Genomic DNA, 57,671 nt, shown 5'->3' with positions numbered 1-57,671 from the left:
TACTCGCGACGCTCCAACTCTCGCTGTTCTTGAGCGGCGACCCTGGCGATTGTTTCTTCAGAGATATGCAGGGTTTCTACTATTTCTCGGTTGAGAATGCGAATGCCACCACTGGCGATCGCACCCATAGCTAATTCTTTTTGTCCGGGAACACCTAGCTTGCGTACCAAAAAAACATCTAGCGGTACATTGAGGCTTTTCGCAACTTCATAAGCTACGGGAACGCCACCACGAGGCAACCCCAATACCAGCACATCTTGACGGTTGGCATAGGCTTTTAATTTCTCAGCTAGCCTTTGTCCTGCTTCAGTTCGGTCTTGAAATAACATTTTTCTACTCGCTCGTTTTAACGATTAACTTTCATTTTTCCTTCACTTCCCGCCTCAAATAGGGTTAGATAATCCTGAGGCAATTGAGAGCGCATATCCTCAACTTTACCCTGACTGACGGCTTCTTGTAATACTTCGATAACCACACGGCTTTGAAAGACGGCATCTGGCAGATCTATCTCCGCTCGTTGGCTGACTCGCCTAAAGAATTCATCAATAGAGAAAGGTTCGCCTACTCCCGACCAAGCATGATCTAAATAGCCAGCAATACCTTTGGGAAGTTGGGCGGCAGCATCTGCTGGTTCATTTCCCAAAAGTCTTTCGGCTAAGGTTTCTAGAACGGCACGAGTCGCTACTTCTGCTTCTCCCCGGGAAGGCAATTTAGCACGGTGTTGAACCTGTCCGATAAACTCATCGTGTTTCATTTGGTATCCTCCTTACTTTTTTGCTTACTTATTGGCAATATCTTTTAAGGTTGAGTTCTCTCTAAACGCCGGTTGTAGAGTGTTCGCGTCCTAGTAGAGTTTTAAAACTTTATCAATATTGAAATGGAATTGCCGAGCGATGGTGGCTCGCTTTAGCAATAGGAAAGTGACACTATATAATATATTTTTATTTTTTTCTTTCGCAACAGACAGATAATTGCAGACAGAATATTAGGCGCGATCGCGCAGACTCTCCTTACCTGCTTTATTGGCACAGTGAGCGCAACAGTAGAAAGCATTATCTGCTTCTACACCGTGACCGATAATTTTGCAGCCACAGTGACTACAGGTAGGGGCAAGAGCATAAATCGCACACTCAAAACTATCAAAAATATGAGTTTGTTTCCCCATGGTTACCTCAAAGGTTTTATCGTATTCATTGCCGCATACTTCGCACTGTGGCATTTTACTTGCTCCTTGCTACTGCTCGTTTTTAACTAACAATGAAAAAGAAAGAGCGATTTCTAGGGGTTGTCTTGTTGAGCAGGGGACAGGTTCTGAGGTTTCCCTAGAACTTACGTGCTTTTCAGTTGAATAGAACACAACCGAGCGACTTTTTTCTTTTGCTTCCTGACTCCTGACTCCTGCCTAATACCAAGATGTAGTCTACCCAAACGAAAACTGCTGTAACTTTCCCGTGTCTCCTCAAGAGTTTGCTTCTAAGGCGCAGTAATTAGTGACTACGCCTTTAGAGTGTTCGAAGTTATCACTGACTGATTCTTTGCGCCATCAATTGTTTCGCCCGCTCTGCTTGCTGGCAGTTTTGCTCTTTGACCTGTTGAAAGAAATCAGTCAGTTCGCGATCACCAGAATTATCGGCATCTTGAATGTACATATCTCAAACGGCGGCACTTTGTAGCGAGTGATAGATTACACTAATCAAATCGTACTGTTCGTTAGTCGTTCCCGTGTCGCAATTTCTTTTCATTTGTTGAACCATGTCGTCCTCCTTTGCTTAAAGCTAAATATTGATGTTTGCAGTTATTGAAAGTAAAGTACTCTGTCATCATGCGATCGAACTTGCCTCGAGTCGATCGCAGATATTTCGTGGTTTTATTACCTAGCTAGTCACCCCAAAATCGAGCCAATCGCAAATATGTCATTAAAGCAAAAATACGGTCTCGATTCTCAAGCAACTTGAGTTCCATCTTTGGTTTTCTTACCTATCAATAGCCTATCGATTCTCTATCGAGCTATTCGTCATTCGGAAGATAGAAACCCTGTCATAGTTTACTTTTCGCAATAAACACTACACTGGGGATAGCTGTTTTACTTTATCTTCTAAAGATTGCATCAGAGAATCAAAAGGACGAGCGAACTTATCAATTCCTTCTTCGAGGAGTTCGTACATTACTTGGTCTAAGTCGATGTCAATATCTGGCTCTTTAAGACTCTCGAGCAACTTATAGGCTTCTTCAACCCGGATTTCGATGCGATTGGCAGCAGGATTGCAGTGGTCGGCACAGGCTTGGATAGTACCCGGTGGCATCGTGTTTACCGTATTAGGAGCGACCAATTCATTAACATACATTACATCGCTATATTTGGGATTTTTGGTGCTAGTACTCGCCCAGAGAAGTCGTTGTACATTTGCCCCTTTCTCGGCTAAAGCTTTCCAGCGCTCGCTATTGAGAATTTCTTTATGTTTTTGATAGGCTACTTTAGCATTGGCAATTGCTACTTTCCCCTTAATTTGCTCGATACGCGCTTCTTCACTTAAATTTTCCGTACCAGAGCTTTTGAGCTTCTCATCGAGGCGATCGTCAATTTTAGTGTCGATGCGGCTCAAGAAGAAACTGGCAACGGAGGCAATCTTGTCGATTGCTTGGTTTTTAGCCACGCGATCTTCTAAACCGCGAATATATGCCCAGGCTGCATTTTCATAGCTTTCAACCGAAAACAAGAGGGTAATGTTAACATTGATTCCCTGAGCGATTACCCGTTCTACGGCAGGAAATCCTTCGGGTGTGCCAGGAATTTTAATCATTACATTATCGCGATCGATGGCTCGATAAAATCTTAGTGCCTCTTCTACCGTACCTTGGGTATCTCTAGCTAAGTGAGGTGAAACTTCAATACTGACATAACCATCGAGTCCTTCGGTTCGATCGTAGATCTCGCGAAGACGATCGCAAGCATTACGAATATCTTCAAAAATTAGCGATTCATAGATCTCTGAGACTGACTTACCAGCTTTAATGCCTGCTTCGATATCGGCATCGTAAATTTGATTGCCAGCGATCGCTTTTTCAAAAATAGTCGGATTGGAGGTAATGCCTCTCAGTCCATATTTTTCGATCGTTTCATCTAATTCGCCAGACTCAATCAGACTGCGATTGAGATTATCCATCCAAATACTTTGTCCGAAATTTTCGATTTCAAAAAGTGGATTGTTAGTCATGATTTTTTTACCTCCTGATTTGGTAAAGTTTATTTATGTTTTTTTATGTAGTAGGGTCAGTTGCTAGTCCAGTAAATTTTTTCTTCAACAACTTTTCCTCACTCGATCCGAATAAAATTCATTCCTTGGCGAGTAACCGATTCCCCACTGCGATCTGTAGCGTTGTCTATCCAAGCAACCGCTACTCGCGTATTCCAAAAACTACCGCGCATCCAAATTTCTCGCAGATTAAACTGATGTTGGGGTATGTATTTATATAATCGCTCGAAGGCTTTCTTAATGTCATCAATAGACTGATAGATACAGGGTAAGAGCATCTCAAACCCTATTGACAAAAGGATTGTAGAACAGTCATCATATAATCATTATTCATAGATGCTCGCTTGCTTTTTTGTCGCAGCGATCGCGCTAGAGTATTCTCTAGATTCAAGGCATTAACTGCCATGGGTCTCAGGAGAGCGAAATTGCGAGGTGCGTTTCCTGAGCGAATGCGACAGTCATCCTCACTAAAAGTTACCTCGAGAGACCAATGGACTTGGTTTTCAATTCCCCAATGGGTCCGAATTGCATTGCCAAGATTCTGAGGGTCTGCGGGTAGAGAAGAAAGATCAAACTGGAGTTCATGAGTAACTTGATTCCAGAGATGGCGGGTTCTTTCCACCATGACAATAGTTTGAAGACCTGACCACTGTTCTTGTTGGTAGAGACCCCCAAACTCGGAGAGAGGAACAGCCCAAACCAGTAGTTTTTCGGTACGATGATGTCCTTTTTCCACGCGACGGTCATGAGAGACTTTAATGCCTTCAAAGTTGGAGGCGCGGGCTCGAACGAACCAATTTTTGACCTCTTGGTGAAGAGTGGGATGATTGCTTTTGAGTGCCAAGATATAGTCAGCTTTTTTAGCACCAATTAAGGGCACAATTTCAGTTTGAGTTCCCATGGCATCAATAGTCACAATTGCCCCGGTAACATCAATTAACTCCAATATTGTATAAGATTACTTTTGTCAAGTACATTTTATACCAAATAAGATGAGCTTACCCTGCGAATCTTAGCCCTCCCGCCCCAAATTCTTCGTTTGCCACGAAAATTGCCGCTATCTTTATTCAAAAGAGCAACACCAACTAAATAAGAAATTGAGTTATGGGAAATTTTACCTAATTCTGGTAAAGATGAAATAAGAGTTACAGCTACGACTTCCCCAATTCCAGGTACGCTAGTTAACAAATCTAGTTTCTGCTTTCAGTCTTCGTTGATGGCGATCGCCGATTTAAGTTGTGATTCAATTTCTTTAATTTAAGTTGTTGCTCTAGCCATTCAATATGTTCATCGATACTGGCTTTGACCGAATTAGTCTTACCTCGGCGACGATTTTTTTCGGCAGTAATCATATCGCTTATCTGGCGACGGCGTGGTACTAAATCTTCTAATTGACGAGAGGCTCGATCGCTTATCTTTCTGACTTCGGGTCGAATAGCATCGGCAAAATGAGCTAATACCTTAGCATCAATAGCATCCGTTTTGGCTAATTGTCCTGTCGCTTGGGGGAAATCTCTACGGACAGCTCACGGTGCTGAGGCAACCTCAGCACCCGTGTCCTTAGCTTGTCGGGGATTAATTACGGCTACGGCTAATCCTGCTGGAGTCAGTTTGATTGCTGCATCGATTTCCATTCCTCCCGTTGCTTCAAGTACAATCAACTCTGGCTGGATATTGCTCAGAGTTGGAACGAGTTTGCTAATGCCTACTTCATCATTTGTTACTTGAAATAGTTTTCCTTCAGGACCTACATAGATATCAAGATATTTTTGACAGACATCGTCTTGGTGCGCGTTCCCTAGCAGGCTCTGCCAGGAGCGAATCGCTTCTTTAAATACAGATGAAGCGATTCGGCGCAGGTGCGCCCTGAAACCGCAGCGGGGTCGCACCGCTATTCCTACCCACTGTGTTTCACTCATGAGTTTGCTTCACTTTTAGTGAGATTTTACAATCGTTTTGACTCTCGCTCATCTGACTCTTCCTTGCAAAGATACGGGTTTCAATACCCTGGCGATTGTTTGAGTTGGCTTGAGGAGAGAGAAATTGTAGTGACCCAGCTTTAACACGGTTTTAATTAACCAAGGGTAAGACGGTCTACTACTTTCTCTAAACTATCAGGATTCAAGATCCTCAATTCAAGATACAAGGGTCAGGGTTAAAAAAATAATAAAACAACCTTTTACCGTTTCCCTTTCCCCCTTAACCTTTTTCTTAAATAGCTAATGTGCGATTCGTGCAAGAGGTCTATACAGCTATAACTTTAGTTTAAGAAATTGTTTATTATACTAAAGCTTCAAACTAAAGCTTCAAAGAGATCGCTCAATATAGTGTTAGAAAAGAGAAATCCTTCGGGATCGCTTAAGCGCAATCTGGTTTCGAGATTGGGATTTAAACTCGTTAAATTATTACTGTTAAGGGTAATTTGATTGCCACAGCTATCCCTTAATTCTACCCAACCGGGATCGCCATAAGGCTGGAGACAAGTTCCAATTTTTTTTAAAGTAGGCCGATCGAATTGAGTTAGATCGATTCCTTCAGCTAGTCGTAAACCCAGCATTAGAGTTTCTAAGAGCCAGTCGGTAGCTGAGATGACAGACACATCGGCGATCGCCCCTTGGTTGACCCAAGTATAGTATTCTCTTCTAGTGCGCGGACGGGTAAATCTTTTGCCGCCAACAAAACTAGCCGCACCCATGCCAAAGCCGTAAAAAGGGCGATTTTGCCAATAGACTCGATTATGACGACATTGGTACCCAGTTAGAGCATAGTTAGATATTTCATAATGTCCATATCCCGCCGCAGTTAGTGTCTGTTGAGTGAGGCGATACATTGCGGCGGCGGTTTCATCACTAGGAAGGGGTTGTTTTCCTGGCTGGTACTGTTTTCCAAAAGCCGTAACTGGTTCGAGAACGAGGTCGTAGCAAGATAAGTGATTGGGATTAATCGCAATCGCCGTTTCTAGAGCTAATTGGCACTGTGCTAGGCTTTGATGCGGCAAACCAGAAATCAAATCTAGACTAAAATTTTTTACTCCTGCTTGTCTAATTAGCTCGATCGCCGCAAAAATATCCCTTACCGAGTGGGAACGCCCGCAAAGTTGCAAGAGGCGATCTTCAAAGGTTTGTACTCCCAGACTAATTCGGTTTACTCCTGCCTGCAGATATCCTAAAAGTTGTTGGCGATCGAAAGTACCGGGATCGATTTCCATCGAAATTTCTGCATCTGAAGCGATTTCAAACTGTTTATCGAGACAATTAATAATTGCTGCTAACTGTTTTACCGATAGAATTGAGGGGGTACCACCACCAAAAAAAATTGTGTTTAAAGGTTGTTTTTCACTAGCAGTTAGCTGAATTTCTGTGGTTAAAGCCTCAAGATAATCTGCGATCGAAGTTGAGGCATGGTTTGAAGGACGATCTCCAACTACTGAAATGGGAAAGTCGCAATAGTAGCAGCGTCGGCGACAAAAAGGAATGTGAATGTAAGCGTTTGTAGGAACTGTTTCTATTAATATTTTTAGCTGGCGTTCGATAGAGGAATTGTCATTTACTAAAGATAAATTTCGCTTCATTAAATATTTGTTGCAACCCTTAAAATAACATGGTTTCACTTAAATTAGTTTAAATCTACTTCTGCCTAGAGTTAATATTAAGAATCGAAGCTTACTCGCTCGATCTATTGCTGAAATTTATTACAGTAAAGAAGAACATATTATCTATTCATCTCAACTAAAACAATGGTTGATGCCATCATAATTATCATTTGCATTGTGGCAGCAGTAAACATTGGCTTAGATAGTTTGCAACTGTTGCCAGAAGATATTTTACAAGGAGTATCCAACGTCGAAGCTTTGCGCTTTGTCATTGCTGGCTTTGCCGCCCTGATTGGTTTGGGAGTGGGGGTAGCAGTTCAAACTACCTATCGCCGTTTGGAACAGCAGGTTCGCAATACTAGAATCGAAATTCTGATTACTCGGGCGATCGGCTTAGTTGTAGGCTTATTAGTAGCTAATTTGATGTTAGCACCTTTATTTTTGCTGCCCATTCCCAAAGAACTGAGCTTTATTAAACCCACTTTTGCTATTCTCGGTAGCGTAATGTTTTCCTATCTGGGTATTAGTTTAGCCGATACTCACGGACGTACTTTTTTGAGATTGATCAACCCCAACAGCATTGAAACAATGTTGGTAGCGGAAGGAACCCTAGAAGCGATTTCCACTAAAATTGTCGATACTAGCTGTATTATCGACGGTAGAATCGAAGAACTACTTAAAACTGGCTTTCTCGAAGGACAAATTCTGATTCCTCGCTTCGTTCTCCAAGAACTGCAAAATCTCGCCGATGCCAGTAGTTCCCAAAAACGAATTCGCGGACGTAGAGGTTTAGATATTCTCAATCAGATGCAGGAACAGTTTCCCGATCGCATTACTATCGGCAATGTCGACTTTGAAGAGATCGATACGGTAGATGCCAAGTTGGTTCATCTGGCGCAAGATATTGGTGCTACCCTACTGACCAACGACTACAACTTGAGTAAGGTTGCCAATTTACAAAAAGTTTCGATCCTCAACGTTAACGATCTCGCCCGTTCCCTAAGACCAATTTATTTACCAGGTGACAGTCTCGAACTAAAAATTCTTAAAGAAGGCAAAGAACCAGAACAGGGAATTGGCTATCTCGAAGACGGTACGATGGTAGTAGTGGAAGAAGGCAACGAATATGTGGGCGGTGAAATAGAAGTTACGGTAACTTCTTCTTTACAGACATCGGCAGGAAGAATGATCTTTGCCAAACCCAATTCCGAAGCCGAGAACTATTCCAAAGTTGGTTAGTGTACAGTATCGTTTATATTAGGCGATCGCCTGTAAAAAAATCTTGGGGCGATCGCCGTACGAAAATAACATTTAAGTCGGACAACAGTAGTTTAAACTAGCTAAAAATACTTAATAATTCTCTACTAAGTCTTATCTTCAAAATAATAAAGAGTAGAACTAGATTTAAGTATTCAAACTGACGGCAAAAAATAATCACAGTGCCACTATAGAGAGCGAAAACTAGTAAAAAAAATTATATAGTGTTTAATAAAGGCAAAGTTACGGCTCTTTTAAGTCCTCTTGTAGTTGGCTCTTTACTCTCGTCGCCCGTACTGGCTTTTGGTGTTGACTTTTCTGGAGATAACGATACTGTAGATAAAGTAATTTTATTACAGAGTGACGTTTCTAGTAGTGTTGATGCGGCGGAATTTAATACCATTAGATCTGGCTATGCAAATGCTTTTATAAACAATACAGACCTTCATGATGCGATCGCCTCATATGATAACGGCATTGTCTTTGGCTTTCAGTATTGGTCAACAACTCCAGCCAATATGATTACCGATGGTTCTGACAATAAGTGGTTTTTATTGCAGACTCCACAGGACGCTATAGATTTTGGTAATCTCATTCTAAGTACGTCTAGACCTTTTGATGGGGGAACCAACATCGGTGCGGCGCTGAATCGGGGTGCAGCAGAGCTAGGTACTCTTTTTGGGTCTCCTAGTAGTTATAAAATAGGAAGTCAGACTAGTTCTGGCAGTAACACTCAAGGCACTATTGAAAATGTAGTGTACGAAACTATTATCGATATAGCAGGAGATGGTATTCAAGATCGTCGAACTCTTGATGGAACCGATAATGGTTGTGACGGTAAAACTCAAGATGAATTACCCAATTATGTTCCCTGTAACAGTTTATTAGTCAATGCTAAAGCGAATGCTTTGCTCCAAGCGGATCGCATCAATGGTTTGCCTATCTTTGAGGAAGCATCCCCAGACGACTTTCGCTTAACAGTAGTGGATGAATACTATCAAGATGGAGAGTAAACCAGCTCAGGAGATATCGGTCCAGTCATCGGTCAAGCTGACGACGCACTCAATCCTGCTTTTACCTAACCAGCTGAGAGCGTTAGTAGTTTTTCTGCTTCTCTTAATACCAAACTACTAAGAGAGGTAAGAGAAGTACCTTTCGAGTTTTCTCCCACATTAGGTTTGTTATTGTGTGGCGGTTTATTCGGTGGTAATCACTTACGCAAAAAATATTTAATCAACCGCCGAGTAGATCTTTAAATATTTCAGACTGAGAAAATTTTTTTGATTGCTAACCAATATTTAACGTGAGTTCGACAGAGGCTTAAAGCCTGATTCTTTCGTAAGCTGAAACTATTATGATTTCGTTAAGAGACTAATAATTTCTGTTTTTATCGAACTCACGTAATATTTATTATTTTTAAGCGGCTCGCAACTGCGAAAGCTTTTGCTAAGACTTCAAATTTCTGACTTAAAACGAACGCTACTAATAGCCCAATTTAAAATACCTAAAAATATTAACCCCATCACTCCAGCGATAGGATTATTGTCAATTCCGGTAATCCAGGCTGGAACTTTATTGTCGTATTCGATTAGCTGTCCGACATTGACGATATAGTAACCCCAAACCAAACCGGCGTGTAAACCGATAGGCATCCCCAAGCGATTTTTACAGCGTCGTTTGGCTTTGACTAAAGCTATTCCCAAGATGACTAATGCCGGAAAAGTTACCAGAGTACGAATAATTTCTGTTAAAGGCTTGATAAAATGCAGCAGGGCAAACAGTAAAGCACTAGTCCACATCACAGTTTTAAGTTGGTAATCTCGCCGCAACTCATCTAATAACCAACCACGAAACAACAATTCCTCGGCAAAAGCTATTCCCAAAGCACTGAGTAAACCTTCACTGACAACTTTGACCAAACTGATTTCAGCAGAAGGGACGATCTTAATCCAGCCTAGAAGTGCTTCTACAACAAACAAACTCAAGCAAAAACAGAAACCAACTGCCAAACCGTTTAAAAACTCTCGTAAATTCGCAGTAGTTGCAACCAAGCCATATCGGGCAAATATATTGGACTCTCGATACAGATATTTACCCCAAAACCGCCACAAAAACAGCAATTCGAGGAATAGTAATGCCATCGCCAAAATACCTGCCAGATTGGGATCTTCTTGCAAACTCAAATATATGGGAATTGCTAATGGCAACCATAAACAACACAAAACACCAGTGAAGATAGATAATCTTACTAGTGCGGGTTGGTTAGCTAGATTTTGCAAATGAGTTTTAATTTTTGGTATGGCGAATAAAAAACGGTCGTGATGGATATTTGTTAGTAGTTAGTCGCGAATTCCAAACTGAAGATCTTGTAGATTTTGATTACTCTTACAGCAACGCCTAATCCTTTGATGTTGACACTAGCATATGACGAGGGTGGGATCGCGCTGCCATAGTCTATTCGTCTGGTTCGATGGTGCTGGTCAAACCGTGATTACATAGAGTTTCACGATAAAATTCTGCGTGTTCTAAAGCACAGGTAATTACCAATCCTACCCCATTAGTATGTGCTTCCATCATAATGTTGACCGCTTGAGGTTGAGTCATTCCTGCAACTGTGTGCATTAGAGTCTGCACGACATACTCCATCGAATTAAAATCATCGTTATGTAGCAGAACCCGATAACGGGGTGCTGGTTTGCGAACTGTAGAAGTAGTTTTTTTCTCTATTACAGAAGTTCCAACGGACACGACTTTCTCCTTTAAAATCGAGCTAGGTTTGAATTATCGAGCGAATCTACTTTAAAGCTTTAACACCGAAATCGACCATACAATGGCGATCGTTTTTTTCTTAACTTTACTATTATAAAAAGTAATTTTGGTAATCGAAAGCGCGGCTGAGGACAATCCCTTCCAAGATCGTCAAGCAAATTCGAGCTAATATAAACAAGATAGCAATAAACTTAAAATTACTTAATATCATCATCTCTAGCAACAATGCAAGCAACTTCTCTGGCAACGGCTAGTTCGATACCAGGCAACTATTGGCAGTGGCGGGGACATTCAGTTTATTATGTCCGCGCTGGAGAGAAATCTCAGCAGAATCCACCCCTACTTTTAGTTCATGGTTTTGGTGCTTCTACCGACCACTGGCGCAAAAACTTGGCGGGTTTGCGATCGCAGTTTGAAGTTTGGGCGATCGATCTCCTCGGGTTCGGACGCTCTGCCAAACCAGATTTAGAATACAGTGGTAACCTCTGGCGAGAACAACTTCACGACTTTATCGATGAGGTTATCGGGAAATCGACAATATTAGCGGGGAATTCTTTGGGAGGATATGCCTGTCTGTCTGTTGCTGCCGAGTATCAGCAGTCGGTAGCTGGTTTAATTTTGCTCAACAGTGCCGGTCCCTTTACTGATACTACGGACAAAGCTCAAAAACCATTGTGGCAAAAAGCCATGGGACAAGCAACGCGATCCCTTTTATTACAGCCTTGGGCAAGCTATCTATTATTTCAATATCTACGCCGTCCTAGCATCATTCGTCGTACTTTAAAGCAAGTTTATCTCGATCCCAGTGCTATTACCGATAGCTTGGTAGAAGATATCTATCGTCCCTCCTGCGATATCGGTGCGGCAAGAGTATTTAATTCCGTATTTAAAACTCCTCAAGGAGAGAAAATCGATGTTTTGTTGGCTAAAATGCGCTGTCCTTTGTTAATGCTTTGGGGAGAGAGCGATCCCTGGATAAATGCTAGAGCTAGAGGAGTACAGTTTAAAAAATATTATCCTCAACTAACGGAGTATTATTTGAAAGCAGGTCATTGTCCACACGACGAAATACCTGAAGAAGTCAATCAGTCGATCGCAGACTGGATTTTATCCCTCGACGAGCAATAAAACAATTGCCGATTTTGTTAATATTTTGTTACAAAGAAAAAGTAACTCGATTTAATAACTTTATGTTTGGTGGCTTTGTCGGTTTCAATAATGATAAAGGCGGCGACTGGGGAGAAAATCTTCTAAATACCGTTGCTAGTAATACCATCCGTCACCTGTTTACTCGCAGTGAATCTGTGGAGGTTGCAGTTCGCTGTAATCCGTCCAGTAAGTTATTACAGGGTACGATTGACAGTTTTAAAATGAGCGGTCGTGGATTGGTAATCCGTCGCCAGTTTCGCACCGAAGAAATGTCTTTTGAAACCGATACCGTGTCGATCGATTTCGGTTCGGTGGTCAAAGGAAAACTCGCCCTCAAACAACCGACTCAGGCGATCGCTCAAGTTAAACTATCTCAGGCAGATATCAACAAATCTTTTGAAGCCGAGTTAGTCAGAAAGCGTCTGGAAAACCTAACCATCGAAAGCTTAACCGAGATCTCGGGAGGTGTACCCGTTTCTTTTTCGGATGTTGATTTACAACTGCTTCCCAACAATCGAATCAAGCTAATCGCTAAAGCTAGCTGGGGCGATCGCGTAGTTCCCGTCAGTCTTAGCTGTAGCTTGGGAATTGTCAAACGCCGACGCATTGTTTTTGATAACGCTCAATTCGAACCAAAAGACGTACCCGAAGAACTTAGAGGTGTCTCTAAGCAACTAACTATTGCCTTAGGTAAAATTCTCAACAGAATGGTAGATTTAGACCGCTTTAATCTCGATGGGGTCAAACTACGCTTGAATCGCCTAGAAACCGCCGGTAAGATGCTCTTATTTAGTGGTTATGCTCAAATCGAACGAGTTCCTCAAACTGGCTAAAACAATGTGGCATAGAATTGTCGAGAGTGATTAGTTTTTGTCATGCTTTGCCCTTCGTTTACAACCCAATCGCCGAATTTTTCTAAAAACTAATAAAAATTTTTAAATCGATGTTATCGGGTTCGATTTACCATAAAGCAAGTTTGAATGTGTCAATAGGATTGTCAACTAATGATCGAAGCATATGCTGCTCACGAACCTGGAGGCGAACTAAAGCCTGTTCTTTGTCAATTCTCGCGACTGTGAATGCCGATCTCGACTGGGATACCTATGTTGCAGCATTATGACCTAAAGGCAAACTTCATTTTGTTGGGGTTGCCCCCAAGCCGATATCGAGCCAACTTTTTCCTCTGATTCTCGGTCAAAAATCTCTAAATGCTAGTCCTTTGGAAAGCCCCTTTTCTGTCGCTAAAATGCTTGGTCACGACATCGAACCTATTACCGAAATTTATCCGTTCGATCCCGTTAACGAAGCGATGGATAAGCTGCGTAACGGTAAACCTAAATATCGTCTAGTTTTAAAATATTAACTGTTTTTTAAACGAAACCAAAATCCCTCTCTCCAAGTACAGTTCGAGAGAGGGAGGCTCAATATTGTCGCTCGTAAGCAACTGAAATGTTAAAGAGGTCGGTAAATTCGATAGTTAATCTTGGGAAAAATATTATCGATTTTTTCAACTTTTTCTAACCAACCAGAGTCGATTTTGCCTAAAGGAATATCTCGGTAAAGCTTATTAAAACGCAGTAAATGGGATCTCGTCCGTCGTACCGCATAAGGTACCATGGTTCCCGTACGCATAATAAATGCCCAGTCAGAAGACTGTGCTAGCAGCAATTCTCTAGCCGCCTGATTTAAAGCTCGCCATTCCAGTTCGTCGGCAGGTTCGTGCTTACTCAGTTCGATCATCCTTTCCGTAGCTTTATGCAAATGAGGATAGACCCAGGCATTGGTTTCATTCAGCCAATATTCGTGAAATCCTTTATAGCCCCAACTCGATTGTGAAGGGCGACATACTTGCTGTGTGGGCTCTCGACGCAAATAGTCGGATAGATGAGTCATCTCATAAGTATTTTGGTCGTACCAACTCTTGCGGAATAAATAGTCGATAAACCAAGGACCCTCATACCACCAATGACCGAATAATTCTGCATCATAGGGAGAAACCACGATTGGCGGACGCTGTAACATCCCTTGTAGATGTTGAATCTGTTTTTCCCGATTGTACATGAAGTTGCCTGCATGCTCGGCAGCTTTCTCTCTCGCCCAATAGGGATCGTAAAGTGCTTTTTCCGACAAACCACCATCGCGACTGGTGATTTTATGATATTTAATACCCGTATTTTTTCGTTGACCGTTGGGCATAATGTAGGGTTTGATGTACTCGTATTCTGCTTCCCAACCTAAGTCTTTATAAAATTCACGATACTCTATATCTCCTGGATAGCCAACTTTAGATGACCAAACTTGTTGAGATGATTCGTGGTCGCGTCCAAAAGCCGCTACTCCTGTTTCAGTATATATAGGTGCGTAAGAACCAAAACGAGGACGAGGACGGGCGTATAAAATTCCATGTCCGTCGGTTAAAAAGTAACGCAAGCCCGCATCGGCTAGCATTCTTTCTAGCCCTTCGTAATAGGCACATTCTGGTAGCCAAATTCCTTTTGGAGGACGACCGAAGTTTTGTTCGTAGTGTTCGCAGGCGACCCTGATTTGTGCCCAAACGGCTTGGGGATACATCTTCATTAGAGGAAGATAACCGTGTGTTGCGCCGCAGGTGATAATGTCTAAATTGTTGCTATCGAGAAACTGCTTAAATCCCGTTACTAAGTCGCGGTCGTATTTTTCCCAGGTTTGGCGAATACTGCGGAAAGAATTAGCATAAAATTCAGCTAAATAGCGTATGTGACCGTTATGCTGATTGTGCTCGATTTCTTTAGCGACTAACTCTTCCAGTAAAGCTAAATGAGCTTCATAACGCTCTTGCAAAAGAGGATCCCGTAGCATAGACACCAAGGGAGGTGTCATGCTTATAGTCATTTTAAAATCGATTCCATCCTGCTTTAAGCTTTCGAATACTTGCAACAAGGGAACGTAAGTTTCTGTAATAGCTTCAAACAGCCATTCTTCTTCTAAAACATAGTCGCTCTCTGGATGTCTTACAAACGGGAGATGAGCGTGAAGTACGAGGGCAAGGTAACCAAGAGCCATGATTATATTTCCACAACTTTTTTCTAAATCTCTCAATTAAGAGGCTAAGGCAATCTGGGTAAACTTTATGATATCTTAAGATTGAACTTTAAAAAAGTTTAATCGACCGGTGCTGCTATTATAAGCCTTATAGGTTGTTGGACTAGTACTTAACGATCTACTCTGTTAAACAATATTATTGTAGTTTGCATATTACAAGGTAAACCGATCTATCGATCTATTACTGTATCAGTCAGTTTGTCTAGCTAGCGATGCAATTCTTATCGTAACCTACCATCATGAACTAATAAGCTATAGTTACAAAAGAGTGTTTTTTCAATTACTGTTGTTCGTAGACGAGCGACCTTCGTCCCCAAATAACATTCGGCAAATTAAAGCCTATTTAGAAAGCTTGAGACCTAGTATTGATTTTAAATTAGATGTAATTGAAATTAATAGGCAGCCTCATCTGGTCGAACATTTTAAATTAGTAGCTACTCCAGCTTTAGTTAAAATTGCACCTGCGCCCCGGCAAACTCTGACCGGAAGCAATTTAGTCGAGCAGCTAAAAAAATGGTTGACGAAATGGCAATTAGCTAGCAATAGCACTTCAAAAAAAGAGCAATTGCCAGCAGAGTTAGCAGAATCCGATTCATTCAGTTGTTCTGCCGAATTAATTCAACTTTCTGACGAAATATTTCGTTTAAAACAGGAAAAAGAAGAACTAAACTCACAATTGCGCTTTAAAGATCAAGTCATTGCCATGTTGGCTCACGATTTACGCAGTCCCCTAACTGCAGCCTCAATTGCGTTAGAGACTATCGAACTAGCCGACCGACAACAGCAGCAAGATAAGATCGAACAACTAAAAGCGCAACTATTCAAGCAAGCGAAGCGACAGTTTCAGATTATGAATTCTATGATTGGCGATCTCCTTCAAAGCTCTTGCATCATTAATGGCAAGTTAAAGCTAGAACCCAGGCGCTTAGATATTAGATTGTTGTGTGAAGAAGCGAACAATCAACTACAAAAGCGATTTAGACAAAAGTCCCAAGTTTTCAAACAAGATATTCCTCAAGATTTACCCTTAGTATATGCCGATCGCGAACTAATTCGGCAGTTGCTGGTTAACTTGCTAGACAATGCTAATAAATATACTCCTGAGGGAGGAGAAATTTTTTTATCTGTTTTGCACCGCACTAGTCAAAAAATTCAGGTCAGTATTCGCGATACTGGTGCGGGAATTCCCGTCGAGAAACAGGACAGCATTTTTGAAGGCAGCTTTCGTTTAAAACGGGATGAAAAGCAAGAAGGATACGGTTTGGGTTTAGCTTGGTGTCGTAAAATCGTTCGCGCTCACTACGGTCAAATTTGGGTTGATAGTTCTCGCGAACGGGGTAGTTGTTTTCATTTTACGCTGCCAGTTTATAAGTGATTGGGGATTTGGCATTAGATATCTAAGAAGTCAAAACAAAGGCAAAAGGCAAAAGGTGAGATAATACCTATCCTTACCTTTTCCTCTTGTCCTTCGTTTCCGTATTGCTGCGATCGCGGCTAAAATTAACCCGTATTGCGCATTCCGGCGGCAATACCATTGATAGTTAACATCGCACCTCGCAGTAACTCTTCTTTGCTAAAGCGAAAATGAACTGCATTCGACCGAGCGTGTTGGCGTAGCCGTTCGATTAAAGCTACCTGTAAAAAACCCAAAGGTAGAATCGTGCCATTGCGAACCTGAATCGAGCGCTGTAGTTCGGGATCGCCATCGAGCAGACGCTGTTGACCGTTAATTTTAAGAATTAAATTTTTAGTCAAATAGTATTCTCGAGCAATTTGGTCGAATAATTTTTTAAACCGCTCCAAATCCTCTGGTTGCGATAATTTATTGACATAATGTTCGGCCATCTGCAAATCGACCTTTGCCAAAGTCATTTCCACCTTAGAAATAACCATTCTAAAGAACGGCCATTTAACGTAAAAATACTGTAGTAGGTCGAGATTTTTCTTGGGTTCTTGGTCGAGAAATTCTTGTAGTGCCGACCCGACACCATACCAAGCAGGTAGCAGAAAACGACTTTGAGTCCAGCTAAATACCCAAGGAATCGCCCGCAGACCACTCATGTCTTTTTTCTTCCCGTCTCCTTTACCTGGGCGTTTGGAGGGACGAGAACCAATTTGTAGTTGGCTAATTACGTCAATTGGAGTTACGGAGTGAAAGAAGTCGACAAAATCTGGCTGTTCATAGATTAAAGCTCGATATACGCAACGCGAGCGCGCTCCTAGTTCTTCCATGACTTCATGCCAAGGTTCGACGCGATCGAAACCGCTGCCCAAGAGACTCGATTGAATCACCGCAGTGGTAATAGTTTCTAGATTGTATAGTGCAAGTTCCGGTAGAGAATATTTAGAAGCGAGCACTTCTCCTTGTTCGGTAATTTTAATTCTGCCCTGAATGGTATCTGTCGGCTGTGCCAAAATTGCTGCATATGCAGGTCCGCCGCCACGACCGACCGAACCACCTCGACCGTGAAATATCCGTAGGGCGATACCGTATTCTGAGGCAACTTTTTGTAAAGCTTTTTGCGCTTTGTGAATCTCCCAATTGCTGCTTAAAAAACCCGAATCTTTATTACTGTCGGAGTAGCCCAACATTACCTCTTGTAAGTCAGTAGGCTCCAAAGAAGGAATGGGGATTTCTCCCTCTGGTTGTTCTGCCATCGGTAAATTTTGATATCCTCCCGCTAGAGCAGCGCGATATAGTGGCAGTTCGAATAACTCTCGCATTACCGCAGGAGCTCGTTTGAGATCTTCTACAGTTTCAAACAGAGGCACAATTCTGACGGAAGTTTTACCCGTAGCAGGATCGTAGAGTCCCGCTTCTTGAGCCAGCAGCATTACTTCCAAAACATCGCTGACAAAATTAGTCATGCTAATAATGTAGGTTTGACAGATTCTAATGCCAAATTCTTGCTGGAGCTGACGAAGCAGACGTAGGGTTTCAATAGTCTCGCAAGCCGTCTCCGAAAAAGGCATTTCGGCAGGAATTAAGGGACGACGAGTTTGCAGTTCGCGAACTAACCAGGCGGTCTTTTCCTCTTCTAAAAGCCGATCGTAGGGTTTGGGTAAAATTTGTAAATATTCGGTGATTTCAGCGATCGCATCGCAATGACGCGAAGAATCTTGGCGAAAATCGAGTTCGGTGAGAGTAAAACCGTAAACTTCTACCTGACAGATTAAGTTATCTAATTCACGGCAGTGGAGGCTGGTCGCTGCCAAACTTTGCTGGATCAGCTTGAGTTCGGCTAAAAACTCGGCACCCGAATGATAAACCGAATCGCCATCTAGTTCTGGTTTAAATGGTTTCCCCGTGCTCTGAGCTAAAAATCGATTGCGCTCGCGGGTATTTTTCAATCTTTGTTCGATATAGGTCAGTTTGAGACGATAGGGTTCTTGACGATAGCGAATTGCTAGCTGTTCGTAGATTTCCGGTAGCTGCTGACGGTCTTGTTCTAAAGAATCGAGTAAATCGGGCAGAACATCGCTCCAGTGCAGAGATAGACTGAGTAATTCTCGCAGCTGTTCGACCGACTTGAGATATTTTTCTAAAACGATACTTCTTTGGTAACAGGCAGTTTCCCAAGTAACCTGGGGAGTAACGAACGGATTGCCATCGCGATCGGCACCTACCCAAGAACCAAAGTAGCAAAAATTATGGGTGGGAGAGACTAAGCCAGGGAAAGAACTAGCTAATGACTGTTTGAGGCGAGATGCTAGTTGAGGCAGAACGTCAAATAATACTTCTTGAAAGTAGTGCAGAGCGTAGTCTACTTCATCTAAAACTTTGGGCTTGAATTGATGTAGTTCGTCGGTGCGCCACCATAAACGAATTTCTTCAGTCAAGCGCGCGACTGCTTCTTCGCTTTCCCAAGAATCACTAAACCCCATTTCCGCCATTTCATCTTCAGCGGCATCTAGCTGTTGCAAAATACCGGAGATGCGTCGCTGCTTTTTACGAATCGTGTGACGTACGATCTCGGTAGGGTGAGCGGTAAATACCAATCTGATGTCTAACTGGTCTAACAGCCTTTGCAACATCATCGGCGGCATATTTATTTTCTTTAAATAGGGAAATAACCAGTTAAACGTAGCCGATCTATTAAAAAAATGGTTTTGAGATTCGATCTCGCTAGTTTCCCGATGTTGTGGTCCTAAAACTAGAGGTAAAGTTCCACTAGTTTCGGTCCTCTCGCTCTGACTATTGTTATTGCCATTGGTCTCAGCTTTTAACTTCTTAAGGATAGTGCGTTGGGAAAGCTGCTGTTCTTTCCTTTCGTAGTGCTGTTCTACGATATTCGTTAACTGAAAATAGAGAGCAAAAGCGCGAGCTGCCTGAATCGCATCTTCAAGAGATAGTTGTTCGATCATTCGGGGCACTGAAGATTCTGGCAAATCTGTTGCCAGTCCTTCTGGAGAAGAAAGAGCGCGCATTTTTTGCAACAAATTTACCATTTCTTGACCGCATTCAGAGTGCAATACTCTCTCCCACAAATCTTCTACTAGTCTTTGTCGATGACGCAGCAGTAGATGAGAAGGAGAAATAGGATCGATCTCTGATAGGGAAGTTTGTAACACCGTACTCATATATAGAACACCTTTGCTAGGATCTTATTTGTCACGATTGAAATGTCAATTACAAAGCGCCTGTAGCTTTTATTATTTAAACTTAAGAATTGAATTTCACAAATAAATACTCGATCGTCATTTAGAGCGAAAAGTAAAGATATATCGAGCTAAACTCTTAACTTTCAAACTAAGCAGTAGAATTGCAACCTTGTCGAGTTATCGAACACGAAGCGATCACAACCACAAGTTAGAAATTTAGGCATTAATAACTAATGCCCAGAGACTACTTTTCCATATGACATGATAGTAATCTCTGGTTGAATATTTTAAGACTTACTTTTTTTCATTCGTCAAACAGTTATTTTGACTACCGTTTGCTTTTTTAATTGCGATTTAGTTCGGAAAAATGTAGTATTGGCAGACGCTCTGAGCGAAATAACTCTTCGCTAGTTTTGCCTAAATCTGTAAGCATGTCGAATAAAATTCTTAAGACTAATAGGCTAAAAATAAAAGGGCTGGTTGCTAAGCTCAATCCTAAAAAGGAAAATATACAGGAAGTGTTGTTGGGTTTCACGATTTATTTATGTAATTAGTATGTGAGTATGGATTTATTCGTTTCTATTATATTTGTTACGTGCCAACTTATAATTTAAAAGTCTCAAGTTTTGTTGTGGACCCGGTTGGAATTTTGCCGTTGGTGCTAACGCAAGTAGTTCTTTTTTTAGTAATAGCTTAATTTTATAACAATTGAGTCGATTTCAATTATTTACTATCGAGCGATTATTCGTAATGTAATATTTAATAAATAAACTTTAAATGAAACAACCAATTATTCAAGTCGATGCCTTTAGCGATCGCGCTTTTAGGGGAAATCCCGCCGCAGTCTGTATTTTACCTTGCTCTGTTCCTGAAGAGTGGATGCAATTAGTTGCCAGAGAAATGAACCTCTCAGAAACCGCCTTTTTAAGTCCCGAGGGAGATGGTTATCATCTGCGTTGGTTTACTCCCACGACCGAAGTCTCTTTATGTGGTCATACAACTTTGGCTAGCGCACACGTAATTTGGACTGAAGCTCATCACAAGCGCGATCGCCCAATCGATTTTTATACTAAAAGTGGTTTGTTGACTGCTAATTACCGAAACAACTGGATCGAGCTAGATTTTCCCGCCAATCCTTCTCAAGCAGTAGCAACGCCACCAGAGTTAGCTAAAGCCTTAGAAATCCCTATCAAAACAACTTTGACCAATTATCTCGGCTATTTAGTAGAAGTCGAATCGCCAGATTTAGTGAGGAATTTACAGCCCAATTTGGCTTTACTTAAAACCTTGTCAATATCTAACGTCATCGTCACCAGCGTAGCAGAAGCTAATTCGGAATATGATTTTATCTCGCGCTTTTTTGCTCCTGGTTTGGGCATCGATGAAGATCCCGTTACTGGTGCGGCTCATTGTTGTCTGGCTCCCTTTTGGCGCGCTCGCATGGGTAAAGATGAATTTTTAGCCTATCAAGCCTCTAGTCGTGGTGGTTTAGTCAAAGTTAAATATAGTGGTGGCGAGCGCGTTATTCTAGGCGGACGAGCAGTTACCGTAATGCGTGGTGAGTTATTTACAGATTAAGTATTAACGAAAATTGCTGCCGTTGCGATCGCCTCGATGGTTTGGATGCGCTAGATTAATTATCTATATTTATTTATAGTAAGCATCTCAATTCCCCGTCCTCGATACCATGACATCCATACTAAAACAGCTTAAAAATTCGGTCAGTGGAGCTTTAGTCGCCGCTTTTGGGTCGAAATTCGCCGACACCGATCCTTTGGTTACCCCTGCCAGTAATCCCAAATTTGGCGATTATCAATCTAATGTAGCTTTGTCTCTGGCTAAAAAACTCAAGCAGTCGCCGAGAGAAATTGCTCAGTCGATAATCGATTGTTTGAATGCAGATACTATCTGCGAAACCCCTACCATCGCTGGTGCTGGTTTTATTAACTTTACCGTTAAGCCTAGCTATCTCGCCGAACGGTTAAGCGAGATTCAAAGCAGCAATCGCCTGGGGATCGAGCCAGTATCGCCCCAGAATGTGGTGGTAGACTTCTCTAGTCCCAATATTGCCAAAGAAATGCACGTCGGACACTTGCGCTCGACGATTATCGGCGATGCGATCGCTCGTATTTTAGAATTTCGAGGACATCGAGTATTACGTCTCAATCATGTGGGTGACTGGGGAACTCAGTTTGGGATGCTAATTGCCTATCTCAGAGAGACTTATCCCGAAGCTTTGACTACTGCAGATGCTTTAGAAATCGGAGATTTGGTGTCGCTATATAAAAAAGCCAAAGTACGTTTCGATCGAGATCCAGAATTTAAAGAAACAGCCAGACAAGAGGTAGTTAAATTACAGGCTGGTGCCGAAGATAGTCGTCATGCCTGGCAGCTAATTTGCGATCAGTCACGCCGCGAATTTCAGTTTATTTACGACTTATTAGATATCAAAATCATCGAACGAGGGGAATCTTTTTATAATCCTTTACTGCCAGATATAGTCGCTCGATTAGAGGCAGAAAATTTACTCGAAGAAAGCGAGGGTGCTAAGTGTGTTTTTCTAGAAGGATTTACCAACAAAGACGGCGATCCCTTGCCTCTAATCGTACAAAAATCCGATGGGGGTTTTAACTATGCCACTACCGATTTAGCTGCTTTAAAATATCGCATCAAAGAAGATGGGGCAGATCGCATTATCTATGTTACCGATGCCGGACAAGCCAGTCATTTTGCTGCAGTTTTTCAAGTAGCGAGGAAAGCGGGAATTTTACCAGAAACAGTAGAAGCAGTTCACGTACCCTTTGGTTTGGTATTGGGAAAAGAGGGTAAAAAATTAAAAACCCGCTCCGGAGAGACTATAAAATTAAAAGAATTATTGGCAGAAGCAATTAACCGCGCCCGTAAGGATTTAGAAACCAGATTAAAAGAAGAACAAAGAACCGAATCTGAAGAATTTATCAGTCGAGTTTCCCAAACAGTAGGCATAAGTGCGGTCAAATATGCCGATCTCAGTCAAAATCGCACTTCCGATTATAAATTCGACTACGATAAAATGCTCGATCTCAAAGGCAATACCGCACCATATTTGCTTTATGCTTATGTCAGACCTCAAGGGATTAGTCGTAAAGGCAATATTAACTTTCAACAGTTAGAAAGCGAGCGCCAAATTGTTTTGACAGAGGAAGCAGAATTAGTACTTGCCAAACATCTTTTACAATTTGAAGAAGTTATTAAGGAAGTAGAAGCAAATTTACTACCCAATCGAATCTGTCAGTATTTATTCGAACTCAGCCAAAAGTTTAATAAATTCTACGAAAATTGCCCAATTTTAAACTCGTCAGAACCGCAACTTACTTCTCGTCTGTTACTGGCAGATTTAACCGCTCGCACTCTGAAATTAGGTTTATCTTTACTGGGAATTGAGGTTTTAGAGAGAATGTAAGGCAAAGAAGCCAAAAGGCAAAAAATATTAGATAGTGAATCGTGGTTAGTGGTTAGTTGGGTAAAACTTACTAAGTACTAACTAGTCGCCACTTACTGGGCTTTTCAGTTAAATAAAACATGACCGATCGACTTTTATTCTTCTGCTTCCTGCTTCAGATCGAGATGTGGACTACCCAAGCGAAAACTGCTGTAAAAATGCTCTTTCTGCTTCTCTAGTCAAAACCGTATGAATTACGGCCGGGATCTCCTAAGTACCAGTCACTATAAGTAACTTGGGGTGCTTCTCGCTCTAGTTGCCAATACTGTACCAAGTTTTGTAGCAATCGATCTTGAGAGGCGCGAAAATCTTCGAGGCGATCGCCTTGATTGATAATAGCAAACCAAATCGAACCGCGATCGCTGGTGGGAATGACTCCTGCTAGAGCACTTACTCTGGCTAGAGTGCCAGTTTTAAGACTCGTACCTCGAGGTAGGTTGCGGTTAGCTATCGTTCCTGCTAAATCTCTACCGGCAACAGGAAAAACATCGCTTAAACTTAAGGCATCAGACTCTAAATTACGAGCGATCGCGCTTAGCATCTGACAAACGGCGCGGGGAGAAATTCGATTGTCAACTCCCAACCCAGAGCCATTAGTTAACTGAATTTCTGTTTGAGGCACTCTTGCTAAGCGTGCTGCATCCCGAGCTACTTGGCTGGCACCTCCTGCCGAATCTGCTAAGATTTGCGCCATGTTGTTATTACTGTAGATATTCATCTGCTTGAGAATTTCTTTTAGAGGCAGAGATTGATGGCGTAATAATAGTCGGGAAAAATCAGGAATTTGCCGCTTTAGTTTTACTTTACCCGCCATCTCCAATTGGGGGCGTGGTGTGCCATCGGGCAGGGTAAGATATTGTCGAGTAACTTCATCAGTCCAAAGACGGCTATTTAAAGCTTGTTGGAGTAATTCTCCTGCAGTTTGAGAATTAGACTCATAATTTAGATAAAAACTGTTCGTAACTATCAGATTTCCTGCTACTTCGTTAATACCTAGATCGTTGAGAGCGTTTCCTAAAGCGATCGCTTCTTCCCAAACCAAAAAGGGATCTCCATCCCCTTCAATAATTAAATCTCCTGCTAAAGTTCCCCGATCTAGCGCACCCGTAGCATAAATTTTGGTTTCAAACTGATGATTTGCCCCCCATTTATCTAAAGCAGCTAGCATCGTGGCAATTTTAGTTAGAGAAGCTGCAGTCACCGGAACAGTGCCTTGATTGTCGGCTATTTTTTCCCAATCCGTTTGTAGCCAAAGTCCTTGTCGTTCGAGCTCGCTGCCTCCCTCTGCCAAACTTTTTAGGTAAGCTTCAATCGTGCGATCGACGAGGGCACTACGACCATTCAAAGGTAAATTAAATATAGCCGTTTTTTCCCAAGCTATAGAAGGTAAAGGCTCTAAAGGAGTCGGACTGCTCAAAATATCGATTAACTCTATTAAGCCCAAACTAACTAAGTCCAGCATTCGATTTTGGCAACAATATATTGCAATATTTCAAACCTTCTCAATTTTTGCAAGGCTCGATTTCCATTATGTCCGATCGCATATGTTCGTCGTACGAACTAGAATTTTTAGCTTAATAACTAGTATCGGTTCTAGCTTTGCCTTCTAACCAATCATAAATACGGTCTAGCTCTTCCAAGGTAACTAAGCCATATTGCCATAAAATCATAGGTATGGGAGCATGATTTTGCTCTACAGTACGCTTTACTACCTCGATCGAATCGGTAGATAAAGCTAATTCCTCAGTCAAAAATTTGATAAATTTAGCATATATAGTAGGTTTCATTTAAGTCGCCCTGTAAAAACTATTACCGTTTGATTTGCAGATGGAGTGGATTGTCTATTAATTGTCTATTAATAAGATATGGTTCTAATTTCTGAATAAATGCAGTTTTAACTATTGTTTGAGAAAAACTACTGATTGCCAGTGACTAAAATCACCAATAGTTAAAGTCGTTAGTGACAATTGCCATCAAACATACTTATTTAATTTATTTTTAGTCGATTATGAATATATATGAATCTTTGCCATGGCATAAAACTTTAAGTAAATTTACATAATTTTATATAAAAAACATAATACTTTTTGAGCGGTTTTCCACTCTGTCAACTGATATACTCTTTAAATTCGATCGCTGATGACTCGTCGTCTCCGTATTCATACGGGGAAATAATTTGTGACAGTGTATACTATTTCCCAATAATTGTGGAGAATAATTTTGTTAGTTGCTAATCGCTACTACCGTGGCGTTTTGAGGAGGCTTGGCGGGAGGGTTTCTTCGTATAGTTAGTCTAAATTTTAGGTTTGCTAAGCAAATAGAGCTCGTTCCGCAAACTCACGGAAAAACTCTCAGCAAGCACGTCGAGTTGGATTATTGAAGCTCGAACCATTCAATTTCAAGACTATCTCCACTTTTCAATCCTAATTCCTCAGTTCTGCCACCTTTCAATTCGATTACTCCATTCACCAAAGTATCGGGACCATAAGTCGGACAGGGTTCATTCTGACAAGGAGGAACATTTACTGCAATGTCTACAACTTTGCCATCCTTGATAAAAATCATATCCAGGGGAATTGCTACATTTTTCATCCAGAAACGAGCAACTCGCGGCGACTCAAAAGGAAATAACATTCCGCGATCGCTGGGAAGAGATTGACGAAACATCAAGCCTATTGCTTGCTGTTGGGGAGTTCTAGCAACTTCTAAGTTTACAACTTCGCCGGCAATTTTAGCTCGAGCGGAGATTTCTAGCATTTGACCCTCGAGATTAGATTCAGAAGCACTAGCAACATAGCGATTGGACATGGCGAGGGAGTCTCGCCGTCGCGAGCCATCAATGTGCTTTAAACTGGCAGTAAGCGATGAGATATTATAACAACTTGAGATTGAAATTAATAATAAAATCCCCAAACCAATTTTTAAATTCATATATTTAATCGATTTAAACGGCACTCGTGGTCGGGGTATTTATGATTCTCTCAGTACGTAACCCACTCCCCTAACAGTTTGAATTAATCTTTTTTGCTCTTTAGTTTCAATTTTGAGTCGTAGATATCGAATATAAACTTCAATTACGTTTGATTCGCCTCGATAATCGTAACCCCAGACATTTTCAATAATTTCATCTCTAGTTAGCACTTTACCAGGATTAGACATCAAATATTTCAGCAATTCAAACTCTTTCATTGTTAGATCGATCGCAATACCATTGATAATTGCTTGTCGTGTCGCCAAATCTAAAATTAATTTGCCAAAACGAAGTTGTTCTCTAACGTCAACTACTGGCTGTAAATAGAGATAAATTAGCTTTAGTAATGCTTCTTTTTTGTAGGGTTTTAATAAATAGTCGTCTGCTCCCGCTTCCAAACAGGCTACACGTTCTTCTACTGTCTCTTTGTCTATCAACATTAATATAGGAATGCGGTTACCCGAACTTCTCAACTGATGGCAAAAGTTCAAACCCAATTTGCCAGTCCAAGATTTATCTAAAACTACCATAGCTGGACTCAGCTCGCTCAATTGCTGCCAACCCTTCTCTACTCTGTCGACTGTGGTAGAGTAGCCTGCGGCTTGTAAATCTAGGCTTGCCTGTCGAGCAAATATATTATCTGTTAGCAATAAAATAGCTGAATTAGCATCGGTTGCCATCTTGCTAGTTACCATATCAAAATTCTCTTTACACTAAACATTTTGCTCTGACCGCTCCCGGACTAGGGAAGTTCCACTGAAGTTGGCTTGGCAATATGAGGTAAACCCCAACCCAGTTTTTCTCTAAGAATGCGAAAAAATTCCGGCGGTCGCAAGCGAATAAAACGGGCTTTGTAAACTGATTTTTCAATGTTAATGCGGTCGTGGGGCAAGATATAACAGCCTCCATTACCATCTACTACCATTACCATTCGATAGGGAGTAGCAGGAAACAGATTAACTGAGTCGCGATCGCTAAATACTAGAGTACGAGATGCTAGAGAATGAGGGCAAATTGGTGCTAATTGTAGCACGGGAACTTCTGGAGTTACCACCGCTCCACCTGCACTGAGAGAATAGGCTGTAGAACCTGTAGGAGTAGAAACAATAATCCCATCGGCGGCAATATCTACGGGAGCATGACTGCCAATTTGAATTTCAAAATGACACATACTGGTTAAAGGCTCGCGATGCAAGACCATTTCGTTTAAGCTCAAAGCTTCCCACAGCAAAGCCTCATGGCGATATACTCTGACTGCTAGCATCGTCCGCTCCTCGATCTCGTAATCTTGCTCGAGTAGCTTTTCTAATGCCTGTGGTAAATTATTGAGATAGGTTTCGGTCAAAAACCCCATATGTCCAGTATTAACGGTCAAAAGTGGAATGCCGCAAGGAGCCAGTTGTCGAAAAGCAGATAAAACAGTTCCGTCACCGCCCAAGACGATAGCGAAAGCTAAACTGCGATCGAAGTTTGGTGGTGTTAACTGTTCGATTCGAGTATGGCAGATTGGACTACCAGGACCAGAATACTCGAGTATACCTCCCGCCCCAGTTGCCATAAGTGCTTCCCATCCACGTTCGGTAAGTTTAGCTTGAATTTCTGAAGCAACTTTACAAGCTATAGGTTTGATATCGTTGTAAATAATGCCGGCTTTTGGCTTTGGCACGACTAACTATTTATCCTGTTTTATATGTTGATTAATAATAAATTTTGGTTTCATCTTACCAAAACTAGGGGTATTCAAGTATCTAACTATAGCAATCGTCACCCAGAGCAGCTTTGGTCGTGCAACCTAGGACTAGTTTCCATCGAACAAATAAGCCCCTCTCTTTCAATAAGAGGGGCTAGTAGCCTAATTAAACTAAATTATGTCGTGATGAACTCCGACTTTTAGAGAGCGTTACCGCGTGGTAGTACCTCCTCTGGGAATTCAAATCGTTGATGTGGTTGGTCTTGTTTTGCCATCCATGCTCTGAGACCTTCGTTGAGCAGGATGTTTTTGGTGTAGAAAGTTTCAAATTCTGGGTCTTCTGCCGCTCTCAACTCTTGAGAGACAAAGTCATAGGCTCTCAGGTTGAGGGCAATGCCGATGATGCCGATGCTCGCCATCCACAATCCCGTTACCGGTACGAACAACATGAAGAAGTGTAGCCAGCGTTTGTTGGAAAAGGCGATGCCGAAGATCTGCGACCAGAAGCGGTTGGCTGTCACCATACTGTAGGTTTCTTCTGATTGGGTCGGCTCGAAGGCTCGGAAGGTATTGGAGCCATCTCCGTCTTCAAACAGGGTGTTTTCTACCGTGGCACCGTGAATCGCACATAATAGTGCTCCTCCTAAGACCCCCGCTACTCCCATCATGTGGAAGGGGTTGAGGGTGAAGTTGTGGAATCCTTGGACGAATAGGATAAAGCGGAAGATTCCCGCTACTCCAAAGCTGGGTGCGAAAAACCAGCTCGATTGCCCCAGGGGATAGAGTAAGAACACCGAGACGAATACGGCTATCGGCGCACTAAAGGCGATGGCGTTGTAGGGTCTGATTCCTACCAGACGGGATATTTCAAACTGACGCAACATGAAGCCGATCAGTCCGAAGGCGCCGTGCAGCGCGGTAAATGTCCACAAGCCGCCGATTTGACACCAACGGGCGAAGTCCCAGTTGGCTTCTGGTCCCCAGAGAAAGAGTAGGGAGTGTCCCATACTGTCTGCTGGGGTGGATACGGCTACGGTCAGAAAGTTACAGCCTTCGAGATAGGAACTGGCTAAGCCGTGGGTATACCAGGAAGTTACGAAGGTGGTACCGGTGAGCCAGCCTCCTAGTGCCATGTAGGCGCAGGGGAAGAGCAAGATTCCCGACCAGCCAATGAACACGAAGCGATCGCGCTTGAGCCAGTCGTCGATGATGTCGAACCATCCTCGCGACGCTGGCGCGCGTCCTACTGCTATTGTCATATTTTCTAATCTCCGAATATTTAACTACTATGTTTAAAATTATTACAGCCTTGCTACTTAATTTGCTCGAGCGGCAATAAATAATTTAGTAGGCTAATTGTGAGAAAAATTTACTTTTCTTTATATCGTACATATTATAAGAAATTTTTAATTATTTCCAGGGAAAATCTTAAATCATACTAAAATTTGGCTGAGAGCTATCAATAGATAGGTTGGGATTTGGGCAAATCTAGAAGATAATCTAACTATTGAAATGAAATTTTATGAAGAGAGTTCATGTTTACCATTGACGTAATTTTGCAAGATATCCCTTTGCCAGTGTCAGTACAGCGCAAAGAAGCTGAAGCTGCCGAAGCTCTATACCAAGAGCTACTTAAGGCGATGCACTCTGAGGATCTAGAATTATTCGAGCTTACCTGCGAGAAAGAAGAAAGTAAAAAAGTCACGATTAAAACCGATCGCATTTGCGCGGTAAGTATTAATAAAAAGTCGGGCAGTATGGCAGAAGGTCGAGTACCGGGTTTCTTTGCTGCGATTCAAGAATGAACCAGCCGGTAAAATCGAATTCGGTCGAGTCTCTGGCTATTGACGTACGAGAACTTTATTTTAGTTGGTCTGCTGATGCTGCCATACTCAATTCCTGCTCTTTGCAAGTTCCTGAAGGGCAGTTTTGGATGTTGCTGGGTAATAATGGCAGTGGGAAATCAACTCTACTGAGATTAATAGCTAATTTGTTGAGTGCTGATTCGGGAACGATTACTGTTGGTTCGCCCATAGGTTTTGTGTTTCAAAATCCCGATCATCAACTAGTCATGCCGACAGTAGGCGCAGATATTGCTTTTGGTCTGGTTAAAGAAAATTTATCTTTGGCTCAAGTACGCGAGCGCGTTAAAGAAGCTCTCAGTGCGGTTAACTTACAAGGTCTAGAACGACGACCGATTTATGCTTTGAGTGGCGGACAAAAGCAGCGGATCGCCATTGCCGGAGCAATCGCCCGTCACTGTAAAGTTATTTTATTTGACGAGCCTACTGCTCTTTTAGATCCCGACACTCAACTAGAACTAGTCAAACAAGTTAGGAGTTTGGTGGAAAATCGTGAGTTAACTGCCTTATGGGTGACTCACCGTTTGGAAGAACTAAATTATTGTGACGGAGCATTTTTATTAGAGGGAGGCAAAGTTGTCGCTCGGGGAGAACCGCAACTTCTCAAACAGCGTTTAATGGCGAAAAACTAAGCAATTACTTTAAATTTTTGTTAAGGATTTTGCTTAAAATAGTAACAACAAACAAAATGCCCCGTTCGTAACATTCAATTAAAATGCTTTCCTCACCTTATCAGGCACTACTGCTGGTAGATGGCTATAACATTATCGGTCATTGGCCAGATTTAAAAAGAAGCCGCGATCGCGACGGATTGGAGGTGGCTCGCCAGCAATTGATCGAATATTTGATTAACTATGCTGCGACAGTTGCCTACCGAACTAAAATAGTCTTCGACGCTCACTATCAAAGAAACCCCCGCACTAGTGAGGAATATAGTTCTTTGTTATCGGTTCACTATACAGCTTTTGCCGAGACTGCCGATACCTATATCGAAAAGTATTGCGCTGTGTTTGAAAAAACTCAAGATCGCCAATCGTGTTCGAGATTGATCGTCGCGACTAGTGATCGCGCCCAGCAGTTAACTGCAGTCGGCTATGGTGCAGAGTGGCGTTCGGCTAGAGTGTTAGCAGGAGAAGTAGCAAAAGCAGTTAGCCAAACCAGCAAGAAAAAACAAACCTCAAAGCGATCGTCAGGGCGACTTTTATTCAATACTCTCGATCCAGTCGCTCAACAGCGTTTCAAACAGTGGCAACGGGGCATTCGTTAAATTTAATCTAAAGTTGACAGATATTTAATTAATAGCTACACTTAAAAACGTTGCTGGTTTTTTGACCAGACAATTAGACTTCCAGCCCCCATCGTCTAGTGGCCTAGGACACCTCCCTTTCACGGAGGCGACAGGGATTCAAATTCCCTTGGGGGTATTTAATTATACTTAAGTTAGAGATCGACTAAAGGTTACAACAGACCCCAGATTGCAGCACATTCGCAATTAGGATTAAAAATTGGTCGTTCCCCGTCATGTTATGTTTTGCGCTGAAGTATCTGAGACTTAAATTGACTTTTGAGTTTTGAGTTCGGTCGTAAAGTTACCTGTTGGCAAAATAAGCTTTAATTAATTTTAAGTCGGCAATTAGAGGTAGTAGGATTAGTGGCAATTAAAGAAATAGGCTGGGAATAAAACTAGTCTGGATGACTAAACACTGCAAAATACTGCATTTGGAAGTGGAACAGTAGTTCCAGATAGTGAATCTAGCCGTTGAGTCCGAGAATCGATAGTAATGTAACTCCTAAAATGCCCAGTCTGCACAGTAAACTAACGGGTCGTTCGAGTTGTCGAATCAGCATATTCTAATAATGAGAGTAAATAGGATTGATCCACATTTCGATCTCAATCGATGCTAACATCGATGAATTCAATCTAGACAATGGAGCGATCGCATTACCAATGGGAGCGACTAAATAAAATCTCGACAATATAGACAAGATAAATTTTAAGGCTTAGTTAGCTTCGAGGCGATCGCGGTCAAAATATTGAGCGATTGAGTTCGAGAGCAAGAAAAGTTTTTCCGAACTCTCAAGAGCAAGTTACTTGATAGGATGTTTTTAGGGAAGGCTGCTAGATAGTTTGATGGTCAAAGCTATCGATTAGCAAATGACCCTGGCGAGAAATTTTCGTCATCAAAATGCGCGAGTTTATTGATTGAAGATTTATAAATGGGCATTTCTAACTCTGTAGTAGCTCAACTGCTGCAATGGTGCGATCGCTGTCGACCGCAAATGTATTTTAAGTCATCTCTAACTGCCTTATCTCACGCCATGGAAGATTTGGTGTTAACAGATTCAGATGCACCGCTCATAATTGCCAGTTTTCAGCGAGAACGCTTTTATCGTCAAGAAGCTCACCGCTATCGGCGGATCGCTAGTAAATCCGACCAAGTATACGTGTTAGCAGCACCAGAAGCAGAATTCAAGAATTGTTCCGATGTTTATGAAACTATTGCTTTCGAACCGACAGATGCTTTAGCCGCAGAATGGCATCTGGTAATTATCGGCGATCGCTATACAGCCTGTTTAATCTGTCATGAAAAAACTGCATCTAATGACGAACAAACCTCCGATTCATTAATCGATAGCGAACGACGTTTTGAAGGTATTTGGACGTTCGACCGCCAAGTTAGTATCAAAGCAGCTTCAATTCTACTCGATCGCATTGCGACTTATCGCCCCGAACTTCAGGCAAAAATCGACCTTGCCTATCGACTGTATCTCTCAGCGCCTACAGAGGAGCTAACAACAGCCAAGACTGGTCTGGTGTCTGATTCTCCCATCACCAACCCCGATCCTTTCGTACAAAGATTGGTAACTTATCTTCAGGCTGGACAGTACAAATTACTCAAAGCTAACAAATCTCTCGCCGCCAAACAGCAAAAAGAGCGGTTGCTCAATTCGGTAATCGATGCCGTCAGGCGTTCGCTCGATACGTCAGAAATTTTGGAGGTAGCGGTACAAAAGTTAGGCGAAGAATTGGCAATTTGTCGGTGTATTATCTATCGCTGTCGGGAAACGGACAACGTAGCGAGGATCGAGCACGAATTTGTCAACCAAGGGATTAAATCGATTCAGGGAAAAATTTGGCAGTTAAAGAATAATCCTTTGTTTGAAGAAGCGATCGCTAAGCGCAAAACGGTCAGTGTCGATAATACCCGAGAGGATATTCGCTTGACGCAGCAAGCATGGGAACGAGGAACGGGAGAGTTCATCCAAAACGTCGTCGAAAATTACGAGATTGTTTCCTGGGTGTTAGTTCCTATTTTCTACCAAGAGCGGCTCTTAGGAGCCATTGAGTTACACCATTGTTACAGCAGCCCCGTCGTCTGGAAGGAAGAAGACCTCTCCTTAGTAGATGCGATCGCCACACAAGTGGGCATAGCTCTAATTCAGGCAGAAGCATATGCCAATTTAGAAGATCTTAACGAACAACTTGAAGCTTTAGACCGTACTCGTTCCAATTTGGTTGCGATCACAGGACACGAATTGCGTACCCCTTTATCTACTATTCAAGTCTGTTTAGAAAGTTTAGCAGCAGAACCAGATATGGAGCCCGAACTACGTCAGGTAATGCTCGACACTGCCTTAGAAGATGCTGAACGGTTACGTAATTTAGTCCAAGATTTTTTGACCCTATCTCGCTTGGAAAGTGGAAGAGTAGAATGGAATCTAGAAACTCTATCCATAGTTGAATGTATTGAATTAGCAATTAGCAATGTCAAAGCCCGCAATAGCGATCGCGCCTTGCCAGAAATTAACAATCTCGCTTCAACAAATTTACCCCTCGTACAAACCGATGGCGAGTGGCTAGTAGAAGTCTTAGCCAAATTGTTAGACAACGCCTGCAAATTTACCGACGCCGAGGGCACGATTACCATCAAAGTTAAAAGTAATGGTAGCAGCAATTTAGAAGTTACCATCTCCGATACAGGAAGAGGTATCGAACCCAAACGTTTGGAAAACGTGTTCGATCGCTTTTATCAGGAAGAAGGTGCTTTACGCCGTAGTACGGGAGGTACTGGTTTGGGACTGGCTATTTGTCGTCAAGTCGTCCAAAATTGGGGAGGCAAAATTTGGGCGGAATCACTAGGTAAAAACCAAGGTAGTGAATTTCACTTTACGATTCCTATTGCAGATAAAACCAGTAATTTTGTGAATAAACAAGCACCATCTACTAATTCCCCCTCGAAAAGATCCCCAAAACGTCGCAAAAAGAGATAATTTTTTTACATAAAGCTCAAAAGAGCAATCTGAGAAAACTAGAAAACTGTTACAGTTCTTGACAACTCAGAAAATTGCCAATGACTCAGTGATAGGATGCCGTAAATACCTTTTATGAGGCTTTTTTAAAATGGCAGAACAACTACAAACTAGTCTTTCAGGTCAAACACCTAAATTTGGCGGCAGTACTGGTGGCTTACTCACTAGTGCATTTGTCGAGGAAAGATATGCGATTACCTGGACCAGCCCTAAAGAACAGGTGTTTGAAATGCCCACCGGTGGCGCGGCAACCATGCATGAAGGTGAAAACCTGCTATATTTAGCACGCAAAGAACAATGTTTAGCTTTAGGTGCGCAGTTGAGAACTAACTTCAAACCTAAAATTCAAGATTACAAAATCTATCGTATTTTTCCTAACGGCGAAATGCAATATTTACATCCTGCCGATGGCGTTTTTCCCGAAAAAGTCAATGAGGGAAGAGAATATAATGGTAAAATAGACCGCAGCATTGGTAAAAATCCTCAACCATCTACTTTGAAGTTTTCTGGTAAAGCACCTTACGACGTGTAACACAGAAATAGGCAAAACTATAGGAAGAGAATAGACGGAAAAATTAGCTGCAATGACGGCTAATTTTTTCTTTCTTCTCCAGCGACAATTACGTTGCGGTTTCTTTGTCGATGGCAGTAGGCTTTGTCCGTGTCATGGCAAAGTAATCTGTGCTAAATTTCCCAATCAATTAGTGTTTTTTAGTATTTTTATTCTCGACCTCGTTGAATGATCTTTCCCGATTTAACTCTGTTTTCTCAATTATCGCAACAAGGTAACTTTATTCCTGTATACCAAGAGTTGGTAGCAGACTTGGAAACTCCAGTCTCAGCCTGGTATAAAGTTTGTGCGGGGCAACCCTACAGCTTTCTCCTCGAGTCGGTAGAAGGAGGAGAAAAACTCGGACGCTACAGCTTCCTCGGTTGCGATCCCGTTTGGGTATTAGAAGCTAGAGGGGAAACTACCTTTCAGACTTATCGCAATGGCAAGGTCAACCGCTTTACAGACAACCCTCTAGAAATTTTAGCTAGCTGCCTCGAATCGATTCAACCCGTAAAATTACCTCAGTTACCTCCTGGTATTGGTGGACTGTTTGGAGTTTGGGGATACGAACTCATACGTTGGATCGAACCTAGAGTTCCAGTCTATCCTGCTACTGACGATGACTTACCCGATGGGGTATGGATGCAAGTAGACAATTTAATCGTTTTCGATCAGGTAAAACGCAAAATTTGGGCGATCGCCTATGCCGACCTGCGCGTCCCCGATACAGACTACGAGCGAGCCTATCAAATCGCCTGCGCTCGCGTCAATAAGTTAATTTTAAAATTACAGTTACCCTTACCCGTAGAAGCCAAATCTCTCGAATGGCGAGGAACGGAGGCTAGCGATCGCAACGTTATTTATACTACTAATACCGACCGCCAGCGATTCTGTGCTAATGTCACCAAAGCCAAAGACTATATCCGCGCTGGAGATATTTTTCAAGTCGTACTCTCTCAGAGATTATCCACTCTTTACAAAGGCCATCCTTTTGATTTGTATCGCTCCCTGCGCACGATCAATCCTTCCCCGTTTATGAGTTACTATCAATTTGGCGACTGGCAGCTAATCGGTTCTTCGCCAGAAGTCATGGTCAAAGCCGAAAAAAAAATCCCTACTGGAGCAATCGAAGCTACCCTCAGACCAATTGCGGGAACTCGTCCCCGAGGCAAAACCATCGCCGAAGATCGAGCTTTAGCTAGAGATTTATTACAAGATCCTAAAGAAATTGCCGAACATATCATGTTAGTAGATTTAGGACGCAACGATTTAGGTAGGGTCTGTGTCAATGGTAGCGTTACCGTCGATGAAATGATGCTCATCGAACGCTATTCTCACGTAATGCACATTGTTAGTAATGTAGTGGGCGAGTTAGAATCAACTAAAACCGCCTGGGATTTACTTAAAGCCTGTTTCCCGGCAGGAACGGTTAGCGGTGCACCTAAAATTAGAGCGATGGAAATTATCCACGAGTTAGAGCCAGAAAGACGCGGACCTTATTCTGGAGTTTATGGTTACTACGATTTTGAAGGACAGCTCAACACCGCCATTACCATTCGTACGATGGTGGTTCGTCCTTACCAAGAAAATCAGTGCTTGGTTTCCGTGCAAGCAGGTGCCGGTTTAGTCGCTGACTCCGTACCCGAAATTGAATACGAGGAAACTCTCAATAAGGCTAAGGGATTACTCGAAGCAATTCGCAGTTTGAGTTAAGGTTTTTCCGATCTCCTAGCAATTTTAAGTGGGATCGAAGCTGTCGTTGGCAATTTTAAAGCAACTAAAACCAATCTGAATTATCTAGGTTGGATTCTTTAGATTTAAACCCGAAGTTATCTCGTGCTTTTGTTTCCGAGTCAGGAAAATCTTGTTTTACTGGCTCGGCTTTCGTCCAGTCGGTAAAATTTTCCACCAATTCTTTTCCTAGAGTAGCGGCATGATTGGCGTGGTGAATAGTAATTTCAAGATCGTTTTTGACTTTGTTGGCGACCGTGGTTGAAAGCGATCGCGGTAATACTTTAGAGTTTAGAGATTGGCTCTGAGGGGCAATAACTCTTTTTCTAATAGTGAAACTTTCTAACTCGGACAGAGTTTGATTTAAGAACGGACTATTAGCAAAATATTGTTTGCTATTAATATTCAAACATAAAGACACGGGGTATGGACAATGGGCTGCTGCCAACCATAATTGAAGATTATTTTGAAGATTATTCTGCCACAGAAAAACCCGGTCGGGATATTTTTGCTCGTGATTTAATTGCTCGAGCGCTTTTGCAGTGAGATTGGATTTAAATTTTGTTGCTGAAAAGCCAATCGTTCGATAATTAGTAATTAGAGGTTTTTTGCTATTTTGATGATAATCCTCAACCGTCCAAACCTGACCAACGTATCGATAGAGATTGGCAAAGTCTCGTAGCCGATCGCCCGTATAAGCAGGTAAAATTAATGGACACTGTGAGTTAGTTATTCGAGTTACATAACCCACAAAAATATAAAGCGGACGACCACGATTATCTTTACTCTGTATTGCGGTCAAATCTGGATTTAGACTACTTATTAATTCCCGTACCATGCAGGTAACGCCAACCACACAGTGAGATTCATTTTTAAATAGCGACCAGCGAGGATAAGTTGATAGTTTTTTCGCTTTACGAGTGGTGGCAAATATATATTTTGATGCCCAAGTTATTTCTCGTTCCCTAAAGTCTTCGGGAAGGGCAATAAAGCGAAAATCAAGCTGATAGCTACGTCCGTAAACAATCGCCGCCCATTGCTGTTCAGACATCGGCAGTGACCTCGTCACCACTAAAGAATAGCGAAACTTGCTGAAGTTCTCCTGATAGTAGTTTCATATTTTCTTCTATCGTAGCAATCTGAGTTTGGCAATCCTGTAATTCCGAGGTTTTAGTTTTTATTTCTTGACTATTAAGCAATTGCCAGAGAGCATTAGTTTTTTTCATCTCTTCAATCGTTTGTTCTATGCGATCGCGAGTCTCTTTGAGTTCGATCCCCCATTTTCTTAGTTGGGCGTAAACCGCAAATACTATGGGAAGGTGAACATTAACCGGTACGATATCACCATTATGAGGATCGTTACCTAGTTCTTTACCCAAACTGACCGGGCAAATCATCACTAGCCAGCTTGATTTGGGAGTAAATAAAGCTTGAAATAACTTTTTGATGTCTGCAATTATTTCTTGTTTTTCGCGATGTTGACAGAGATCGTATTTAGTAATCACAATCGCGATCGGAAAAGGACGGTTGTATGTCGGCTGAAAATCGCGGCTGACGTATTGCTGAATAAATTGATTCATGCGATCGCTTTTCATCTCTCGTACCGTAGTTGGGGTAATTTTATCTACTAGATGTTCTCCCGATACGCACAAAAACAGACATTGGCACTGAGTCAGATATTCGCTCAATTCTTTAACATCAGTCTCGCTAGAGCGATCGCTTAGTGCCAAACCTCGATAGTCCAACCATTCAAATCCAATTAGCGGACGAAAACCATAGCTAAAGTTAAATGAATAGTTTTCCATTTCTGCCGCATTGGGAGCAGGCCAGCGGTCTTCTCCCTTAATGGCGATTAATTGTTCCCATCGTTCGGTCAAATCTAAGTCCATATCCATGTCTTTTGCCGCCAAAGTAAAACCCTGTACTCCTGTCTGCATGACCGCATACATACCGAGTAAATAACTGGTTTTCCCCGCACCAGAAGTTCCTAGCATGGCAATTTTAATATCTTCTAATTTCATGTAATCTCGCACTAAAACCAGCGATCGCCTTGTTGATAAGAAGAATGCCAATCGAGTCTTGCAGCTGTCTTAGATGTTTCAAATGCGCTCCAAGGATCTTGAAAAGTCTGATAAAAATGAATTTTTTCAGTCTTTTGAGGTAGTTTGGAAGAATCTAAATGGAGCAGCTCGAGAAATTCCCCAACTGACTGCGATCTCTGTTCCACATTCATGACCATGGCTTTACTAACAGCTTGGGAAACATGAAGACTTATTTGAGGATTGAGTTGACGCACTTTTTTTAACTTGACTCCTGCGGCTCTTTCTACAGCAGAGACGGGAATGCTACCCGTAAGCAGATGATAGAGAGTTGCACCTAAAGCATAGATATCGGTAAATGCACCGTATTGTAAGGCTCTGCCATACTGTTCTAAAGGTGCATAACCAGGGGTTACCATAGCGGTAAATTTTTCAATGTTATGGCTGGTAAAATCTCTGGCTGCACCAAAATCAATTAACACGATCCTGCCATCATCTGCCAACATAATGTTACTCGGTTTAATGTCTCGATGTAAAAATTGTGCTTGATGCAGAATTTCTAATGCTTGTCCTACCTTTTCAATATAAAAAAGAGCTTCCGTTTCTCCCAATTTCCCGCCCCGTGACATCAATAACTCCATTAAAGTTTTGCCCTGTAAATACTCCATCACCATGTAGGCAGTATTATTTTCTTCAAAATAGTGAAAAACTTTAACGATACCGGAATGATTGAATTGTCCGAGAGTTTGACCTTCTTGGAGAAATTTTTGTTTGGCACTACTATAGGCGGCTATATTCCACCTACCCGCAGAGACTACGGAACTGCCTTCTCGCCAACAACCTTCTGGAAAAAACTCTTTAATCGCCACAGGTCGATTAAGCTTAGTATCCATTCCCCGATAGGTGATCCCAAAACCTCCTTGACCTAGTGGTTTGGTAATCTGATATTCGCCGTTAGCCAAGTAAATACCTGGACTGAGAACACCATCGAGCCTGGTAGAGGCGGTCATAAACAGCAATTCTCCCACGATACCTTATAAATATCCAATTTTACCCGAATTGTCGTACTTAAAAGTAATAACATCGATAGATTTATAAAAGTAATAACATTAAGCAATTTATTACCTGTTCGCACCGCTCTTTTTAATAGTTTTTTCGCTAAAAAAATAGTAGAAGCTCGATAACCTACTAATAGTAAACTCCAAGCATTAAGTTAAAAAATCGATTAAAAAGTTTTATACAGACCGCGTCCATATAGATAACTGGAGTTTTAGCCAGATCCCTTTCCCCCTTGCCCTTGCCCTCTAACCGCGGAATGCGGTTATCGCAGGCACCGCCGTTGAACGGCGGTGTACCGATGACCTAAAAGTAAAGAAATCAAAAACTACTGGTTTCAAAGTAGACGCAGTTTATGTGGCTATTTTAAAATATCTTCAAGCGAATTATAAAAAGTTTGTGTAAATTATTTGGGTAAATATATATCTTGTTTATCGCTTAAAATAAAGTTATCAAACTTCCTGGTTTGGTCCAGTATTTATTGCGATAATTGGCTTAGTTAAAAAGCTCGGTATACAGGGGTCAATCTATTTAAATTACTCCTATATAAATAATAGGGTTTAATTATCTAGCTAGTTGCTCGATTTTCTTTTCTGTTTAACTGAAACTGAGGTTATATAGAGCAAGTTTATCGGTTAATTTGTTCTCTTTCTACTGCTTCAAACAGAGCTTGAAAATTGCCTTCTCCAAACCCTCGAGCTTGCTGTCTGCGCTCGATAAACTCTAGAAAGAAAGTGGGTTGCTCGAAAATTGGTTGCGTAAAAATTTGCATCAGTAGGGATATAGGACGATCGCGCTGCCAATCGATTAAAATTTCTGCCGCTTCGATAGCTTGCCATTCTCTGTCTGAAAGAGCAATTCGCTCGCCAAACTTTTGTCGAACTTGCCGATAATAAGCCTGTGGTATAGGTAAAAAAGTAACCTCACGCGATCGCATATAGTTGACCGAGTCAATGAGATTATTGCAGCGCAGTGCTAGGTGTTGAATTCCACTACCATGATTAAAATCTAAAAATTCTTGAATCTGAGAATTGGTAGAAGTCGGTTCGTTGAGATTGAACTGTACTTTGCCACTGCGATCGACCAAAGCCTGACTGTATAATCCAGAGCGAGCGGTTTGAATTTTAAAACTCTGACGAACTTGTAAGCTGAAGAGATGTCGATACCAAGCGGCGGCTGGTTCTAATTCTCCAGCAGCAACATTTAAAACGATGTGATCGATACCGGTAATACCAGAATCCCTGTTAGGGGTGCTCGCCGTTTGAACTTGCCATTCTCTATCTGTCCATAAAAATTCAGTTGACCGATCTCCCGCATCTTCAATCAAGGTATGTTCCAAAGAATCCCAACCGACAATTTTGGCTAATTTTACCGTTCCCTTTCTCGTTGCCTGTCGTTGAGGAAATTGCAAAATCTTTGCACCGAAATCGATAGCTTTGGCAAAGATCCTTTCTAGATTGGTAACTTTAAAAGCCAAGTCTGCTACTCCAGGCGGATGAGCCTCAAGATAGCGATAAACAGAACTGCGAAAGTTTAGCGGCGAAGAAACCAACAACAATACCGTATTGTTACCGATAACTTCGGTGTGAGTGAGATCGTTAGTGCTTTTGGCGATTGCTTGAAAACCTAGATTACGAATGAACCAGTTGCTGGTTCGTCGAGCATCCCTAGTATAAAAATGTACGTAAGCAATTTCCATAAAGCTGATGGCGTAACTATTGATACTATTTATTTAGTAGCACAAATTAAACCAAAGCGAATCAGCCCTCGCTCGTAACCGCGACTCATCAGACTTAAAGATAAAGCTCCGCGAACCGTCTGACAACCCGCTCGGAGCGTGCCGGTAATCGCTTGCCAGTCCATTGCCGAGCCAATGACTACATCCCAAAAAGGCGCGACTGCCATCGACCAATCATCGACACGTAGATTTTGAAAGCCGCAGTCTCGGGCGATCACTCTATATTGTGACAGGGAAATTACGTAGGGTAGGCAGTAAACTCGATAAATCTCGTTAAGATGCTGGATTTCATCGGCAGTTAATTCTCCTGCTAGCGAATTAGTCTGGCGATGGCACCAAGTAGCCATAATTAATTTTCCTCCTGGCTGAAGCACTCGATAGCATTCGCGCATAAATTTGACCTTATCGGGCATATGTTCGCCACTTTCTAACGACCAAACTAAATCGAAACTATTATCTTCAAACGGTATATCTAAGGCATTAGCAACCTGAAAGCGAACTTTGTCTTCCAATCCCATGGCGATCGCTCTTTCGGTGGCTCTCGATGCCTGTACGGGAGACAGAGTAAGTCCTGTTGCTTTTGCGCCAAACTTCTGTACTAGATACAGGGTACTTCCGCCAATACCACAGCCCACATCGATAATATTTTGGGGTGCATAGTCTTTATCCTGACAACCCGCCCAGATGAGCAACTCCTCAATCAAGTCAATTTGTGCCTGACGGCGATCGATTTTATAGTTACCAGCCCTGCCATAGTAACCATGATGCATATGTTCGCCCCAAATTTGCTCCCAAAGTCCGCTAGAGGCATCATAAAATTCACGAATGTCTCGTTCTAAATTATTGCTCATCGATAAAGATTGATTTTAAACTTGTTTTAAAAATAGACAATAGGATTAATTTTAATACTTTCAACGTAAATTATTGGTTTTACCAATTTCTAGTTCGATTAAAAGTTCTAAAATAGTGGCTATAGCAAAATTGCCGCTCTTTCTGCCAAACTAGAGCGTTCGCCTTTATACAGAGTAATATGACCCGCTAGGGGTTCGTGTTTGAATCTTTCTACTACGTAGGTCAGCCCATTACTCGCCGCATCGACATAGGGGTTATCTATTTGATCGGGATCGCCAGTCATAACGATCTTGGTACCTTCACCAGCACGGGTAATGATAGTCTTTACTTCATGGGGCGTGAGGTTTTGAGCTTCGTCGATAATTAAAAACTGATGGGGAATCGTACGTCCCCGAATGTAAGTCAAAGGTTCGATCTGAAGCAGTCCCAGTTCGATTAATTCTTCGTGTCCCCGTCGCCAATGTCCGGGCTTATCTTTGGTGTCTTTGGTATCAAAAATCAAGTCGAAATTGTCATAAAGAGGCTGCATCCAAGGAGTCAGCTTTTCATTAATGTCTCCGGGTAAATAGCCGAGATCGCGTCCCATCGGCACTACGGGACGCGATATTAACAGTCGATGATAAATTTTTTCATCGGCTACTTTTTGCAGTCCTGCAGCGATCGCCAGTAAGGTTTTGCCAGTTCCTGCCGTACCTACTAGGGTTACCAACTGAATCGTATCTTGCAGTAAGAGATTGAGAGCGAATCTTTGTTCGCGGTTGCGGGGTTGAATGCGCGACACTCCCAGCTTGGGTAATTTAATTAGAGGAGTCAGAATGTTGCTATTACCTACTGCCATTGCTAAGGCGGTGTGGGCGGGATTGGCGGCATCAACTAAGGTCACGTCTTGATTGGGCAGTAGTTCCCGGTCTATGACAACTGCTTCTTCTTGAAATAGTCGCTCGATAGTAACTTCGTCCACTAAAATTTCTAAAGCTCCAGTATAAAGTTCTTTGACGTTTACTTTATCGGTTTCATAGTCGGCAGCATTTAATCCCACAGCATCAGCTTTAATTCGCATATTGGTATCTTTACTAATAACTACCACGGGACACTGACACTGCTGTTGGCACTGTAGAGCCACTACTAAAATTGAGTTATCTGCTAAGTCTCCATTGAGTTCGGGAGGTAATTTTTTTAAGCTGGCGCGATCGCCCAAAGCAACTCTTAAAGTACCACCATTGTCGAGATTTACCCCCTTGGTTAAGTTACCGTAAGCCCGTAACTCATCTAAAGTACGGGAAACTTCTCTAGCATTCCTACCTGTCATTTGTGACTGTTTTTTAAAACTGTCTAGTTCTTCGATTACCGCAATGGGGATGACTATGTCATTGTCCTCAAAGCGAAAGATAGCAGTCGGATCGTGCAGTAAGACGTTGGTATCGATAACAAAAATTTTTTTCATGAACCAGCAGACAACTTCAAAACTGATGCTAAAAAATAATTGGAAATAAGAGTAAATCTAGGCAATAAACATTTAGTTGTTATTAAGGATACTAAATAGATGAAAAAAGGGGACTATCCATTCCCCTTTGTGTAGTATTCGTAATAGGCAAAAATTAAATTGCTGTAAAACTAGATACCGCCAGCAGGTCGATAGGGCAGCTATTCATTCAACCAACGCACTGCATCTTTAGCGTGATAGGTTAAAATCAAATCTGCACCCGAACGTTTGAAGCTAGTAAGAGTTTCTAGGGTAACTTTTTTCTCATCGATCCAACCATTGAGGGCGGCAGCCTTAACCATTGAATATTCTCCGGAAACATTATAGGCAGCAACGGGCAAGTTAGTAACCTGCTTGATACGCCAAATAATGTCCATGTAAGCTAGAGCCGGTTTAACCATCAGCATATCCGCACCTTCAGCGATATCTAATTCCACTTCTTTAATTGCTTCGCGACCGTTAGCCGGATCCATTTGATAAGTTCGGCGATCGCCAAATTGGGGTGAAGATTCGGCAGCATCGCGGAATGGTCCGTAATAAGCTGAAGCGTATTTGGCAGCATAGGAAAGTATGGGAGTATCTAAAAAGCCTGCTTCGTCTAATCCCTCTCGAATAGCAGCTACGAAGCCATCCATCATTCCAGAAGGTGCGATAATGTCCGCTCCTGCTTTAGCTTGAGAAACGGCGGTTTTTTTGAGTAAATCTAAAGTGGGGTCGTTTAAGACTCTACCACTCAAATCTCCTACTTCTAAATAGCCGCAATGACCATGAATGGTATACTCGCATAAACAAGTATCGGCAATGACGATTAATTCTGGAACCGCTTCTTTAATTGCCGTTGCTGCTTTTTGAACGATACCGCAATCATGCCAAGCACCAGTAGCCTCAACATCTTTATCTTCGGGAATGCCAAATAGAATAACCCCAGGGATACCGAGGTCGTATACTTGCTTAGCTTCTTCGACAATCTTGTCTACCGAAAGCTGATATACTCCAGGCATCGATTTAACTTCGGTGGCTACTGCTTCTCCTGGTACGGCAAATAGGGGATAAATTAAATCACTGGCAGTTACTATGGTTTCTTGCACCATGCGACGCAATTGAGTGTGCTGGCGCAAACGGCGGGGGCGATTGATGGGAAACATAGATTTTTATAGCAATTTTACTATACTAGCATCTTACTATCATAAATGTTATCGTAGACCTCCTACTATACCTAGAGCAAACAGTTGTCCTCGTCCGTCTGCGCCAAAAATATAATTACACCATCATTATGGTGACTCACAATTTAGCCCAAGCCAAACGCATTGCCGATTATGCAGCCTTATTTTGGCTTGATGGCGATCATCGCGCAAGAGCGATCGAATTGGCTCCTGTAGACCAGTTTTTTACTGCTCTCACTCACGAGTTAACCAAAGCTTATGTAAATGGAAGAAAAGGATAACTTACAGCGGTTTCCTATGGAGTAGACCACATTCATCCTTTAACACCACTACCCACATCAGTAGGAATGATATATTGCTGCAAGAACAGAAACAGCACTAGTATCGGAGCGATAGAAATTACCGAACCTGCGGCTACTAGTCGCCAGTCAAGGGAAAACGAGCTAGCTAAATTAGCAACCGCTAGAGGTAAAGTATAGTATTCGGGGCGATCGAGTACGATCAAAGGCCACAAAAAATCACTCCAAGAACTAATAAAGGCGAAGATCGCCAGAGTAAATAAAGCAGGACGTATGGCAGGCAACATAATGTGCCACCAGATACCCAATTCCGAACAGCCATCAATACGAGCGGCTTCTTCTAATTCGAGGGGAACACTTTGAAAAGCTTGTCTGAGTAGGAAGATTCCAAAAGCCGAAACTAAATTGGGAAAAATAATTCCCAAGTAAGTATTTCTCAAACCGAGATTGACCGCCAGAATATATAAAGGAATCATCACGATTTGAAATGGAATGGCAATAGTTGCCAGGATCGCGGCAAAGATAAGTTTTTGACCTCGAAACCGCAGGCGCGCTAAAGGATATGCCGCCAGAGAACAAAATAAAAGATTCAAACTAACGGTAAGAATAGCAACGATCGCGCTGTTGGCTAAATATCGTCCGAAAGGATAAGTCTGCCAAACGGTTTGAAAGTTTTCCCAAGTCGGTCGAGCGGGGAGTATTTGAGGTGGAAAACTAAAGATATCTTCCGTAGGAGATTTAAACGAAGTACCGATTAACCACAATAGAGGAAACAAAAAAATTATCGCGATCGCGCATAAAAATATATACGTCCCCAGAGTTTTAGTCAATCGATGTTGGTTTGCTGCCATAAATTACCCCAAAAATTTTGTTTGCTAAGCAACTTAGGAAAATCGAGGTTGTAGTTAACTGTCGAGCCTCAACCAGAGATGGAGATACTCCCTACTTGCTACTTATGTCGATTTTTCACTCCAAACCCAGTAAAGCAGCGATCAAAGCCTTCTGAGCGTGCATTCGGTTTTCTGCCTGAGCCCAGAGCCGCGATCGCTCGCCTTCCATGATTTGGGCGGTAATTTCTTCACCGCGATGGGCGGGCAAGCAGTGTAGTACGATCGCTTCGCTATCGGCATGACTCATTAGCTCTTGGTTGACCTGATATGGTTGAAAAATGGGGATTCTAGCAGAGGCTAAATCTTCTTGTCCCATACTCGCCCAGACATCAGTATAGACAATTTGCGCTCCTGCTACGGCCGCAACTGGATCTTTGACGACGGCAATTTCCGAACTGTTAGCTAATTTTCGAGCTCGATTGACAATTTCTGGGTCTGGTTGGTATTGTTCGGGAGCAGCGACCCGAACGTTTAAACCCGTTAAGGCACCACCCAATAGTAGAGAATTAGCCACGTTATTACCATCGCCAACATAAGCTAGAGTAAGACCCGCCAGAGTACCAAAACATTCTTTTATGGTCAGTAAATCTGCCAAAATCTGACAGGGATGTTCTAAATCGGTCAAAGCATTAATAATGGGAATCTCGGCGTAACGCGCAAAAGTTTGCAAATCTTGTTGGGCAAAAGTGCGAATCGCTAAGATATCTAAATAGCGGTCTAATACCCTAGCAGTATCTTCGATTGGTTCGCCTCGTCCTACTTGAGTAACTTGGGGATTGAGATCGATAACTTGACCTCCTAGCTGATACATCGCCACGCTAAAGGAAACGCGAGTACGTGTTGAGGCCTTGTAAAACAGCAAGCCCAACACCTTATTACAGTGTAGTTGTATCTCACCGCTTTTTAACTGGGCGGCTAATTCCAACAAATTCTGAATTTCTTCCCGATTGAAGTCTGGCGTAGCTAAAAAATCTCTTCCCTTTAGTTGTTTCATAGTTTGACTAGCTCGAGCTCGGCTTGTGGCACGGTACAGAAAACACTAATTGTAAAACTAAAAGCCAAAGTAAAACAAATTTTTCTGTCTAGCCCTGAAGTTTTAGTTCGAATGAAGTTCGATGTCTTCAATTTTTGGGACTGGTCGAACAAAAGCTATATCGTACTCAGAAAATGTTAGAATTGTATAATGTTAATCGCGCTCCAAAAGTCCGATGTCTTCAATTTTTTCTCTCGCTGCCAATGGCACCGGCGATCGAGTTAAAGATAGTAGTTGGCGTTCTCAATTGAGTTTTAAATTAGCCGTCGCCACGATTAATTTAGGCTGTTGTTTGGGGATCCCCGCTCTATTAACGCCAAAAGCCATAGGAGCCGAAAAGATTTATCTAGATTACGGACCACTAGAATTTAATTTATCTGTAGAATCCTTAGAAGTTTATGCCGAACAAGGCAGAATCAGGAATGATTTTGATACTTTTGCTAACTATCTCCAACCAGAACAGCTAGATCGCTTGCGCACTGCTTTAAATACTCAAGCAGATCTTAGCCCCTTAGCGATCGCCCAGTTCCTTTATTCCTATCAGGGGGAAAAAATCCTCGAAAGAATTGGTAAAGTTATTAAAACTTCCGCAGGTCAATCTGGTTTTTACGCCCTACGTTCGGCATTGATTTTGGCTGCAGCCGATGAAGATCAAGGACTGACACCGCTTAACGTACTCAAAAAATATCCTACCAGAGGCATTCGTATCGATTCCAATCAGGGATTTGCCATCATTAGTAATATTAGCCAAATCGTCCAGCAGAGTGAAGAAGCGATCGCCGCAATCGAACGAGAAGCACGAAGAGAAAGTAACCAAACTCCAATTTTTCCCGAGCTGTTGCCCACCGACGCTAGTTTTTTTTCCTATCGCCAACAGCTCTTAACCCTGCGCGATCGTCAGCGCAATCGGACTTTTCCCGTCGATCTTTATTTGCCCCAGACTAATAATTCCCAAACCCCTCTAATTATTATTTCTCATGGTTTGGGAAGCGATCGCACTACCTTTGCTTATCTAGCCAAACATTTAGCTAGTCGGGGTTTTGCCGTTGCCGTTCCCGAACATCCAGGTAGTAACGCCAGTCAAATTCAGGATTTGCTAGAAGGTTTTGCCAATGATGTCACTCCACCCCGCGAACTAATCGATCGCCCTTTAGATATTAAATATTTGCTAGATGTATTAGAAGCCGACTACAGCCAACAGTTAAATACTCAAGAGGTAGGTATTATCGGTCAGTCTTTCGGAGCTTATACGGCTTTAGCAGTAGCAGGTGCCGAATTAAATTTCGAGCAATTGGAAAGAGAGTGTGACAATCTCGAAGATACTTTAAATATCTCTCTGCTGTTGCAGTGTCTGGCTTTAGAATTACCCAGACGAGAATACAATCTGCAAGATGAAAGAATTGAAGCGGCGATCGCCATTAATCCTTTGGTCAGTGCGGTATTTGCTGAAGTTGGTTTGAGTCAAATTGAAATTCCCGTAATGCTAGTATCTGGCAGTGCCGATCCCATTACTCCAGCCTTACCCGAACAAATCGTTCCCTTTACTTGGCTCGATAGCGACCAAAAATACTTGGTTTTGCTTAAGGGAGGAACGCACTTTTCTGCACTTAATGAGACTTCGGGTGCTATTCCCGTGCCTCAAAGAGCCATCGGACCCGATCCTGGTATCGCCCAGAACTACCTGCAAAAATTAAGTTCGGCTTTTTTTAAAGCATACGTTGAAGACCGCCAAGATTATCGAGCATATCTTACGGCTAACTATGCTGCCAGAATTAGCAAACAGAAACTACCTTTAAGTTTGTTGCGAGCTCTCGATCTCGAGGATCTAGAGAACCCATTTGGGAGCTAACGCAGCGCTAATTTTTTATTTTTACTGATTCACGATTGGCTCCGCTTCGCTCTACCCGGGAAAAGCTGCAAAACAATTATATTTTCGTTGCTCCTAATAGGCGGAAATAGAAGGTTGGTGTCACCAGACGCAATCCGCTCTATAACTCCTTTGTCATGAGCGTTACAGCCATTTAACCATTTTTATTTGTTTCGTTCCGTTTATCTCTCATCAATAAGTTTTCCATATATATCTTTTTAGCAGTATTTGACAGTTAGCCATAAATCTGCATTTTTGATAAAATTTTCTCTACTCTTCTCTTTACCCATTTATGCTAACTGCAAGCGATAAACCCTAAAGAGAAGTGAGAATAAATGGTCAAAGTAAATTGGAACGCCGAAGAACTAATCGAAACCTGGACGCTCCTACCCCAAGAACGGGTTCGACTGGCAAGACATCTACCGTAGCCGTAGCTGACTGACTGAAATTGTTAACGCTAGCCTCATCATCGACGACAAAGCTAAGTTCACGCTGGGTTGTATCGGGGTTAGGTGCGCTGTTGCTGTAGGTCACGGATCTCAACACCTGCTGGTAGTTGGTAATAGTGTCGTTGCCGCTCAGAGTCAGGTTGCTGCTATTGGGGTCGTAGTCAACCGTTATGTTGCCTGTCGCTACGGCGTTTAGCGATTCTAGCTCCCCATCTTGAGGATTGGTAATGGTTACGGTGGCTCCTGCTAGGGTTGCCGTATCGGACTCAAAGATTTTCAAAGAATCATCGGTGATGGCAACCGAGCTAACGACACCCGATGCGTAGACAACAGGAGTACTGATACTTCTGCCTCTAACATCGCCGTTGAGGTCGATAATCGGTGCGTTGTTAACCGCATTATCTATAGTTGAAGGCTGAATCTCAATCGCCGAGATTTTGGCGTTGTTGATGCTAGAATTAAACTTCAGGTCGAGGGAGCCATCGGTTACTTCGGTTTTAAAGGTTTTATCCAAAGCGGTATAGTTGCCGCCAGCTTCGACAAAGAGATCGAGGTCATCGAGAACTAACTCGTCTTCGAGGCTGACATCGAAAACTCGTTCGATTAGACAACTTGATACTCCTATGAAAAACGCAAGTGTTTGATGTGACCAGCTTGAAGTCGCTGTAATTGAGTCAGGGTATTGGGTTCATCGGGAAATAGATAAAGTTGGGTTTTCTCATCACGGGCGATCGCGATCGTGCCGTTATGAATGCGATCGTAAAACCAATGCTTCGAGAAGTTTAACCTCTGAGCAAGTTGAGACACAGTGAGATAACCTTCAATGTGACGAGGATGAGATTGGCTTCGTTGTTGAAAGATACGATGCTCAAGACGAATACGTTTGACGGTTGAGGGGAAGAGAGTCAATCCCATTGGGGAACGAAAGCCCTCCGTAGTAAGTTGTGCAGCTACCTCATCGTCGTGGAATCCTTGTCGAGCCAGAGCAACAATACGAGCTTCTAGTTCCTCACCATTAGTCAATTCAGCCAGTGAACCAACCGGAATAGGCAAATCAAAGTTGGTATTATCCCCACCTTTCCAAATAATGCGAATTCGAACCTGGTCTCGTTGAAGACGATGAACAACAACTTTATCAATCAAACAGCGCAATAAAGACTTTCGTTGAACTTGAGTTAAAACATCAGTAGACCAGATTTGGGGAAGTTTTTCTCCCATGGTCATCAAAGCAGTTTTTAACTCTGGGTCGAGCAAGATAGCCTTTGAGGGAGTATGACGTTGGGCATGTGACAATTCGGCTTGTTTAAGTTCTCTCAAAGCTTTTTCCCAACGCCGTTCTAGTTCCGCAGCAACTAAGCGGTTATCAGGATCGACTTGATTAAATTGACGTTCTGGGGGCTGGATTGACGAATATAAATGATTGCTGTGCGCGTCAGGTGTTGGGTTGTGACTAATTCTGAGCTGCTCATAAATTACCTCCTCGAAGATGGTCATGAGTTCATCGATGATTTGTTCTTGTCGTTCTGGGGACAAACGTTCCCAGACTTGTCCTGGTGAGATAGACATAGAATCTCACATTGAGATGCTAAAGTAACTAATTCACTTACACTATCTCTCGTTATCTTCGTCCCCAAATATCTTCTGGTTGGAGTTAATTGAGTCGCTGACAAGGGAATGCGTAACCGCATCTGACCTTGATATTTCACGATCGCATGGCCAAATTCTTGCCCTGAATGGGATAGGGAAATCACCTCAAATTTTCGCCCGAACAGTGGATGCATTGGGTCAGTAATTTCAATCTCGGTAGGCTGTTCTGTCAGTGGGTTGTTGAAGGGGGTATTAACAAAGGGTTTAGTTAGTTTTAACTAACCATTCGTCAATTACATCTGTTGAGAGCCAAAAAGTAATGCTTCCTCTACCTTTTAGTCCTGCGTCATACTCAGACCAGTTGCGGACGCGGTATTGTTCTTTCATCATGTAGATTTTGTTGTGGTAAATTTAATCTACCATTTTGAAATCTATCTCTCCGCAACTCTATTTGTGCAACAACGCCGTCTCAATATGATAAATAGTTAACTGCTATACAAAAAAACAGTTAATACGGTTATGCAAATAGAAGAGTTTCTCAATCTACTTCGCCTTCCATTAATTTATCTCATTACAGTTGCCGTTGTTATTCTGTCGATTGCGATTGGATTTCGCTTGGGTAGCTATGCCCGACGACACCAAAAAAGTGAAAAGAAGCTCTCTTTAGCAACGCTCATCGGAGCCATGCTCGGTCTGCTTGCTCTGATGTTTTCAGCAGTCGAGATAATTATTATAGGTCTTATAGGTCTCGATCGCCCAAGACTAGGTTCTTTTCTCAAAGTAAGCCAGACAACGATGATGGAACTTCAGCAGAAACTGAATTCGTCCGTTAGATAGCTATCAACTAGGCTTAGAAACCTATCAGGTACGAATAGTGAAGATTTATAAATAAAGAATACTCGATAAAGTAGCGAAAATCCTTCGCTCCTGCTTGTAATCACGATTTTTGCCGGGGCTTGAGATAATCGCCCCCGATTGAAAGAGCGTAGCTAAATCGTGATACTTTGAGAACATCTTCGATCTCATTTTGAAAATTTAGGAAAGAAAAGTGCTACCCAAAATTTGGACATCGATCCTCTCAACGGTACTTACTACGGTTTTTTTGATGAGTATGCTTCCTACGGAGGCTATGGCTCAAGCTTATATAGATCTAGAGCGCATTGACCGTTCGGTGCTGCCGTTGCAGCCTCCTCCTCAAGAACCGATTACCACTCTGGATGCACGGGATGCGACACCACCACCGCTATTCAAGGTGACGGCTCCCCAAGATGCCCCCAATGTTCTGGTTATTCTGATAGATGACTTGGGTTTTGGTGGCACCAGCCATTTTGGTGGTCCAATTACAACTCCCACCTTCGATCGCTTAGCTCAGGACGGCTTGTTCTACAATCAGTTTCACTCAACGGCGTTGTGTTCCCCCACTCGTCAGGCGATTAAGACCGGGCGCAACCACCACTCCGCCAACCAGGCCAAGATTACCGAAGTAGCGACCTCCTTTCCAGGAGCTACGGGACAGTTGCCTAATGACGTGGCTAGCATCGGTCAAATGCTGCGCCTCAACGGCTACAGTACTGGGGCTTTTGGCAAGTGGCACGAAACCGCCGTCTGGGAAATCAGTCCCTCTGGTCCTTTTGACCGCTGGCCTGCCCTTCAAGGTTTCGATGAGTTCTATGGCTTTTTGGGGGGTGAAACCAATCAGTGGTCTCCCTCGATTCACCACAACCGCAACATTGTCGAAACCCCCGACGATCCGAACTATCACTTCATGACCGATATGACGGATCGCGCGATTAACTGGATGAAGTTCGAACAGGCATTAACTCCCGACAAACCTTTCTTTATGTACTTTGCCCCCGGTGCGGTACATGCCCCCCACCACGTACCCCAAAAATATATCGATAAGTACAAAGGTAAATTCGACGCGGGTTGGGACGCGATCCGCGAGCAGATTTACCAGAATCAGCTAGAGAAGGGTTACATTCCCGCTGGCACCAAACTCGCCCCAAAACCTGCTGACATTCAAGACTGGGAAGACCTAACGCCTACCGAGCAAAAGCTGTTTGCCCGTCAGGCCGAGGTGTTCGCCGGATACTTGGATATGGCAGATACCGAAATTGGTCGCTTAGTGGATGCCATTGAAGACATCGGCGACCTGGACAATACCCTAATTTTCTATGTCGCTGGCGACAACGGCACCAGTGCTGAAGGGCTCTTTACTGGCCTTTACAACGAAATGGCTTACTTTAACAGCGAACCGAAGGGTGGTGACGTTGACTTTATGCTCGAGTACTACGACCAATGGGGCAACCCCGATACCTATCCCCACATGTCTGCTGGTTGGGCAGTGGCTTTCGACTCCCCCTTTACCTGGACCAAACAAGTCGCTTCCAACTATGGCGGCACTCGTCAGGGGCTGGCAGTACACTGGCCCCAGGGCATCAAGGCCAAAGGAGAACTCCGCAGCCAGTGGCACCATGTAATCGATGTTGTGCCCACGATTTTAGAAGCTGCCGGATTACCGGAACCCAAAGAGGTCAACGGTGTAACCCAACGCCCCATCGAAGGGACGAGCATGATGTACAGTTTTGATGACCCCGATGCGCCAGATCGCCACACCACCCAGTACTTCGAGATGTTTGGTAACCGGGGAGTTTACCACGACGGCTGGTTTGCCGGTACAATCCACGTCAAACCGTGGAGCAATCCAGAAAATCGCTTCCCCGATGATACGTGGGAGCTATATCACGTTGCTGAAGATTTTAGCATGGCCGACGACGTCGCCAGTCAGTATCCCGACAAGCTAGCAGAGCTGCAGGACCTGTTCCTGGAAGAAGCGGTCAAATATAGCGTGCTGCCCCTGGACGACCGTCGTGAAGAGCTATTCAATCCCAAACTAGCCAACCGCCCCGACCTGATGTTTGGTCGCACTAGCTTGACTCTGGGACAGGGCATGACCGGACTGCTGGAAAACGACTTTATCAACATCAAAAACTCCTCGTTTGAAATCGATGCCGATATCGACAGCAGCCGAAGTGCCAATGGCGTGCTGGTGTCGCAGGGGGGCAAATTTGGCGGCTGGAGCCTGTATGTGAATAAAGGTAAACCCACGTTTGTCTACAATTACTTGGGGCTGGAGCAGTACAAAATTGCCTCTAGATCGAAGCTGCCTAGCGGTAAATCCACCGTCAAGTTGGACTTTGTCTATGACGGCGGTCTGGGTGCAGGTGGCACCGCCACGATCTATATCAATGGTGAAGAAGTGGCCTCTGGTCGGGTCGAAAAGACCGAGCCCGTCATTTTCTCGGCAGATGAAACGGCCAGCATCGGTGTCGACCTGGAAACTCCAGTCGCAAAAGACTATAGCCGCTCTACCAGCAAGTTCACAGACAAAATCGATAAGGTAACAATCTCCTTAAAGTAATAAATAGTCTTAGGAATTTTGATTCGCACAGTCTCTCTTTGGGGGACTGTGTCGCATAATATGGTCAGCTCACGATTTTTCTTTTGAGATTCTCTTGCAGAGAGTCTTGGACGTTTTACCGCTCGAGATGCACGAGTCAAATTAGAGAGGTTGTATCCGCAGCTTGACCTGTGATAATTTCTGGGGTGAATTACTAGAAGCGGAACCGAAATGCAACAAAAGGTCCGTGTTGAATGACATCTAGACCAAATTGTTCCCGATCGCTTCCGACTTCGTAGTCGATGCCATTGACAGTATAGCCGGCAGCCAATGAAGTCGTGCCCGCAAAAATCCAGTCAACACCAACTAGCGCCCGCCAACTAAGAGACATGTCACCGATACCGAATCCCGATACCTCCCCGGCGGTAAAAATTGCTAGTTTTTCATTGAACGCATAGTTAAACCGAGTTCGGAGCAGCGGCTCTACCCAGGTATTGTCGCTGCCCAAACTGAGGTCGCGCTCGAGGTCGAGCTGGTCATCAATGCTGACGTCAAAGTCGATGGTTTGATTGAGATAATTAACCCGCAACCCTCCCTGTAAGTCAAGAAAAGCATCACCTTTTTGACGGCTATGTACCGCTAGCGGTGGGGGATTATCGTCTAACCGGAATCGATAAGTTAAGGCAAAGTCAAAATAAGCTTGTTGGTTTTCTGCTGTAGCTTCAATATCAGCTGGGGTTAAATTTGGGCCGCTGACCTCTCTCGAATCAGACTGGCTGATATTGGTGTAGTAAGCATTAAAATAAAATCCCAGCCGATTGTCATAGAGAGCCTCGAATTGACCAAAAAGTGCGATGTTTAAAGCATCAAGGATATCGCCCAAGTCGAGATCGAGATCGGCGGTCACTTCGGCAATACTAGAGTCTCCAGAGAGTTCTAGGGGCACCACCGCGTAGGGCGTAAAGAAGAATGACCAGTTGTGGTTTTTTGGTTCTTTTTCCTCAATTTCAACAATTGTCGGTTCTCCAGGTATTTCTTGAGCGATCGCTTGGGCTTTTAGAGGCTTCCAGTACTCAGTAAAGTTATTATTGTCTTCAGCATTAACTGGCAACAAATCTATCCCATGGGTGCGATCGGGAGGGGCGCTGGTAATACTTTCTAACGAAGTTGCTACTGACTTCTTCGGCGAAACAGGCAATTCCAGAGCAGCCAAACTTTCGGTCGGTTTCGACGGTTCGGCTACAGCAGCGGTCACCGATCCGCTTGCACCGCCAGTGATTAGGGCAATTGATAAACATTTAAAGAGCGTTTGGAGAGACATAGTGGTCAGTCTGGCTAATTTTGAATGATAGAAATTAATACTAAATCCGATTGATAGAGGTTACTTTTGCAAAAAGCTATAAACTTTGCTAGAAAGTAATTCCATAGGTTCAGTAAGAGTAACTTTGACGAACAGAATTTAGTATAAGAGGAAATCGATCCCAGTCAAACTCTCCAACTCAACTCTGGTCGAGCCAAAAAAAGCAACATAACGGACAGAGGAAATATCACAACGACAATAAAGGATAGTTGAATGATGACTGAGAATCGTATGGGCTTAAGATGTTCCCCGATGCGTATGTTTTCGATCGCCTTAACGATGGTGGGCGAAACCGATTCAGGATAGAGAAACGCGAATCTAAGCCATTAAGGTGCGATGCGATCGGCAGCAGTACAACTACGGTATTTAGCCAACTCGGTTCGTTCCTCTGCCAGTTCATTAGTATAACCAGAGTTAGATAGTTGTCGATTTTGTGTAGAGGTAAAAAACACTAATAGCATGATTTTAAGAATTTTTATGTTAAATGATTAGAAATCATATCTTTGAAATGATATTATTTATGTCATATATGGCACCATACGCTTGATGGAATGAGGCTTATGTTACTTCTCGACACAACCCAGACAATAACTTTTTTTGTTCTAAGTTTCATTTTTGCTAGTTTTGTAGAATATTGGCTTCATCGTTTAATGCACATCTTTCCTTGGTTTGGCAGCCAACTGACCGGACACTATTATCATCACTACAGCAAACAGTCTTTAGGAGTAATAGGGGAGTTTCAAAACTACTCTACTGCCGTTCTAATTTTTTGTCCGATATTTTTGATTTCTCGATCAGTAGGAATTACAGTTTTTTGTAGTGCTTTAGTTTATACAGCTTTTAGTGCTTTTGCTCATCAATTACAGCACGAGAACCCAACTAAGTGTTTCTGGATGAAGATGCCCGTACACTATATTCACCATCAGCACAATCAGTGGCACCACAATTTTGGTATAGCTGTAGATTGGTGGGATCGCCTATTTGGAACTTATAAATTGGTAGAGTGGTCAGCTCGAGAAGAGCTCAACCAACCAGAACGGAAACTCTGGCAAATCCGATGGTGGTAGCTTAATTTGCTTGCTTATTAGATATACAATGGCAGCAGCATAGCTTTGGAGTTTATCGGTGACGATAACTCTGGAAAATAATTGTTCTTTCTTGAGTAGGTTATTCATCATTTGTTTGCCAGCTTTGACGTTGCGTTTCTGAATCAAAATATCTAGTACCTGAAACTCCCGCACAACCCTATTTAATTGTCGCCAAATATCTGGCGATAAGACCATAAAAAAACATTAAAACGCCGCCATCCCAGCTGCCCTCGATATCTAAAAGTATCTCTATCCGATAAACTCACCACCGCATTTAGTCGGTCAGCCAAAGCTACGCAGCTAGGAAAATTCTCAGTGGTATAACATTGAACATCAAGCTGATTACAACGTCCCTCCGTAACTAAAGCCGCCTGGAATGGCTGAATGCTACAAAAAATTGGTTTTTTGTACATCAAGTCTAGAGATTGAAATTCCTCTTGGGAGTAATGAGCAAAAAAGTGGTCATCAATTTGAATTCCATCCCCATGACGAGCTTCATGAATCAACTCTGTCAGGTTCAGAGAGCGATACTGAGGAGTTTGCACCCATACGACCAGAATCAGCTTTCGCTTCCTCGCCGCCTGACTGACATGCTGCTGCACTTCATTAGATACCCCGCGAAAATCCAGAAAGACCACTCGATATCCTTGTCTGTGGATGTCGGTCATGACTTGACCGAGGAGGTCTTGGGATGAGAAAAATCGAATTTGTGGTTGGGATAGCCACGTGCCATTGGGGATACCTCCGAGTGCGGAGCTCGGCCAGAAAATCGCTCCCTATATCGCCATCCTCAAAATTCTGCCAATGATTACTTTTAACGGGCATTTCGCCAGCGAGAAAATAGAGGTAGGGTATTTTATTGAAGAGTTAAAATGATTATTTTGCAACGCTAAGCGAGACTGCTTTTCTCGATCGACTCTACCATATATCCCAGTATTCGGCAGACGCTATCGGTAGAGTAAAAGAACATAACCCTCTTCTGTCACTCTCCGAAAATAAAAAATAGTAGAAACGTAAGGATTCAGGTATCAGGGTTGACAAAAAGGAAAAAGAGATTAAAGTAG

Annotated in this window: 55 protein-coding genes, 1 tRNA gene and 4 pseudogenes (1 of these 60 only partly in view); 21 read left to right on the top strand and 39 right to left on the bottom strand. The window is 42.7% G+C overall.

Annotation, left to right across the window (positions count from 1 at the left end):
- The 12 genes and pseudogenes from ACLFKQ_RS16860 to hemW all read right to left on the bottom strand — a co-directional run.
- Positions 1-329: the 5' portion of a phosphoribosyltransferase gene (locus ACLFKQ_RS16860; protein ID WP_449000924.1), read on the bottom strand. The gene continues 331 nt to the left of window position 1, outside the view; 329 of the gene's 660 nt are visible here — the first part of the coding sequence; the start codon lies at positions 327-329; the stop codon falls past the left edge of the window.
- A 17-nt stretch (positions 330-346) separates the two neighbouring features.
- Positions 347-754, bottom strand: a complete 408-nt coding sequence (locus ACLFKQ_RS16855) for a DUF2267 domain-containing protein (RefSeq protein ID WP_449000923.1) — start codon at positions 752-754, stop codon at positions 347-349.
- Positions 755-985: 231 nt separating this feature from the next.
- Positions 986-1,219: a hypothetical protein gene (locus ACLFKQ_RS16850; protein WP_449000922.1), complete on the bottom strand. Its 234-nt coding sequence runs from the start codon at positions 1,217-1,219 to the stop codon at positions 986-988.
- A 301-nt stretch (positions 1,220-1,520) separates the two neighbouring features.
- Positions 1,521-1,649, bottom strand: coding sequence for a hypothetical protein (locus ACLFKQ_RS16845; protein WP_449000921.1), 129 nt, complete (start codon positions 1,647-1,649; stop codon positions 1,521-1,523).
- Positions 1,650-2,063: 414 nt separating this feature from the next.
- Complete coding sequence (gene tal, locus ACLFKQ_RS16840; protein ID WP_449000920.1) at positions 2,064-3,215, bottom strand: transaldolase; 1,152 nt, start codon at positions 3,213-3,215, stop codon at positions 2,064-2,066.
- Positions 3,216-3,313: 98 nt separating this feature from the next.
- Complete coding sequence (locus tag ACLFKQ_RS16835; protein ID WP_449000919.1) at positions 3,314-3,532, bottom strand: hypothetical protein; 219 nt, start codon at positions 3,530-3,532, stop codon at positions 3,314-3,316.
- An 8-nt stretch (positions 3,533-3,540) separates the two neighbouring features.
- A pseudogene (locus tag ACLFKQ_RS16830) lies at positions 3,541-4,203 on the bottom strand (ISAs1 family transposase); the annotation flags it as partial.
- A 29-nt stretch (positions 4,204-4,232) separates the two neighbouring features.
- Entirely contained in the window at positions 4,233-4,442 is a 210-nt protein-coding gene (locus ACLFKQ_RS16825; protein ID WP_449000918.1) for a transposase, read from the bottom strand.
- A 2-nt stretch (positions 4,443-4,444) separates the two neighbouring features.
- Positions 4,445-4,606 (bottom strand): hypothetical protein, encoded by a 162-nt coding sequence (locus ACLFKQ_RS16820; RefSeq protein WP_449000917.1) that lies wholly within the window; start codon positions 4,604-4,606, stop codon positions 4,445-4,447.
- 30 nt (positions 4,607-4,636) lie between these two features.
- Positions 4,637-4,690: pseudogene (locus tag ACLFKQ_RS16815) on the bottom strand (hypothetical protein); the annotation flags it as partial.
- A gap of 90 nt (positions 4,691-4,780) precedes the next feature.
- Positions 4,781-5,173 carry a hypothetical protein gene (locus ACLFKQ_RS16810; RefSeq protein WP_449000916.1) on the bottom strand — a complete coding sequence of 131 codons (393 nt, stop codon included), beginning with the start codon at positions 5,171-5,173 and terminating at the stop codon, positions 4,781-4,783.
- Positions 5,174-5,547: 374 nt separating this feature from the next.
- Positions 5,548-6,825, bottom strand: coding sequence for a radical SAM family heme chaperone HemW (hemW, locus tag ACLFKQ_RS16805; protein ID WP_449000915.1), 1,278 nt, complete (start codon positions 6,823-6,825; stop codon positions 5,548-5,550).
- Between the two features lie 165 nt (positions 6,826-6,990).
- On the opposite strand from hemW, the gene ACLFKQ_RS16800 reads away from it, so the two are divergent.
- The 3 genes and pseudogenes from ACLFKQ_RS16800 to ACLFKQ_RS16790 all read left to right on the top strand — a co-directional run.
- On the top strand, positions 6,991-8,085 hold the full coding sequence (locus ACLFKQ_RS16800; RefSeq protein WP_449000914.1) for a PIN domain-containing protein: 1,095 nt from the start codon (positions 6,991-6,993) through the stop codon (positions 8,083-8,085).
- A gap of 242 nt (positions 8,086-8,327) precedes the next feature.
- The gene (locus ACLFKQ_RS16795; RefSeq protein ID WP_449000913.1) at positions 8,328-9,116 is read left to right on the top strand and encodes a DUF1194 domain-containing protein; all 789 of its coding nucleotides are present in this window, start codon (positions 8,328-8,330) and stop codon (positions 9,114-9,116) included.
- Positions 9,117-9,263: 147 nt separating this feature from the next.
- Positions 9,264-9,359: pseudogene (locus ACLFKQ_RS16790) on the top strand (PFE-CTERM domain-containing protein); the annotation flags it as partial.
- A gap of 198 nt (positions 9,360-9,557) precedes the next feature.
- Here ACLFKQ_RS16790 and ACLFKQ_RS16785 read toward each other — a convergent pair.
- The gene (locus tag ACLFKQ_RS16785; protein WP_449000912.1) at positions 9,558-10,382 is read right to left on the bottom strand and encodes a CPBP family intramembrane glutamic endopeptidase; all 825 of its coding nucleotides are present in this window, start codon (positions 10,380-10,382) and stop codon (positions 9,558-9,560) included.
- A gap of 175 nt (positions 10,383-10,557) precedes the next feature.
- Positions 10,558-10,851, bottom strand: a complete 294-nt coding sequence (gene clpS / locus ACLFKQ_RS16780) for an ATP-dependent Clp protease adapter ClpS (protein WP_449000911.1) — start codon at positions 10,849-10,851, stop codon at positions 10,558-10,560.
- Positions 10,852-11,097: 246 nt separating this feature from the next.
- Between clpS and ACLFKQ_RS16775 the strand changes: the two genes are divergently transcribed.
- Entirely contained in the window at positions 11,098-12,000 is a 903-nt protein-coding gene (locus ACLFKQ_RS16775; protein WP_449000910.1) for an alpha/beta fold hydrolase, read from the top strand.
- Between the two features lie 62 nt (positions 12,001-12,062).
- Positions 12,063-12,854, top strand: a complete 792-nt coding sequence (locus tag ACLFKQ_RS16770) for an LmeA family phospholipid-binding protein (RefSeq protein ID WP_449001055.1) — start codon at positions 12,063-12,065, stop codon at positions 12,852-12,854.
- Between the two features lie 619 nt (positions 12,855-13,473).
- Here ACLFKQ_RS16770 and ACLFKQ_RS16765 read toward each other — a convergent pair.
- Entirely contained in the window at positions 13,474-15,063 is a 1,590-nt protein-coding gene (locus ACLFKQ_RS16765) for a glycoside hydrolase family 57 protein (protein ID WP_449000909.1), read from the bottom strand.
- 256 nt (positions 15,064-15,319) lie between these two features.
- On the opposite strand from ACLFKQ_RS16765, the gene ACLFKQ_RS16760 reads away from it, so the two are divergent.
- On the top strand, positions 15,320-16,477 hold the full coding sequence (locus ACLFKQ_RS16760) for a histidine kinase (protein ID WP_449001054.1): 1,158 nt from the start codon (positions 15,320-15,322) through the stop codon (positions 16,475-16,477).
- A 125-nt stretch (positions 16,478-16,602) separates the two neighbouring features.
- Here the strand turns inward: ACLFKQ_RS16760 and ppc are convergent, their stop codons facing one another.
- Both ppc and ACLFKQ_RS16750 read right to left on the bottom strand, forming a co-directional pair.
- Complete coding sequence (gene ppc, locus ACLFKQ_RS16755; RefSeq protein WP_449000908.1) at positions 16,603-19,683, bottom strand: phosphoenolpyruvate carboxylase; 3,081 nt, start codon at positions 19,681-19,683, stop codon at positions 16,603-16,605.
- Positions 19,684-20,047: 364 nt separating this feature from the next.
- Positions 20,048-20,239: a hypothetical protein gene (locus ACLFKQ_RS16750; protein WP_449000907.1), complete on the bottom strand. Its 192-nt coding sequence runs from the start codon at positions 20,237-20,239 to the stop codon at positions 20,048-20,050.
- A 242-nt stretch (positions 20,240-20,481) separates the two neighbouring features.
- Here ACLFKQ_RS16750 and ACLFKQ_RS16745 point away from each other — a divergent pair, with 242 nt between their 5' ends.
- Both ACLFKQ_RS16745 and argS read left to right on the top strand, forming a co-directional pair.
- On the top strand, positions 20,482-21,282 hold the full coding sequence (locus tag ACLFKQ_RS16745) for a PhzF family phenazine biosynthesis protein (protein ID WP_449000906.1): 801 nt from the start codon (positions 20,482-20,484) through the stop codon (positions 21,280-21,282).
- A gap of 109 nt (positions 21,283-21,391) precedes the next feature.
- Positions 21,392-23,146 carry an arginine--tRNA ligase gene (argS, locus tag ACLFKQ_RS16740; protein ID WP_449000905.1) on the top strand — a complete coding sequence of 585 codons (1,755 nt, stop codon included), beginning with the start codon at positions 21,392-21,394 and terminating at the stop codon, positions 23,144-23,146.
- Between the two features lie 214 nt (positions 23,147-23,360).
- On the opposite strand, the gene ACLFKQ_RS16735 is transcribed toward argS, so the two are convergent.
- The 6 genes from ACLFKQ_RS16735 to psbD all read right to left on the bottom strand — a co-directional run bounded on the left by ACLFKQ_RS16735 (position 23,361) and on the right by psbD (position 29,105).
- Positions 23,361-24,647: a D-alanyl-D-alanine carboxypeptidase gene (locus ACLFKQ_RS16735; RefSeq protein WP_449000904.1), complete on the bottom strand. Its 1,287-nt coding sequence runs from the start codon at positions 24,645-24,647 to the stop codon at positions 23,361-23,363.
- 112 nt (positions 24,648-24,759) lie between these two features.
- Positions 24,760-24,972, bottom strand: coding sequence for a DUF2949 domain-containing protein (locus ACLFKQ_RS16730; RefSeq protein WP_449000903.1), 213 nt, complete (start codon positions 24,970-24,972; stop codon positions 24,760-24,762).
- Positions 24,973-25,558: 586 nt separating this feature from the next.
- The gene (locus tag ACLFKQ_RS16725) at positions 25,559-25,993 is read right to left on the bottom strand and encodes a DUF192 domain-containing protein (RefSeq protein WP_449001053.1); all 435 of its coding nucleotides are present in this window, start codon (positions 25,991-25,993) and stop codon (positions 25,559-25,561) included.
- Positions 25,994-26,155: 162 nt separating this feature from the next.
- Positions 26,156-26,851: a response regulator transcription factor NblR gene (gene nblR / locus ACLFKQ_RS16720; RefSeq protein WP_449000902.1), complete on the bottom strand. Its 696-nt coding sequence runs from the start codon at positions 26,849-26,851 to the stop codon at positions 26,156-26,158.
- A gap of 47 nt (positions 26,852-26,898) precedes the next feature.
- On the bottom strand, positions 26,899-27,822 hold the full coding sequence (locus ACLFKQ_RS16715) for an NAD(+) kinase (RefSeq protein ID WP_449000901.1): 924 nt from the start codon (positions 27,820-27,822) through the stop codon (positions 26,899-26,901).
- A gap of 224 nt (positions 27,823-28,046) precedes the next feature.
- Complete coding sequence (gene psbD / locus ACLFKQ_RS16710) at positions 28,047-29,105, bottom strand: photosystem II D2 protein (photosystem q(a) protein) (RefSeq protein WP_449000900.1); 1,059 nt, start codon at positions 29,103-29,105, stop codon at positions 28,047-28,049.
- Between the two features lie 276 nt (positions 29,106-29,381).
- Here psbD and ACLFKQ_RS16705 point away from each other — a divergent pair, with 276 nt between their 5' ends.
- The 8 genes from ACLFKQ_RS16705 to trpE all read left to right on the top strand — a co-directional run bounded on the left by ACLFKQ_RS16705 (position 29,382) and on the right by trpE (position 36,285).
- The gene (locus ACLFKQ_RS16705) at positions 29,382-29,651 is read left to right on the top strand and encodes a hypothetical protein (protein ID WP_449000899.1); all 270 of its coding nucleotides are present in this window, start codon (positions 29,382-29,384) and stop codon (positions 29,649-29,651) included.
- Positions 29,648-30,340 carry an energy-coupling factor ABC transporter ATP-binding protein gene (locus ACLFKQ_RS16700; RefSeq protein ID WP_449000898.1) on the top strand — a complete coding sequence of 231 codons (693 nt, stop codon included), beginning with the start codon at positions 29,648-29,650 and terminating at the stop codon, positions 30,338-30,340. The genes ACLFKQ_RS16705 and ACLFKQ_RS16700 overlap by 4 nt, the downstream gene beginning before the upstream one ends.
- Before the next feature lie 83 nt (positions 30,341-30,423).
- Positions 30,424-30,975: an NYN domain-containing protein gene (locus tag ACLFKQ_RS16695; RefSeq protein WP_449000897.1), complete on the top strand. Its 552-nt coding sequence runs from the start codon at positions 30,424-30,426 to the stop codon at positions 30,973-30,975.
- Positions 30,976-31,059: 84 nt separating this feature from the next.
- Positions 31,060-31,132 (top strand) — tRNA-Glu (locus ACLFKQ_RS16690).
- Between the two features lie 793 nt (positions 31,133-31,925).
- Positions 31,926-33,980, top strand: coding sequence for a DICT sensory domain-containing protein (locus ACLFKQ_RS16685; protein WP_449000896.1), 2,055 nt, complete (start codon positions 31,926-31,928; stop codon positions 33,978-33,980).
- A gap of 130 nt (positions 33,981-34,110) precedes the next feature.
- The gene (gene psaD, locus ACLFKQ_RS16680) at positions 34,111-34,551 is read left to right on the top strand and encodes a photosystem I reaction center subunit II (protein ID WP_449000895.1); all 441 of its coding nucleotides are present in this window, start codon (positions 34,111-34,113) and stop codon (positions 34,549-34,551) included.
- 52 nt (positions 34,552-34,603) lie between these two features.
- Entirely contained in the window at positions 34,604-34,762 is a 159-nt protein-coding gene (locus tag ACLFKQ_RS16675; protein WP_449000894.1) for a hypothetical protein, read from the top strand.
- Complete coding sequence (gene trpE / locus ACLFKQ_RS16670; RefSeq protein WP_449000893.1) at positions 34,759-36,285, top strand: anthranilate synthase component I; 1,527 nt, start codon at positions 34,759-34,761, stop codon at positions 36,283-36,285. The genes ACLFKQ_RS16675 and trpE overlap by 4 nt, the downstream gene beginning before the upstream one ends.
- 64 nt (positions 36,286-36,349) lie before the next feature.
- Here the strand turns inward: trpE and ACLFKQ_RS16665 are convergent, their stop codons facing one another.
- The 7 genes from ACLFKQ_RS16665 to hemB form a co-directional block, all read right to left on the bottom strand.
- A complete protein-coding gene (locus ACLFKQ_RS16665; protein ID WP_449000892.1) occupies positions 36,350-37,354 on the bottom strand; it encodes a hypothetical protein in 1,005 nt (334 codons plus the stop codon).
- Positions 37,347-38,324, bottom strand: coding sequence for a hypothetical protein (locus ACLFKQ_RS16660; RefSeq protein WP_449000891.1), 978 nt, complete (start codon positions 38,322-38,324; stop codon positions 37,347-37,349). The genes ACLFKQ_RS16665 and ACLFKQ_RS16660 overlap by 8 nt, the downstream gene beginning before the upstream one ends.
- 11 nt (positions 38,325-38,335) lie before the next feature.
- The gene (locus tag ACLFKQ_RS16655) at positions 38,336-39,352 is read right to left on the bottom strand and encodes a serine/threonine protein kinase (RefSeq protein WP_449000890.1); all 1,017 of its coding nucleotides are present in this window, start codon (positions 39,350-39,352) and stop codon (positions 38,336-38,338) included.
- A 674-nt stretch (positions 39,353-40,026) separates the two neighbouring features.
- Entirely contained in the window at positions 40,027-41,097 is a 1,071-nt protein-coding gene (gene hppD, locus ACLFKQ_RS16650) for a 4-hydroxyphenylpyruvate dioxygenase (protein WP_449000889.1), read from the bottom strand.
- 29 nt (positions 41,098-41,126) lie between these two features.
- On the bottom strand, positions 41,127-41,987 hold the full coding sequence (locus tag ACLFKQ_RS16645; protein WP_449000888.1) for a methyltransferase domain-containing protein: 861 nt from the start codon (positions 41,985-41,987) through the stop codon (positions 41,127-41,129).
- A gap of 119 nt (positions 41,988-42,106) precedes the next feature.
- Positions 42,107-43,432 carry a PhoH family protein gene (locus ACLFKQ_RS16640; protein ID WP_449000887.1) on the bottom strand — a complete coding sequence of 442 codons (1,326 nt, stop codon included), beginning with the start codon at positions 43,430-43,432 and terminating at the stop codon, positions 42,107-42,109.
- A gap of 200 nt (positions 43,433-43,632) precedes the next feature.
- Positions 43,633-44,616: a porphobilinogen synthase gene (hemB, locus tag ACLFKQ_RS16635; RefSeq protein ID WP_449000886.1), complete on the bottom strand. Its 984-nt coding sequence runs from the start codon at positions 44,614-44,616 to the stop codon at positions 43,633-43,635.
- A 128-nt stretch (positions 44,617-44,744) separates the two neighbouring features.
- On the opposite strand from hemB, the gene ACLFKQ_RS16630 reads away from it, so the two are divergent.
- Positions 44,745-44,915 carry a hypothetical protein gene (locus ACLFKQ_RS16630; protein WP_449000885.1) on the top strand — a complete coding sequence of 57 codons (171 nt, stop codon included), beginning with the start codon at positions 44,745-44,747 and terminating at the stop codon, positions 44,913-44,915.
- A gap of 32 nt (positions 44,916-44,947) precedes the next feature.
- On the opposite strand, the gene ACLFKQ_RS16625 is transcribed toward ACLFKQ_RS16630, so the two are convergent.
- Both ACLFKQ_RS16625 and argF read right to left on the bottom strand, forming a co-directional pair.
- Complete coding sequence (locus tag ACLFKQ_RS16625; protein WP_449000884.1) at positions 44,948-45,784, bottom strand: carbohydrate ABC transporter permease; 837 nt, start codon at positions 45,782-45,784, stop codon at positions 44,948-44,950.
- Positions 45,785-45,899: 115 nt separating this feature from the next.
- Complete coding sequence (gene argF / locus ACLFKQ_RS16620) at positions 45,900-46,817, bottom strand: ornithine carbamoyltransferase (protein ID WP_449000883.1); 918 nt, start codon at positions 46,815-46,817, stop codon at positions 45,900-45,902.
- Between the two features lie 214 nt (positions 46,818-47,031).
- Between argF and ACLFKQ_RS16615 the strand changes: the two genes are divergently transcribed.
- Positions 47,032-48,705, top strand: a complete 1,674-nt coding sequence (locus ACLFKQ_RS16615) for an alpha/beta hydrolase (protein ID WP_449000882.1) — start codon at positions 47,032-47,034, stop codon at positions 48,703-48,705.
- Positions 48,706-49,062: 357 nt separating this feature from the next.
- Here ACLFKQ_RS16615 and ACLFKQ_RS16610 read toward each other — a convergent pair whose 3' ends face one another.
- From ACLFKQ_RS16610 to ACLFKQ_RS16600, 3 genes and pseudogenes are all read right to left on the bottom strand, one after another.
- Positions 49,063-49,776 carry a malectin domain-containing carbohydrate-binding protein gene (locus ACLFKQ_RS16610; protein ID WP_449001052.1) on the bottom strand — a complete coding sequence of 238 codons (714 nt, stop codon included), beginning with the start codon at positions 49,774-49,776 and terminating at the stop codon, positions 49,063-49,065.
- A 17-nt stretch (positions 49,777-49,793) separates the two neighbouring features.
- Positions 49,794-50,738, bottom strand: coding sequence for a hypothetical protein (locus ACLFKQ_RS16605; protein WP_449000881.1), 945 nt, complete (start codon positions 50,736-50,738; stop codon positions 49,794-49,796).
- A 291-nt stretch (positions 50,739-51,029) separates the two neighbouring features.
- Positions 51,030-51,146: pseudogene (locus ACLFKQ_RS16600) on the bottom strand (IS5/IS1182 family transposase); the annotation flags it as partial.
- Between the two features lie 132 nt (positions 51,147-51,278).
- Between ACLFKQ_RS16600 and ACLFKQ_RS16595 the strand changes: the two are divergent.
- A complete protein-coding gene (locus tag ACLFKQ_RS16595; RefSeq protein WP_449000880.1) occupies positions 51,279-51,596 on the top strand; it encodes a hypothetical protein in 318 nt (105 codons plus the stop codon).
- A gap of 292 nt (positions 51,597-51,888) precedes the next feature.
- Positions 51,889-54,180, top strand: coding sequence for an arylsulfatase (locus tag ACLFKQ_RS16590; RefSeq protein ID WP_449000879.1), 2,292 nt, complete (start codon positions 51,889-51,891; stop codon positions 54,178-54,180).
- Positions 54,181-54,373: 193 nt separating this feature from the next.
- Here ACLFKQ_RS16590 and ACLFKQ_RS16585 read toward each other — a convergent pair whose 3' ends face one another.
- Both ACLFKQ_RS16585 and ACLFKQ_RS16580 read right to left on the bottom strand, forming a co-directional pair.
- Positions 54,374-55,480, bottom strand: a complete 1,107-nt coding sequence (locus tag ACLFKQ_RS16585) for a hypothetical protein (RefSeq protein ID WP_449000878.1) — start codon at positions 55,478-55,480, stop codon at positions 54,374-54,376.
- Between the two features lie 365 nt (positions 55,481-55,845).
- The gene (locus ACLFKQ_RS16580) at positions 55,846-55,980 is read right to left on the bottom strand and encodes a hypothetical protein (RefSeq protein ID WP_449000877.1); all 135 of its coding nucleotides are present in this window, start codon (positions 55,978-55,980) and stop codon (positions 55,846-55,848) included.
- 99 nt (positions 55,981-56,079) lie between these two features.
- Here ACLFKQ_RS16580 and ACLFKQ_RS16575 point away from each other — a divergent pair, with 99 nt between their 5' ends.
- The gene (locus tag ACLFKQ_RS16575) at positions 56,080-56,586 is read left to right on the top strand and encodes a sterol desaturase family protein (protein WP_449000876.1); all 507 of its coding nucleotides are present in this window, start codon (positions 56,080-56,082) and stop codon (positions 56,584-56,586) included.
- Here the strand turns inward: ACLFKQ_RS16575 and ACLFKQ_RS16570 are convergent.
- Positions 56,527-56,802 (bottom strand): DDE-type integrase/transposase/recombinase, encoded by a 276-nt coding sequence (locus ACLFKQ_RS16570; protein ID WP_449000875.1) that lies wholly within the window; start codon positions 56,800-56,802, stop codon positions 56,527-56,529. The two genes, ACLFKQ_RS16575 and ACLFKQ_RS16570, sit on opposite strands and share 60 nt — an antisense overlap.
- Positions 56,769-57,275 (bottom strand): hypothetical protein, encoded by a 507-nt coding sequence (locus ACLFKQ_RS16565; RefSeq protein ID WP_449000874.1) that lies wholly within the window; start codon positions 57,273-57,275, stop codon positions 56,769-56,771. The genes ACLFKQ_RS16570 and ACLFKQ_RS16565 overlap by 34 nt, the downstream gene beginning before the upstream one ends.
- Between the last annotated feature and the right edge of the window lie 396 nt (positions 57,276-57,671).

It is taken from the genome of Myxosarcina sp. GI1(2024) (genome assembly GCF_053543375.1).
The sequence above is the reverse complement of the archived record's forward strand: the minus strand, read 5'-3'. Positions and strand labels throughout refer to the sequence as shown.

Bases quoted from the DNA above. Each gene is read 5' to 3' on its own strand.
- ACLFKQ_RS16855 (WP_449000923.1), bottom strand. From the start codon at position 754: ATGAAACACGATGAGTTTATCGGACAGGTTCAACACCGTGCTAAATTG.
- ACLFKQ_RS16850 (WP_449000922.1), bottom strand. From the start codon at position 1,219: ATGCCACAGTGCGAAGTATGCGGCAATGAATACGATAAAACCTTTGAG.
- ACLFKQ_RS16845 (WP_449000921.1), bottom strand. From the start codon at position 1,649: ATGTACATTCAAGATGCCGATAATTCTGGTGATCGCGAACTGACTGAT.
- tal (WP_449000920.1), bottom strand. From the start codon at position 3,215: ATGACTAACAATCCACTTTTTGAAATCGAAAATTTCGGACAAAGTATT.
- ACLFKQ_RS16835 (WP_449000919.1), bottom strand. From the start codon at position 3,532: ATGCTCTTACCCTGTATCTATCAGTCTATTGATGACATTAAGAAAGCC.
- ACLFKQ_RS16820 (WP_449000917.1), bottom strand. From the start codon at position 4,606: ATGATTACTGCCGAAAAAAATCGTCGCCGAGGTAAGACTAATTCGGTC.
- ACLFKQ_RS16810 (WP_449000916.1), bottom strand. From the start codon at position 5,173: ATGAGTGAAACACAGTGGGTAGGAATAGCGGTGCGACCCCGCTGCGGT.
- hemW (WP_449000915.1), bottom strand. From the start codon at position 6,825: ATGAAGCGAAATTTATCTTTAGTAAATGACAATTCCTCTATCGAACGC.
- ACLFKQ_RS16800 (WP_449000914.1), top strand. From the start codon at position 6,991: ATGGTTGATGCCATCATAATTATCATTTGCATTGTGGCAGCAGTAAAC.
- ACLFKQ_RS16775 (WP_449000910.1), top strand. From the start codon at position 11,098: ATGCAAGCAACTTCTCTGGCAACGGCTAGTTCGATACCAGGCAACTAT.
- ACLFKQ_RS16770 (WP_449001055.1), top strand. From the start codon at position 12,063: ATGTTTGGTGGCTTTGTCGGTTTCAATAATGATAAAGGCGGCGACTGG.
- ACLFKQ_RS16765 (WP_449000909.1), bottom strand. From the start codon at position 15,063: ATGGCTCTTGGTTACCTTGCCCTCGTACTTCACGCTCATCTCCCGTTT.
- ppc (WP_449000908.1), bottom strand. From the start codon at position 19,683: ATGAGTACGGTGTTACAAACTTCCCTATCAGAGATCGATCCTATTTCT.
- ACLFKQ_RS16745 (WP_449000906.1), top strand. From the start codon at position 20,482: ATGAAACAACCAATTATTCAAGTCGATGCCTTTAGCGATCGCGCTTTT.
- argS (WP_449000905.1), top strand. From the start codon at position 21,392: ATGACATCCATACTAAAACAGCTTAAAAATTCGGTCAGTGGAGCTTTA.
- ACLFKQ_RS16735 (WP_449000904.1), bottom strand. From the start codon at position 24,647: ATGCTGGACTTAGTTAGTTTGGGCTTAATAGAGTTAATCGATATTTTG.
- ACLFKQ_RS16730 (WP_449000903.1), bottom strand. From the start codon at position 24,972: ATGAAACCTACTATATATGCTAAATTTATCAAATTTTTGACTGAGGAA.
- ACLFKQ_RS16725 (WP_449001053.1), bottom strand. From the start codon at position 25,993: ATGTCCAATCGCTATGTTGCTAGTGCTTCTGAATCTAATCTCGAGGGT.
- nblR (WP_449000902.1), bottom strand. From the start codon at position 26,851: ATGGTAACTAGCAAGATGGCAACCGATGCTAATTCAGCTATTTTATTG.
- psbD (WP_449000900.1), bottom strand. From the start codon at position 29,105: ATGACAATAGCAGTAGGACGCGCGCCAGCGTCGCGAGGATGGTTCGAC.
- ACLFKQ_RS16705 (WP_449000899.1), top strand. From the start codon at position 29,382: ATGTTTACCATTGACGTAATTTTGCAAGATATCCCTTTGCCAGTGTCA.
- ACLFKQ_RS16700 (WP_449000898.1), top strand. From the start codon at position 29,648: ATGAACCAGCCGGTAAAATCGAATTCGGTCGAGTCTCTGGCTATTGAC.
- ACLFKQ_RS16695 (WP_449000897.1), top strand. From the start codon at position 30,424: ATGCTTTCCTCACCTTATCAGGCACTACTGCTGGTAGATGGCTATAAC.
- ACLFKQ_RS16685 (WP_449000896.1), top strand. From the start codon at position 31,926: ATGGGCATTTCTAACTCTGTAGTAGCTCAACTGCTGCAATGGTGCGAT.
- psaD (WP_449000895.1), top strand. From the start codon at position 34,111: ATGGCAGAACAACTACAAACTAGTCTTTCAGGTCAAACACCTAAATTT.
- ACLFKQ_RS16675 (WP_449000894.1), top strand. From the start codon at position 34,604: ATGACGGCTAATTTTTTCTTTCTTCTCCAGCGACAATTACGTTGCGGT.
- trpE (WP_449000893.1), top strand. From the start codon at position 34,759: ATGATCTTTCCCGATTTAACTCTGTTTTCTCAATTATCGCAACAAGGT.
- ACLFKQ_RS16665 (WP_449000892.1), bottom strand. From the start codon at position 37,354: ATGTCTGAACAGCAATGGGCGGCGATTGTTTACGGACGTAGCTATCAG.
- ACLFKQ_RS16660 (WP_449000891.1), bottom strand. From the start codon at position 38,324: ATGAAATTAGAAGATATTAAAATTGCCATGCTAGGAACTTCTGGTGCG.
- ACLFKQ_RS16655 (WP_449000890.1), bottom strand. From the start codon at position 39,352: ATGACCGCCTCTACCAGGCTCGATGGTGTTCTCAGTCCAGGTATTTAC.
- hppD (WP_449000889.1), bottom strand. From the start codon at position 41,097: ATGGAAATTGCTTACGTACATTTTTATACTAGGGATGCTCGACGAACC.
- ACLFKQ_RS16645 (WP_449000888.1), bottom strand. From the start codon at position 41,987: ATGAGCAATAATTTAGAACGAGACATTCGTGAATTTTATGATGCCTCT.
- ACLFKQ_RS16640 (WP_449000887.1), bottom strand. From the start codon at position 43,432: ATGAAAAAAATTTTTGTTATCGATACCAACGTCTTACTGCACGATCCG.
- hemB (WP_449000886.1), bottom strand. From the start codon at position 44,616: ATGTTTCCCATCAATCGCCCCCGCCGTTTGCGCCAGCACACTCAATTG.
- ACLFKQ_RS16630 (WP_449000885.1), top strand. From the start codon at position 44,745: ATGGTGACTCACAATTTAGCCCAAGCCAAACGCATTGCCGATTATGCA.
- ACLFKQ_RS16625 (WP_449000884.1), bottom strand. From the start codon at position 45,784: ATGGCAGCAAACCAACATCGATTGACTAAAACTCTGGGGACGTATATA.
- argF (WP_449000883.1), bottom strand. From the start codon at position 46,817: ATGAAACAACTAAAGGGAAGAGATTTTTTAGCTACGCCAGACTTCAAT.
- ACLFKQ_RS16615 (WP_449000882.1), top strand. From the start codon at position 47,032: ATGTCTTCAATTTTTTCTCTCGCTGCCAATGGCACCGGCGATCGAGTT.
- ACLFKQ_RS16605 (WP_449000881.1), bottom strand. From the start codon at position 50,738: ATGTCTATCTCACCAGGACAAGTCTGGGAACGTTTGTCCCCAGAACGA.
- ACLFKQ_RS16595 (WP_449000880.1), top strand. From the start codon at position 51,279: ATGCAAATAGAAGAGTTTCTCAATCTACTTCGCCTTCCATTAATTTAT.
- ACLFKQ_RS16590 (WP_449000879.1), top strand. From the start codon at position 51,889: ATGGCTCAAGCTTATATAGATCTAGAGCGCATTGACCGTTCGGTGCTG.
- ACLFKQ_RS16585 (WP_449000878.1), bottom strand. From the start codon at position 55,480: ATGTCTCTCCAAACGCTCTTTAAATGTTTATCAATTGCCCTAATCACT.
- ACLFKQ_RS16580 (WP_449000877.1), bottom strand. From the start codon at position 55,980: ATGCTATTAGTGTTTTTTACCTCTACACAAAATCGACAACTATCTAAC.
- ACLFKQ_RS16575 (WP_449000876.1), top strand. From the start codon at position 56,080: ATGTTACTTCTCGACACAACCCAGACAATAACTTTTTTTGTTCTAAGT.
- ACLFKQ_RS16570 (WP_449000875.1), bottom strand. From the start codon at position 56,802: ATGGTCTTATCGCCAGATATTTGGCGACAATTAAATAGGGTTGTGCGG.
- ACLFKQ_RS16565 (WP_449000874.1), bottom strand. From the start codon at position 57,275: ATGACCGACATCCACAGACAAGGATATCGAGTGGTCTTTCTGGATTTT.